Annotated in this window: 51 protein-coding genes, 1 other RNA gene and 2 pseudogenes; 25 read left to right on the plus strand and 29 right to left on the minus strand. The window is 54.0% G+C overall.

Annotated elements, in window-relative coordinates:
- From F7Q90_RS06525 to melA, 6 genes and pseudogenes are all read right to left on the minus strand, one after another.
- Positions 1–139, minus strand: a pseudogene (locus F7Q90_RS06525) (IS630 family transposase); the annotation flags it as partial.
- Between the two features lie 633 nt (positions 140–772).
- Positions 773–1852 carry a membrane-bound lytic murein transglycosylase MltC gene (gene mltC, locus F7Q90_RS06530; RefSeq protein WP_006120870.1) on the minus strand — a complete coding sequence of 360 codons (1080 nt, stop codon included), beginning with the start codon at positions 1850–1852 and terminating at the stop codon, positions 773–775.
- A gap of 52 nt (positions 1853–1904) precedes the next feature.
- Positions 1905–2177, minus strand: a complete 273-nt coding sequence (locus F7Q90_RS06535; protein ID WP_006120869.1) for an oxidative damage protection protein — start codon at positions 2175–2177, stop codon at positions 1905–1907.
- Positions 2177–3262 (minus strand): A/G-specific adenine glycosylase, encoded by a 1086-nt coding sequence (mutY, locus tag F7Q90_RS06540; protein ID WP_033739690.1) that lies wholly within the window; start codon positions 3260–3262, stop codon positions 2177–2179. The genes F7Q90_RS06535 and mutY overlap by 1 nt, the downstream gene beginning before the upstream one ends.
- 248 nt (positions 3263–3510) lie before the next feature.
- On the minus strand, positions 3511–4923 hold the full coding sequence (melB, locus tag F7Q90_RS06545) for a melibiose:sodium transporter MelB (RefSeq protein WP_006120867.1): 1413 nt from the start codon (positions 4921–4923) through the stop codon (positions 3511–3513).
- An 84-nt stretch (positions 4924–5007) separates the two neighbouring features.
- Positions 5008–6363 carry an alpha-glucosidase/alpha-galactosidase gene (melA, locus tag F7Q90_RS06550; protein WP_085980102.1) on the minus strand — a complete coding sequence of 452 codons (1356 nt, stop codon included), beginning with the start codon at positions 6361–6363 and terminating at the stop codon, positions 5008–5010.
- 252 nt (positions 6364–6615) lie between these two features.
- On the opposite strand from melA, the gene melR reads away from it, so the two are divergent.
- The 4 genes from melR to F7Q90_RS06570 all read left to right on the plus strand — a co-directional run bounded on the left by melR (position 6616) and on the right by F7Q90_RS06570 (position 9531).
- Positions 6616–7551, plus strand: coding sequence for a transcriptional regulator MelR (melR, locus tag F7Q90_RS06555; protein WP_006120865.1), 936 nt, complete (start codon positions 6616–6618; stop codon positions 7549–7551).
- A 175-nt stretch (positions 7552–7726) separates the two neighbouring features.
- Positions 7727–8446 carry a tRNA (guanosine(46)-N7)-methyltransferase TrmB gene (gene trmB, locus F7Q90_RS06560; protein WP_006120864.1) on the plus strand — a complete coding sequence of 240 codons (720 nt, stop codon included), beginning with the start codon at positions 7727–7729 and terminating at the stop codon, positions 8444–8446.
- On the plus strand, positions 8446–8772 hold the full coding sequence (locus tag F7Q90_RS06565) for a YggL family protein (RefSeq protein WP_006120863.1): 327 nt from the start codon (positions 8446–8448) through the stop codon (positions 8770–8772). The genes trmB and F7Q90_RS06565 overlap by 1 nt, the downstream gene beginning before the upstream one ends.
- A 42-nt stretch (positions 8773–8814) precedes the next feature.
- Entirely contained in the window at positions 8815–9531 is a 717-nt protein-coding gene (locus F7Q90_RS06570; RefSeq protein WP_006120862.1) for a YggN family protein, read from the plus strand.
- Positions 9532–9611: 80 nt separating this feature from the next.
- Here the strand turns inward: F7Q90_RS06570 and F7Q90_RS06575 are convergent, their stop codons facing one another.
- The 3 genes and pseudogenes from F7Q90_RS06575 to F7Q90_RS06585 form a co-directional block, all read right to left on the minus strand.
- Positions 9612–10985: a PTS ascorbate transporter subunit IIC gene (locus F7Q90_RS06575; protein ID WP_006120861.1), complete on the minus strand. Its 1374-nt coding sequence runs from the start codon at positions 10983–10985 to the stop codon at positions 9612–9614.
- 44 nt (positions 10986–11029) lie between these two features.
- Positions 11030–11299 (minus strand): PTS sugar transporter subunit IIB, encoded by a 270-nt coding sequence (locus F7Q90_RS06580; RefSeq protein ID WP_006120860.1) that lies wholly within the window; start codon positions 11297–11299, stop codon positions 11030–11032.
- A 25-nt stretch (positions 11300–11324) separates the two neighbouring features.
- Positions 11325–11785 (minus strand): annotated as a pseudogene (locus F7Q90_RS06585) (PTS sugar transporter subunit IIA).
- 456 nt (positions 11786–12241) lie between these two features.
- Between F7Q90_RS06585 and F7Q90_RS06590 the strand changes: the two are divergent.
- On the plus strand, positions 12242–12976 hold the full coding sequence (locus F7Q90_RS06590) for a GntR family transcriptional regulator (RefSeq protein ID WP_006120858.1): 735 nt from the start codon (positions 12242–12244) through the stop codon (positions 12974–12976).
- Between the two features lie 52 nt (positions 12977–13028).
- Here the strand turns inward: F7Q90_RS06590 and hemW are convergent, their stop codons facing one another.
- Genes hemW through F7Q90_RS06610 form a run of 4 tightly spaced genes read right to left on the minus strand, consistent with a single transcriptional unit; the run spans position 13029 to position 16050 of the window.
- Positions 13029–14168, minus strand: a complete 1140-nt coding sequence (hemW, locus tag F7Q90_RS06595) for a radical SAM family heme chaperone HemW (protein WP_006120857.1) — start codon at positions 14166–14168, stop codon at positions 13029–13031.
- Positions 14161–14754 carry an XTP/dITP diphosphatase gene (locus F7Q90_RS06600; RefSeq protein ID WP_006120856.1) on the minus strand — a complete coding sequence of 198 codons (594 nt, stop codon included), beginning with the start codon at positions 14752–14754 and terminating at the stop codon, positions 14161–14163. Before F7Q90_RS06600 ends, hemW begins: the two co-directional genes overlap by 8 nt.
- A 21-nt stretch (positions 14755–14775) precedes the next feature.
- Positions 14776–15330, minus strand: coding sequence for a YggT family protein (locus F7Q90_RS06605; RefSeq protein WP_006120855.1), 555 nt, complete (start codon positions 15328–15330; stop codon positions 14776–14778).
- Between the two features lie 12 nt (positions 15331–15342).
- A complete protein-coding gene (locus tag F7Q90_RS06610) occupies positions 15343–16050 on the minus strand; it encodes a YggS family pyridoxal phosphate-dependent enzyme (protein WP_006120854.1) in 708 nt (235 codons plus the stop codon).
- 15 nt (positions 16051–16065) lie between these two features.
- On the opposite strand from F7Q90_RS06610, the gene F7Q90_RS06615 reads away from it, so the two are divergent.
- Positions 16066–17061: a type IV pilus twitching motility protein PilT gene (locus F7Q90_RS06615; RefSeq protein WP_006120853.1), complete on the plus strand. Its 996-nt coding sequence runs from the start codon at positions 16066–16068 to the stop codon at positions 17059–17061.
- Here F7Q90_RS06615 and ruvX read toward each other — a convergent pair.
- From ruvX to metK, 9 genes are all read right to left on the minus strand, one after another.
- Entirely contained in the window at positions 17058–17474 is a 417-nt protein-coding gene (gene ruvX / locus F7Q90_RS06620; RefSeq protein WP_006120852.1) for a Holliday junction resolvase RuvX, read from the minus strand. The two genes, F7Q90_RS06615 and ruvX, sit on opposite strands and share 4 nt — an antisense overlap.
- Positions 17474–18037, minus strand: a complete 564-nt coding sequence (locus F7Q90_RS06625) for a YqgE/AlgH family protein (protein ID WP_006120851.1) — start codon at positions 18035–18037, stop codon at positions 17474–17476. The genes ruvX and F7Q90_RS06625 overlap by 1 nt, the downstream gene beginning before the upstream one ends.
- Positions 18038–18116: 79 nt before the next feature.
- Positions 18117–19067 carry a glutathione synthase gene (gshB, locus tag F7Q90_RS06630; protein ID WP_006120850.1) on the minus strand — a complete coding sequence of 317 codons (951 nt, stop codon included), beginning with the start codon at positions 19065–19067 and terminating at the stop codon, positions 18117–18119.
- Positions 19068–19179: 112 nt separating this feature from the next.
- Entirely contained in the window at positions 19180–19911 is a 732-nt protein-coding gene (gene rsmE / locus F7Q90_RS06635) for a 16S rRNA (uracil(1498)-N(3))-methyltransferase (RefSeq protein ID WP_006120849.1), read from the minus strand.
- A gap of 74 nt (positions 19912–19985) precedes the next feature.
- A complete protein-coding gene (endA, locus tag F7Q90_RS06640; protein ID WP_006120848.1) occupies positions 19986–20693 on the minus strand; it encodes a deoxyribonuclease I in 708 nt (235 codons plus the stop codon).
- 75 nt (positions 20694–20768) lie between these two features.
- Positions 20769–21281 (minus strand): SprT family zinc-dependent metalloprotease, encoded by a 513-nt coding sequence (locus F7Q90_RS06645; RefSeq protein WP_006120847.1) that lies wholly within the window; start codon positions 21279–21281, stop codon positions 20769–20771.
- 95 nt (positions 21282–21376) lie between these two features.
- A complete protein-coding gene (locus tag F7Q90_RS06650; protein ID WP_006120846.1) occupies positions 21377–23311 on the minus strand; it encodes a methyl-accepting chemotaxis protein in 1935 nt (644 codons plus the stop codon).
- A 234-nt stretch (positions 23312–23545) separates the two neighbouring features.
- Positions 23546–24937 (minus strand): sugar porter family MFS transporter, encoded by a 1392-nt coding sequence (locus F7Q90_RS06655; protein WP_006120845.1) that lies wholly within the window; start codon positions 24935–24937, stop codon positions 23546–23548.
- Positions 24938–25381: 444 nt separating this feature from the next.
- A complete protein-coding gene (metK, locus tag F7Q90_RS06660; protein ID WP_006120844.1) occupies positions 25382–26533 on the minus strand; it encodes a methionine adenosyltransferase in 1152 nt (383 codons plus the stop codon).
- Positions 26534–27334: 801 nt separating this feature from the next.
- On the opposite strand from metK, the gene speA reads away from it, so the two are divergent.
- Complete coding sequence (gene speA / locus F7Q90_RS06670; RefSeq protein ID WP_006120843.1) at positions 27335–29314, plus strand: biosynthetic arginine decarboxylase; 1980 nt, start codon at positions 27335–27337, stop codon at positions 29312–29314.
- A 159-nt stretch (positions 29315–29473) separates the two neighbouring features.
- Positions 29474–30394, plus strand: coding sequence for an agmatinase (speB, locus tag F7Q90_RS06675; RefSeq protein ID WP_006120842.1), 921 nt, complete (start codon positions 29474–29476; stop codon positions 30392–30394).
- 42 nt (positions 30395–30436) lie between these two features.
- Here the strand turns inward: speB and loiP are convergent, their stop codons facing one another.
- A complete protein-coding gene (gene loiP / locus F7Q90_RS06680; RefSeq protein ID WP_006120841.1) occupies positions 30437–31192 on the minus strand; it encodes a metalloprotease LoiP in 756 nt (251 codons plus the stop codon).
- A gap of 269 nt (positions 31193–31461) precedes the next feature.
- Between loiP and tkt the strand changes: the two genes are divergently transcribed.
- The 7 genes from tkt (at position 31462) to F7Q90_RS06715 (ending at position 40045) form a co-directional block, all read left to right on the plus strand.
- Positions 31462–33456: a transketolase gene (tkt, locus tag F7Q90_RS06685; RefSeq protein ID WP_006120840.1), complete on the plus strand. Its 1995-nt coding sequence runs from the start codon at positions 31462–31464 to the stop codon at positions 33454–33456.
- A 309-nt stretch (positions 33457–33765) separates the two neighbouring features.
- On the plus strand, positions 33766–34785 hold the full coding sequence (gene epd, locus F7Q90_RS06690; RefSeq protein WP_006120839.1) for an erythrose-4-phosphate dehydrogenase: 1020 nt from the start codon (positions 33766–33768) through the stop codon (positions 34783–34785).
- Positions 34786–34836: 51 nt separating this feature from the next.
- Positions 34837–36000: a phosphoglycerate kinase gene (pgk, locus tag F7Q90_RS06695; protein WP_006120838.1), complete on the plus strand. Its 1164-nt coding sequence runs from the start codon at positions 34837–34839 to the stop codon at positions 35998–36000.
- Between the two features lie 109 nt (positions 36001–36109).
- Positions 36110–37189 (plus strand): class II fructose-bisphosphate aldolase, encoded by a 1080-nt coding sequence (fbaA, locus tag F7Q90_RS06700; protein WP_006120837.1) that lies wholly within the window; start codon positions 36110–36112, stop codon positions 37187–37189.
- A 361-nt stretch (positions 37190–37550) separates the two neighbouring features.
- The gene (gene mscS, locus F7Q90_RS06705) at positions 37551–38426 is read left to right on the plus strand and encodes a small-conductance mechanosensitive channel MscS (RefSeq protein WP_006120836.1); all 876 of its coding nucleotides are present in this window, start codon (positions 37551–37553) and stop codon (positions 38424–38426) included.
- Positions 38427–38548: 122 nt separating this feature from the next.
- Positions 38549–39172, plus strand: coding sequence for an arginine exporter ArgO (gene argO / locus F7Q90_RS06710; RefSeq protein WP_006120835.1), 624 nt, complete (start codon positions 38549–38551; stop codon positions 39170–39172).
- Between the two features lie 141 nt (positions 39173–39313).
- Positions 39314–40045 (plus strand): oxidative stress defense protein, encoded by a 732-nt coding sequence (locus F7Q90_RS06715; RefSeq protein ID WP_006120834.1) that lies wholly within the window; start codon positions 39314–39316, stop codon positions 40043–40045.
- A 455-nt stretch (positions 40046–40500) separates the two neighbouring features.
- Here the strand turns inward: F7Q90_RS06715 and F7Q90_RS06720 are convergent, their stop codons facing one another.
- Positions 40501–41403, minus strand: a complete 903-nt coding sequence (locus F7Q90_RS06720) for a LysR family transcriptional regulator ArgP (RefSeq protein WP_006120833.1) — start codon at positions 41401–41403, stop codon at positions 40501–40503.
- Between the two features lie 181 nt (positions 41404–41584).
- Here F7Q90_RS06720 and rpiA point away from each other — a divergent pair, with 181 nt between their 5' ends.
- Both rpiA and serA read left to right on the plus strand, forming a co-directional pair.
- Positions 41585–42244, plus strand: a complete 660-nt coding sequence (rpiA, locus tag F7Q90_RS06725) for a ribose-5-phosphate isomerase RpiA (protein ID WP_006120832.1) — start codon at positions 41585–41587, stop codon at positions 42242–42244.
- Positions 42245–42523: 279 nt separating this feature from the next.
- Positions 42524–43762: a phosphoglycerate dehydrogenase gene (gene serA / locus F7Q90_RS06730; protein WP_006120831.1), complete on the plus strand. Its 1239-nt coding sequence runs from the start codon at positions 42524–42526 to the stop codon at positions 43760–43762.
- Between the two features lie 42 nt (positions 43763–43804).
- Here serA and F7Q90_RS06735 read toward each other — a convergent pair whose 3' ends face one another.
- From F7Q90_RS06735 to zapA, 3 genes are all read right to left on the minus strand, one after another.
- Positions 43805–44401, minus strand: a complete 597-nt coding sequence (locus F7Q90_RS06735; protein WP_006120830.1) for a 5-formyltetrahydrofolate cyclo-ligase — start codon at positions 44399–44401, stop codon at positions 43805–43807.
- A gap of 77 nt (positions 44402–44478) precedes the next feature.
- Positions 44479–44662: non-coding RNA, 6S RNA (ssrS, locus tag F7Q90_RS06740), on the minus strand.
- A 39-nt stretch (positions 44663–44701) separates the two neighbouring features.
- A complete protein-coding gene (gene zapA / locus F7Q90_RS06745) occupies positions 44702–45031 on the minus strand; it encodes a cell division protein ZapA (RefSeq protein WP_006120829.1) in 330 nt (109 codons plus the stop codon).
- Between the two features lie 170 nt (positions 45032–45201).
- Here zapA and F7Q90_RS06750 point away from each other — a divergent pair, with 170 nt between their 5' ends.
- The 8 genes from F7Q90_RS06750 (at position 45202) to F7Q90_RS06785 (ending at position 55225) form a co-directional block, all read left to right on the plus strand.
- Positions 45202–45780: a YecA/YgfB family protein gene (locus F7Q90_RS06750; protein WP_006120828.1), complete on the plus strand. Its 579-nt coding sequence runs from the start codon at positions 45202–45204 to the stop codon at positions 45778–45780.
- A gap of 33 nt (positions 45781–45813) precedes the next feature.
- On the plus strand, positions 45814–47136 hold the full coding sequence (gene pepP, locus F7Q90_RS06755; protein WP_006120827.1) for a Xaa-Pro aminopeptidase: 1323 nt from the start codon (positions 45814–45816) through the stop codon (positions 47134–47136).
- The gene (gene ubiH / locus F7Q90_RS06760) at positions 47133–48311 is read left to right on the plus strand and encodes a 2-octaprenyl-6-methoxyphenyl hydroxylase (RefSeq protein ID WP_006120826.1); all 1179 of its coding nucleotides are present in this window, start codon (positions 47133–47135) and stop codon (positions 48309–48311) included. The genes pepP and ubiH overlap by 4 nt, the downstream gene beginning before the upstream one ends.
- Positions 48312–48324: 13 nt before the next feature.
- Positions 48325–49527 (plus strand): FAD-dependent 2-octaprenylphenol hydroxylase, encoded by a 1203-nt coding sequence (gene ubiI, locus F7Q90_RS06765; protein WP_006120825.1) that lies wholly within the window; start codon positions 48325–48327, stop codon positions 49525–49527.
- A gap of 431 nt (positions 49528–49958) precedes the next feature.
- Entirely contained in the window at positions 49959–51056 is a 1098-nt protein-coding gene (gcvT, locus tag F7Q90_RS06770) for a glycine cleavage system aminomethyltransferase GcvT (RefSeq protein WP_006120824.1), read from the plus strand.
- A gap of 24 nt (positions 51057–51080) precedes the next feature.
- Positions 51081–51467, plus strand: a complete 387-nt coding sequence (gcvH, locus tag F7Q90_RS06775) for a glycine cleavage system protein GcvH (protein WP_006120823.1) — start codon at positions 51081–51083, stop codon at positions 51465–51467.
- An 81-nt stretch (positions 51468–51548) separates the two neighbouring features.
- Positions 51549–54422: an aminomethyl-transferring glycine dehydrogenase gene (gene gcvP, locus F7Q90_RS06780; protein ID WP_006120822.1), complete on the plus strand. Its 2874-nt coding sequence runs from the start codon at positions 51549–51551 to the stop codon at positions 54420–54422.
- Positions 54423–54481: 59 nt separating this feature from the next.
- The gene (locus tag F7Q90_RS06785) at positions 54482–55225 is read left to right on the plus strand and encodes an SDR family oxidoreductase (RefSeq protein ID WP_006120821.1); all 744 of its coding nucleotides are present in this window, start codon (positions 54482–54484) and stop codon (positions 55223–55225) included.
- Positions 55226–55259: 34 nt separating this feature from the next.
- Here F7Q90_RS06785 and F7Q90_RS06790 read toward each other — a convergent pair whose 3' ends face one another.
- Together F7Q90_RS06790 and F7Q90_RS06795 are read right to left on the minus strand one after the other, a co-directional pair.
- Positions 55260–56687 carry a 6-phospho-beta-glucosidase gene (locus tag F7Q90_RS06790; protein ID WP_006120820.1) on the minus strand — a complete coding sequence of 476 codons (1428 nt, stop codon included), beginning with the start codon at positions 56685–56687 and terminating at the stop codon, positions 55260–55262.
- Positions 56688–56801: 114 nt separating this feature from the next.
- Positions 56802–57521: a MurR/RpiR family transcriptional regulator gene (locus tag F7Q90_RS06795; RefSeq protein WP_006120819.1), complete on the minus strand. Its 720-nt coding sequence runs from the start codon at positions 57519–57521 to the stop codon at positions 56802–56804.
- Between the last annotated feature and the right edge of the window lie 150 nt (positions 57522–57671).

Consider the following 57671-nt stretch of genomic DNA (forward strand, 5'->3'; position numbering starts at 1 on the left):
CAACATGACTGACGGTGTCACCACGATGCAGCATCAGCATGGCGGTGAGCCGCCGGGCGTGGTTTTTGTCCTTTGTTTTATGGATAGTTTTCTGCATCAGGCGTCGTTCGGTTCTGGGTATTGGTGCAATGATCGACATTGCTCAGTCCGGCTGGTGATTTGGGATATTCAGCGATTGATCAGATCGCATAAACCGGACTGAGTTCCCTCTAAGTGATCTACTATTCCGAGCAGTTATTTAGATGCGACGCTTACCACTGACCACAGACAACACCGGCTTTTTAAAAACCCAGGACTGGCAGGCGGGGGGGGTTCTGCCGGCATCCGGCGCGCTGAGGAGAGAATGGAGGCCAGGGCGGCGCGGCAGGGATGCCGCGACGAGGACGGCTGCGCCAGGGAGGGCGCATCCGGACGGCCCGTGGGGCCGGAGTGAGAGACGAAGGAACAGCGACGGCTGACGGCCGCCGGGATTGTTAAGGGGCTGGCGCGAGCCCCTTAACACGTCCGCCTGTACGGGCAGGCTGAAACTCCCGGTCGCCTGGCGGGCGGAACCCGCTCAGAGCAACCCGCAGCCCCGTCACCTGGTGAGCGGACCCCGCTCAGAGCAACCCGCAGCCCCCGCCACCTGGTGAGCAGAACCCGCTCAGAGCAACCCGCAGCCCCGCCACCAGGCGGGCGGAACCCGCTCAGAGCAATCCGCAGCTCCCGCTATCAGGCGGGCGGAACCCGCTCAGAGCAACTCGCAGCACCTGCTGAGCGGAACCCCGCCAAATCAATACCTGTGATAACTCCGCTGCGCCGAACTCACCTTATACAAATACCGCCGCGATTCCGCCGACGGATGCTGCTTCGACAGCGTCTGATAAACCTGACCCGGCGACATACTGTTAATAATGGTAAAGGCACGATCTTTATCGCTGGAGAACACGCGCAGCACGCTACCGGCGCCGCCGTTATAGGCGGTGATAACCGCATAGCGGCGTGAAACCGGATCCTGAATACCGGCCAGATAGTTGCTCTGCAGCAACGACAGATAGGCAGTACCGGCATCAATGTTGTTCTCGGGATCCAGCAGATAGCTGCGGCTCGGTTTGCCCCATTTGCCCTTCATGCGGAATACATCCACACCGGCGGTATGCTGCACTACCTGCATCAGGCCGAGCGCATCAGAATGGCTGACTGCGTAGGGGTTAAAGCTGGATTCGGTCTGCATAATAGCCAGAATCAGAGACGCATCTACACCGTACTCTTCGGCGGCTTTACGCACCATAGGCAGATATTTATGCGCACGCTTATCCAGATGGTTTGGCACCATCGGAATCGTGACCGAGTAGATTACATGCAGGCCGGACGTACGGCGTTGCAGTTTATTGGCAATCAAGTAGTCAGCAAAGGCCTGAGCACGTCCCTGCCAGCGAATCGCCTGACCGGTGTTATCCAGCACCTGTCCGTACAACAACGGCTCTTTACTGATCTGAATGTCGTTGGCATCAGAGTAGAGATCGACATTTCCCGGATCGTCGCCGATCAGTAACGTAGTCATGATCGCCTGACGCAGACTGGCGGCAGGATCGGTACCGGAAATGGTCTCAATGGTGATGTTCCCGCTTTCAAAGTTGATGTGGCTGCGGGTGTAATAATTGTCGGTGTATTTAACGTAGTCTTTCGGTCCGGCGATCAGGACCTCATTGATACCCCAGATGTTCTCAATGTTATGAGCGAATTGCCCCATCAGAATGTCAAATCCGTTGGTATCTTTGACCCATTCCTCTGAATATTCCGGATGTTTTTTACCGGAGCAGGACACCAAAAGGGGGGCAATCACCAGCAGGGCTATCAGCTTTTTATTCATCTAAAATACGTGCCTGACCTGGAAAACGGCCTCAACACGGAGGCCAATAAAGTTATGCTTCGGGTGGCGTGTAGCCTTCAATATGAACGTCTTTACCTTCGAACAGGAAATTGATCATTTCCTTTTCCAGCACTTTGCGATCGTCGGGATTCATCATATTGAGTTTTTTCTCGTTGATCAGCATCGTCTGCTTAGCCATCCATTGCTGCCAGGCTTCTTTCGAGATTTCATTGTAAATGCGTTTTCCCAGATCGCCAGGGTAGAGCTGAAAATCCTGCCCTTCAGCGTCGCGTTGTAAAAAAGTACAAAAAATGGTGCGGCTCATTACTCTTCCTCATTAATCTCACCGTCGCCCACAGGCAACGGCTGGGGATGGCGCAGTTCGTGTAAAAGACGCTCTACAGGTGCGGCTAATCCCACAGATGGCGGCAGCGTTAAGTTATACCAGAGACCGCCAGCTTCATCCATTAATGCCCCGGCAGAAGGCCATGACAGCCACATGGGAACGATATCCAGATGAAAATGGCTGAAGGTGTGACGAAATGCCGTAAGCTGCTGCGGTTTGGCATGGATGCCGCGCGTCGACAGCCAGGCGTTCAGATCGTCTTCGCTGGTGAACTGCGGGAAGCAGAATAAACCGCCCCATAAACCCACCGGCGGACGCTGTTCAAGCCAGACATTGTCGCCGTTTTGCATCATCAAAAACCAGCCGCTGCGTTCAGGCAACGTCTGCTTAGGTTTTTTGCCCGGATAGTTTGCCCAGCTGTTCGTCGCGCGGGCTTCGCAACCATCGCTGAGCGGGCAGATTTCACATTTCGGGCGCGAGCGGGTGCAAACCATGGCGCCCAGATCCATCATGGCCTGGTTAAACTGACTGACGCCCTCGGCTGGCGTCACGTCTTCACTAATTTGCCACAGCCGTTTTTCAACATCCTTCCTGCCCGGCCAGCCAGCCACTGCGTAACAGCGAGCCAAAACCCGTTTCACGTTACCGTCCAGAATCGGGAAGTGCAGGCCCAGCGATAGCGATAAGATCGCACCCGCTGTCGAGCGGCCTACGCCGGGCAGCGCGGCGACGTCATCGTAGTTGCGCGGGAACTCGCCGCCGTGCACCTCAACCACCTGTTTGGCGGCTTTGTGCAGGTTACGCGCACGCGCGTAGTAACCCAGACCGGTCCAGAGATGCAGCACTTCGTCCAGCGGCGCGGCGGCCAGATCGCTGACGGTCGGAAAGCGCGCCATAAAGCGCTCAAAATAGGGGATAACGGTGGCGACCTGGGTTTGCTGTAACATCACTTCAGACAGCCACACCTTATAAGGTGTTTTCTCCAACTGCCACGGCAGGGTTTTGCGGCCAAAGCGTTGATACCAGTCCAGCACCTGTTGCGCGAACTGCGGGGCTTGCATCATAAAGGGGATATTTCCGTGATTACGCGACATTCAGGCGGGAATTCCAGCATAAGCGCCACTGAGAGTAAACCTGAAGATTGCAAAGGCCTGTTTCTTTCTGGTGGCCACTGAGGCCCGGTTGTCAGATAAGGCCGGTTACACACAAGAAGGCGATGAAAATGTTGCTGATAAAACACGGGTTGTTTCTCGTTTTCGGGCATAGCCGAAAGTCAGACTTAAAACAGAAGCCCCGGGTCGGGGCTTCGCGTTTAAATTTTTATCTCTTGGGTTGCTGCGATCGGCACCGCTTCCTTTTCCGGTGGCTTACGGTATTTATCCAGCAGGCGGATGTGAATTTTCCGTAGCATGTCGCCGTTCAGTGTATAGAAACGGAAATAGAGCAGCAGCGTCAGGGCAAAAAAGACAGCGGGCAGCACGATCATAATAAACTGCATGCCAGCAAGGGTTTCCTGCGACTGGTTGACGTTGGGCAGATAGCCAATCATGCCCAGCACGACAGCGATAAAGAAAGCCGCCAGCGCAGAGCCGCCTTTAACGACCATGGTTTGCACCGAATAGGCAATGCTTTCACAGCGCACATGCAGTTTGTATTCGCCGTAATCTACGGTATCCGCCACCATAATTACCTGAAGCACCCAGAAAAGCGCCGTTCCGGTATTGAATAAAATCCCGGCAATAACGATTAAGGATGTCGCGTGACTGCCTGCTAATGCCATAGCGAACAGCACACCGCCGCTCAGAATCGGCAGGGCAGACGCCGCCGCCCATAGTATCCGGCGTGACAGCAGATTCACTAATTTGGGGAACAGAACCAGTGTTGCCAGGTTCGCCGCGCCAGCATAGGAGAGGTAGTAAGGGAAGAGACTGGGATCGCCGATCACATAGGTAAAATAGTAAATCGCAAAACCGGTAATGATATTCGCCGCAATGTTATAGGCCAGCGCCATACCGAGCAGGCAGGCAAGCTGATCGTTGCGGTAGATAAGGCCGACGATCGCGCTCAGTCCCATCCGGCCGCCGTCCTGGGTCTGCGCGCCGTCTGATGAATAAACCTCATGAACATTACGCAGCGTGATGAGGGTTGCCGCGATGAAAAACACGATCAGGAGCAGGGTAAACATCTGAAAGCCAAAGCCGCGATCGTCGCCCCCGATATAACTGACAAACGGTAGCGCAATGCCGGCCGTGACAAAGGAGGCGAGGCTGGCAAAAAAGCGTGGCCAGGGCACCAGCTCTTCGCGCTCACGTTTGTCCAGCGTAATGGTCGGTACCAGTGACCAGAACGGAATATCCATTATGGTATAGGTCATTCCCCACAGAATGTAGGTGACCCAGACAAAAACCAGCTGTGCCGTCCCTTCAAACAGGTGGGCGCTAAATAACGCGAACAGCACCAGCGAGTTTGTCAGCGTGCCAGTTAAAATCCAGGGTTTAAATTTCCCCCAGCGAGAACGTGTAATGGTAACGATCCATCCCATAATGGGATCGTTAATCGCATCCCAGATCCGGGCGACTAAAAACAACGTGCCGACCATGCCAACCGATAATCCCACTACGTCGGTGTAGTAATACATCAGGTAGAGGTAAACAATGCCAATCGCGAAGTCTTTTCCAAACGCACCACATCCGTAACTGAGTTTTGTCGTTATCGAAATGCTCATCGGTTGCCGGGTCGCTGTTGCCAGCGCCCGCCCACTGTTATGACGTAGAATCGCGACCGGACCATAGCATCCGGCGACAAAGAATTAACGATGAAGCCAGGCGGGCAACCAACTGCCGTGCTCAGTGATGAGTTCGTCCACCAGTGCATAGATCTCATCAAGGCTTAATGCCGCTGCCGTATGCGGATCCAGCATGGCGGCGTGATAAACCCGATCGCGGTTTTCAGTCAGAATGGCTTCGGTCAGCAGCGTCTGCACATTGATATTGGTTTGCATCATGGCGGCCAGATGTGACGGAGTCGTGCCGACTTTGGTGGGCTGAATCCCATTGGCATCGACCAGACAAGCGACTTCCACGCAGCATCCCTGTGGAAGATTATCAATCAGACTATCATTACGCACATTGCCATAAATGACCGCCGGTTCGCCGGTCCAGATAGCGTTCATAATCGTGCTGGCGTACTCACGCGAGGGTTTGCTTTCAATACGTTCGGCGCGACGGTAACGTGCCAGTTCTGCCCGCCATTCCGCCAGTTGTTCTTCACAACGTTTGGGATATTCATCCAGCGGAATCTGATACCGTTCAATAAGATCTTCGCGGCCTGGTTTGATAAACCACGGCGTATATTCTGCGAAGTGCTCTGAGGATTCGGTGACGAAATAGCCCAGCTTTTTGAACATTTCATAGCGCACAATGTTGGGACAGCGCGTATTGCCGTGCAGGTTGGGCTTCGGCACCTGGCCAGCGTTCCAGGCCGCCAGCAGGTCGGGATAGAGATCAACGTAACTGCCGTCAGCGGTTTTACGCTCCAGCGTCAGATAAAACGCCATATGATTAACCCCGGCGCAGCGGTAACGCAGATCGGCAGGATTTAAATTCAGATCGTTGGCCAGTTCCTCTGCCGTTCCCTGTACCGAGTGGCACAGCCCAACCTGTTTGATATGGGGATAGCGCGCATACATTGCCCAGGTGTTCATCGCCATGGGGTTGACGTAATTAAGCAGGGTGGCATGCGGGCAGACTTCCGTCATGTCTTCGCAAATCTGCCACAGGTGCGGGATGGTGCGCAGGGCGCGCATAATGCCGCCGGGGCCCAGCGTATCGGCTATGGTCTGCTCCAGACCATAGCGTTTACAGACCTCAAAATCGGTGACGGTACAGGGCTGATAGCCGCCTATCTGAAAGGCGACCACGACAAAATCCGCATCCGTTAAGGCCGCTTTCTGCTCGCTGTGGCAGGTAATCTGGCCAGCCGCGCCCGCGGAATACATAAGTTTACTAACGACGGTATAGGATTCTTCAAGCCGGGTTGCATCAATATCCATCAGGGCAATATGGGCAGATTTTAGCGCATCGCGATGGAAAACATCGCCAAGGATATTCTTGACGAAGATAGTGGAACCCGCGCCAATAAAGGTAATTTTGGGTGCAGACATCAGAACGCTCCATGACAGGGTGGGATAATCTCATGGTGGCACGCTGTGCGGGCGAAAACTTCCGTCTTATCGGATGAGCATTCCCAAAAACTCAGATCAGATGCTGGCAACGAACAGATCTGAGTTTTTAGGATAAATTAACGTAAAAAGAAGAGTATCTGGTCTGAAAGAGCGCTTAGTATAGGGAATCCACTGCTGTTTTTGGCCGTCTCCGCGGGTACGCTGGGCGGGGTTCTGATAATTCAGGAGAGAATCATGACGACATTACAGCCCGTTGCCACGCTGCCGCCCGATCCGCATATGTGCAGCAGTGACGAAAAGCAAACCCGCAGCCCGCTGTCGCTCTATTCCGAATATCAACGTATGGATATCGAACTGCGTCGGCCGCTGGCGATGAGCAGCTGTCACTGGCATGGGCAGGTTGAGGTCAATGTGCCGTTCGACGGGGACGTGGAATATTTAATCAATAATGAAGTCGTGCAGATTAAGCAGGGCTATATCACGCTGTTTTGGGCCTGTACACCGCACCAGCTTACCCGGCCCGGTAACTGCCAGAACATGGCTATCCTTAATCTGCCGATGCATCTGTTTCTGTCATGGCCGCTCGACCGGGAACTCATCAATCATGTCACACATGGCATGGTGATTAAGTCTGTGGCAAAACAGCAGCTCAGCGCCTTTGAAGTGCAGCGCTGGCAGCAGGAACTGAACAGCCCGGATGAACAGATTCGCCAGCTTGCTGTGGATGAAATTGGCCTGATGCTTAAACGCTTTAGTCTGTCAGGGTGGCAGCCTGTGCTGGTGAACAAAACGTCGCGGACACACAAAAACAGCGTGTCGCGCCATGCGCAGTTTTATGTCAGCCAGATGCTGAGCTATATTGCCGACAATTATGACCAGGCCCTGACAATCAATGACGTCGCAGAGCACGTCAAGCTTAATGCAAACTATGCCATGGGCATCTTTCAACGCGTCATGCAGCTTACGCTAAAACAGTACATTACCGCGATGCGCATTAACCACGTCCGGGCGCTGCTGAGCGATACCGATATTACCGTGCTGGATGTGGCGCTGACGGCCGGCTTCCGTTCCAGTAGTCGCTTTTACAGCACCTTTGCCAGGTATGTCGGCATGTCGCCACAACAGTACCGCAAGCTCAGTCAGCAACGGCGGCAGACCATGACGTTATAATTCTGTTTCCGGCCAGCAGCCTCCCAGGCAATTTTCTTGCATTACTCTACACTCAGGCAGGAAAACGCATGTCAAAACACGCCGGGTGCGCGCGGAAAGTGGCAAAGGCTTGCTTCTGCTTTTGAACTTTGCATAATGCCCGTTTCCCTGAACAGGCTAACCAGCAGGCTTCAACATGATTAATGACGTCATCACCCCAGAATATGATGAAAATGGACGCCCGTTGCGTCGGATTCGTAGTTTTGTGCGCCGCCAGGGCCGCTTAACCAAAGGCCAGCAGCAGGCGCTGGACAACTACTGGCCGGAAATGGGTGTTGAATATCAGCCAGAGCCCATTGATTTGCCCGCGCTGTTTGGGCGCGATGCGCCTGTCACGCTGGAGATCGGTTTTGGTATGGGCGCGTCGCTGGTCACCATGGCGCAAAATAATCCGCATCAAAACTTCCTTGGCATCGAAGTGCATGCGCCCGGCGTGGGAGCCTGCCTGGCGTCGGCGAAAGATGCCAATGTCAGCAATCTGCGGGTGATGTGTCATGATGCGGTGGAAGTGCTGGAGAAAATGATCCCGGATAATTCACTGCGCATGGTTCAGCTGTTCTTTCCCGATCCGTGGCATAAAGCCCGTCACAACAAACGCCGTATCGTGCAGGTGCCGTTTGCCGAGCTTGTGATGCGTAAACTGAAACTGGGCGGTGTGTTCCATATGGCGACCGACTGGGAAGCCTATGCCGGTCATATGCTTGAGGTGATGAGCAGCATCGCGGGTTATCGAAACCTGTCTGAAGACAATACGTATGTGCCGCGTCCTGAGACGCGTCCACTGACCAAATTTGAGCAGCGCGGGCAGCGTTTGGGCCATGGCGTTTGGGATTTAATGTTTGAGAGGGTGAAATAATGGCCACACAACGCAGCCGTCGTTTACGTAAAAAATTGCATATTGATGAGTTTCAGGAGCTGGGCTTTTCCGTAGCCTGGCGCTTCCCGGACGGCACCTCTGAAGAGGTTATCGACGAAACGCTGAATCAGTTTATTAACGAAGCGATCGATCCCAATGGCCTGGCTTATGACGGTAGCGGCTATCTGGCCTGGGAAGGGTTAATCTGCCTGCAGCAAACCGGTAAATGCACCGAGGAACATCGCGAGCTGGTACGTAAATGGCTGGAAGATCGCCAGTTACTGGATGTAAAGGTGACCGAACTCTTTGACGTCTGGTGGGACTAAGTTACCAGCGATGTCGCTTTCACACCCAGACAGGGAGAACGTATGATTCGTAACGTGCTGGTCGCTGGCCTCTTGCTGGCGGCAACGCAGGCCCAGGCGGCCTGGGAATGCAGCGTTAAACCACAGGATGATGTGGTCATTAGCCCACAAAACGTGCAGGTCGTTGGCGCAAACGGCAATCTTGTGATTTCGCCGCAGGGCGATGTGCAGTTCAACGGGCAAAAAATCACGATGAACGCCGCCAGTCGTCAGCAGGCCATTAATTACCAAAATGCGTTACGTCGCGATCTGCCGTGGATCGATAACGGTGCCACCTCCCGTCTGGAGAAAGGTCGGCTGGCGCTGGATAAGATCATCACTGAGCAGGTAGGGGAATCAAGCCGCTTGCACAGCCGACTGGCCACGCTGAATGCCCAGTTAAAAACCCAGATGAACCGCATTATTGAACATCGCAGTGACGGACTGACGTTCCATCACCAGGCGATCGATCAGGTTCGTGCCGATGGGCAGCAACTGGTGAATCAGGCGATGGGCGGTATCCTGCAGGACAGCATTAATGAGATGGGGACGAAAGCCATGACCAACGGTGGCGGCAGCGGGCTGCAGGGGTTGATGGGTAACCTTGGTGGTCTGCAGAACGCCATTCAGAGCGAATGGAATAATCAGGAAACGGACTTCCAGCAGTTTGGTAAAGACGTCTGTAACCGGGTTATCTCGCTGGAAAAAGACCGTAAAACGCTGGTTAAATCATTTAACTAACCCGTTTAATGTCCTGCCCTGTTAAGAAGGGGCTGAATCATCAGCCCCGTTTAGGTCTCAGTCGCTGTTAGCTTCTTTGGTCACAGTCTTGTTACCGGCGACACAGTCTTGTTACCGGCGACATAGTTATAGATCACCAGCAGCGCAAAGATGCCCGTAATAATCATGGTAATGGTGCCTTTATCGAGGAACCTCGCCATGTTACCCAGCAGAATCCCTGTCACGCCAAAGTCCGTATCTGAGAATGTGGTATTCGTCAGACCAATCGCACCCAGCACAGGCAGTAACGCAACCGGCAGGAAGGTAATCAGAATACCGTGTGCAAAGGCGCCAATCATCGCACCCCGCTTGCCGCCCGTCGCATTGCCAAAGACGCCCACCGTCGCCCCGCAGAAAAAGTGCGGCACCACGCCGGGCAAAATCAGCACCCAGTGCAGCTGCCCAAGGATAAACAACCCGACGAGTCCACCGATAAAGCTGGAAATAAAGCCGACCAGAACGGCATTGGGCGCATAGGGAAACACGATAGGGCAGTCCAGAGCAGGACGCGCGCTGGGCACCAGCTTCTCTGAAAACCCGGTAAAGGCCGGTACAATCTCCGCCAGAATTAAGCGCACGCCCTGCAGGATAATAAAGACCCCGGCAGCAAAGGTAATGGCCTGTACAAACGAATACACCAGATAGTTTTGACCATGACTGAACTGACTTTCAACATACTCTCTGCCCGCCGAGACGGACAAAATAAAATAGATGATCATCATGGTCAGAGAGATGGAGATGGTACTGTCGCGCAAAAAGCTCAGGTTTTTGGGCATGTTCATCTCTTCGGTGGACTTTGAACCTTTGCCCACTATAGAGCCTATCCAGCCTGACAGGACATAACCCACCGTGCCGGTATGAGCCAGCGCAACCTGATCGTGACCGATAATTTTACGCATATAGGGCTGAGCCAGGGCCGGGAAAAAGGCCATCAGCATGCCCAGCGTCAGCGAACCGGTATAAATCAGCTGCACACCTTCAAAACCGGCAACGGACAGAATAATGGCAATCATACAGGCCATATAGAAGGTGACGTGGCCAGAGAGATAGATATATTTCAGGCGGGTAAAGCGGGCGACGGTAATGTTTGCCACCATGCCGAACGCCATAATCAGCGTGGTAGGCGCGCCGTATTTCGCCAGCGCGATGGATACCATCGCTTCGTTATTAGGAATAATGCCCTGAACGTTGAATGCGTGCTTAAAAATATCGCCGAGCGGCGTCAGCGAGCCCACCAGAACGGTGGCACCGCCTGCCAGCACTAAAAAGCCCAGAATCGTTTTTACCGTTCCCTTTATCACATCCGGCAACGGCTTGCGCTGCGCGATCAGGCCGAACATCGCGACTAACCCGACCAGAATCGAAGGGACTTTCAGCACATCGACAACTACCAGTAAAAGGTTTTGTATAAACATAATAACCTCAGCGGTAAGTGTTCTTATCAAAGGGGATAACGGTGTTATTTGTTGAAGTAGTCGCGAATTTTCTGCTCAACTTCTTTCAGGTCGATGATGTTGTTGATGATAATGACTTTTTCCGGGGGCAGATTAGCGCTGTAGGCAATGTCTTTTGCCATCACGAATACATCTGCGACGTCCGGCGTCACCGAGCCGAGGTCGGCATGTTCGACCTCCGCCGTCATATCAATCGCTTTAAGCACTTTTTTGATGTTCATTTCCATCATGAAGCTGCTTCCCAGGCCTGAACCACACACTGCCATAATTTTCATAACTACCTCTTCTTATTTGAAATTGTTAACTGATAAGGTGGTCTGCCAGCAGAACCGTGCACAGTTCCTGCTGGCTTTGTGCGTGATAAACGCGTTGCATGATGTCCTCGTTGTCAGCACTTCAGCCAGCTGCGAAATCATCTCGATATGGCTGTTGCTGTCAGGGGCCGAGAACATAAAAAGGATGTCGACAGGATCGTTTTCATCAGCATCAAAGTTGACAGGGGTTGCCAGTTTCACGACGGACAAGCCCAGTTTCTTCGCGCCCTGTTCAGGACGCGCATGTGGCATCGCGATTCGAGGGGCGATCACGAAGTAGGGGCCGGTCTCTTCTTTGAGCCGGACGATGGTGTCAATGTAATCCTGCGAAATAGCGCCTTCACGGCAGAGAGGATTACCGGTGACCTGAATCGCCTCTTTCCAGTCGGAAACGCGCTCAATGTATTGAATTTTTTCAGCATTCAGCCATTGGGTAAGATTTGCCATACGGTGTCCTGGATAAAAAAGTTGGGCCAGCAGGCAGGCTGCTTGTCATTGCAAGATGTACAGTCAGCTTTTTGCCTTTTTCAGGCGGTCAACCTGTTTGTTTTTCCTGATTCTCTTCCACACACGTCAGGGTAGATAAAAAGTCAAAACCAATTATTTGATTAGTAATGACTTTTATTGCTAAAGCAGGCGTCAGTTCTGACAATTGCCTGTTGCAAAAATTTATTTATACGTATAGACATGTTTAACGTGTCTAGTCATCTTGATGATGCACCTCGACCTGTACAGATACAATATGCCAGAATCAATTCTGGCTGGACAGGCGACACCGGAGTGCAAAATCGTTAGCTGGATCACACTGGTTCCTGTCTCACTCATACGCAGTGACGGAAATCAGGCATACAGGCGATGCGGCGGCGCACCGCAGGCACGGGCTTACTATTCGGGAACAGCGTGATGTTCGATGGCATAACAGAGAAACAAAAAGAGGTTGTCGACTATATTCTGACCAAGATCATGCAGGACGGACTGCTGCCGGGCGACAAGCTGGATACCGAAATTGCGATAGCAAAGAACATCGGTATCACCCGGGCGACGGTACGGGAAGCAACCCGTATTCTGATTGAGCAGCAGCGTATTTATCGCGTGAAGGGGTCGGGACTGTTTGTCGGTTCTATCGGCAAGAGCAATCACGCTGGCCGGTTCCATGCGCTTTCGCCCTTCGATTATCAGGCTCATAAAAAAGGCCATAAAGCGGTCAGGAAGGTGCTCACTGCCAGCATCATCAAGGTGCCCGGACCGGAGATGGCGCAGGCGTTACGTATCAGAAACAGCGATCAGATATACAAAATTCTTCGACTGATGTGCTTTGACGATATTCCCGTGGCGCTGGAATATATCCACCTGCCTGTCAGCCTGTTCAGCAGCATGGAGTTTGGCCGGCTGGAAATCTCGAAATACTCTTACATTGAACAAATCACCGGCAAAAAGATTCAGCGCCGCGAACAGCAGCTTAATGCGATTAACGTGACCGACAGTGAGCAACTCAGACTGCTGAATTTTAGTGCGAATGAGGCGGCGCTGGAGATTAATGAGACGGTTTATCTGGATGATGGCATGCCCTGCGAAGTGAACATTGCCATCATCAATACCCGGTTGTTGCAACTGAGACAGAATACCGAGCGCGGATAAGGATTCGGCCTCCTTCATACAGCCGCAGTTTGCACGCCGAACCCGAAGCGCGTTACTCGTCGGCCAGGAACAGTTCCAGTAGCGAGTTCAGAAACAGTTTGCCCTTCTCGGTAATTTGCCAGATGTCCGCTGTTTCAGTGATGTAACCTGCGGCAATAGCCTGATCGAGCTGTGGACGAATCAGCGCTTCATTCAGCCCGGTATAGCGGCTGAATGAAGCGCGTGGCGCAGGCTCCAGCAACCGGAAACGGTTCATAAAGAACTCGAACGGCTTGTCACTGTCTGCTACCTCGTACTGTTTATCGAGATAGTTGCCCTTCATAAAACCCCGCGGATGGCGCACTTTGACCGTGCGAACAATACGGCCATCGGGTTGGGTCAGCTTGCCATGGGCACCACAGCCAATCCCAAGATAATCGCCAAAGCGCCAGTAATTCAGGTTGTGCTCACAGCGGTATCCCGGTTTGGCATAGGCCGACGTTTCATATTGCTCATAACCGGCAGCGGTCAGCAGCTGATGTCCCTGCTCAAAGATGTCCCACAACGCATCGTCGTCGGGCAATTTAGGCGGACGTGAGCCAAACAACGTATTCGGTTCGATGGTCAGCTGATACCAGGACAAATGCGGAGGATTAAGCGCAATCGCCTGACGCAAATCGTCCAGCGCTTCCGTCAGTGACTGGTCGGGCAAACCGTGCATCAGATCGAGGTTAAAGCTGCGCAGGTTCAGGCCCTGCGCCAGCGCCGCGGCGCGCTTCGCTTCCTCGGGACCATGGATGCGACCGAGACGTTCCAGCTTCTGCGGGCTAAAGCTTTGTACCCCAATGGAGATACGGTTAATCCCGGCGCGCTGATAGGCGCTGAAACGGTCGGCTTCCACCGTGCCTGGATTCGCCTCCATCGTAATCTCTGCCCCTTCTGCCAGCGTCAGGCGCGCGCGTACGCCATCCATCAGCATCTGCATCGCGCTACTGCTTAACAGGCTTGGCGTTCCGCCACCGATAAATATCGTGCGCACGTCACGTCCGTGAATCAGCGGCAGATCGTTTTCAAGATCGCGCAGCAGGTGCTGCACATACTCAATGTGCGGCACCTCATCTTTTAACGCGTGAGAATTAAAATCGCAGTAAGGGCATTTCTGGACGCACCAGGGAATATGGATATATAAACTCAGCGGGGGTAAATCAGGCATTACGCATCGCTTCCAGTAACAGCGTCAATGCTTTACCTCGATGAGAGACTTTTCCTTTCTCTGCTTTTGTCAGTTCGGCGGCGGTTTTACCCAATGCCGGAATGTAAAACACCGGGTCGTAGCCGAAGCCGCCTTCACCGGCTGGGGTGCGGGTGATTTCGCCGTCCCAGGCGCCGTGAAATACCAGCGGCGTCGGATCGGCAGCGTGACGTAAATACACCAGCACGCAGTGGAACTGGGCCTGACGCTGTCCGTCCGGGGTGCTTTCCAGCGCCTGAAGCAGCTTTTCCAAGTTCTGTTGGTCACTGGCGTCGTCACCGGCATAGCGGGCCGAATAAATGCCCGGTGCGCCGCCCAGCGCGTTGACGGCCAGCCCGGAGTCATCTGCGATAGCGGGCAGCCCGGTCACCTGCGCGGCATGGCGCGCTTTCAGGATGGCGTTTTCAATAAAGGTCAGGCCGGTCTCCTCGGCGGATTCAACGCCGAGGTCGGTTTGCGCCACGATATCCAGTCCAAAGGCGGAGAGCAGATCCGCCAGTTCACGGACTTTGCCGGGATTACCGGTGGCAAGAACAACTTTTTGCATAACAGTTCCAGTTTGGTTCATTTACAGCAAATACCAGAGACCCGGGAACAGGTCCATGCCGAGGAAATTCAGGGCATACAGCACCAGAATGACGATCATGGCGGAGAAGTCGATGCCGCCCATCGCGGGCAGAATGCGGCGAATCGGCGCCATTAACGGCTCTGTCAGCTGAATCAGCACATAGTCCATCGGACCGCGGCCCTGGCTGATCCAGCTCATCAGGGAACGGATAATAATGACCCAGAACACCAGATAACCTGCGGATTTCAGTAGCGACAGCAGGCCGACCAACAAGTTAGCGGGATCGACAGAGAACACGCCGACCTGAATCAGCAGCAGAAGCGGATATTTCAGCGTAGTGAGCACAAACGCCAGCAGCAGAGAAGCCGTATCAATCGGACCCAACGCAGGCAGAATGCGACGCAACGGTTTCACAATCGGCTGAGTGATCTTCACGACAAACTGGGCAAGCGGATTATAAAAATCGCAACGTGACCACTGCATCCAGATGCGCAGCAACAGCACCATGACGTAGAGATCGATTAGCGTTTTTACCAAAAACGTCATTGTTAACATGAAGTTCCTCAATTATTGTTGTGAAGGCTGTGTGTAATCACGTGCGCCAAATATTGCGGTGCCAATGCGCACCAGGGTGCTGCCTGCGGCAATCGCCGCCTCCATATCATCACTCATTCCCATCGACAGCGTATCAACATCACTATAGTGCTGTTTTAACTGGTGAAATGCATCAGCCATTTGCTGGCATACCGCCAGCTGTTTCTGATAATCCTGTTCGGGTGCCGGAATCGCCATCAGCCCGCGCAAACGCAAACGCGGCATCGCGGCAATAGCCTGCGCCAGTTCGTCGACGGCCTCCAGCATGATGCCAGATTTGCTGTTTTCGTCACTGATATTTACCTGAATCAGCACATTGAGCGGTGCCAGATGTTCAGGCCGCTGATCGTTAAACCGCTGTGCAATCTTCAGACGATCAAGGGTGTGGCACCAGGCAAAGTGTTCTGCCACCAGTCGGCTTTTATTGGACTGCAGCGGGCCAATGAAGTGCCATATCAGATTGGGATGTGAGGTCAGCGCCTGAACCTTTTCAACCCCTTCCTGAACGTAATTTTCCCCGAACGCGAGCTGACCCGCCGCCGCCGCTTCTTTGACTGCGCTCGCAGGTTTCGTTTTGCTCACTGCAAGTAGCGTAATTTCTTCGGGAGCCCGGCCGCAACGCCTTGCAGCAGCGGCGATTCGCTGGCGGACTTGCTGTAGGTTGTGCTGGATTGAAGTCATAGTCGGGAGAACACAATGAATCTGGATGAAATCGTGGCGCTTAGTGTAAAGCATAACGCTGCCGATCTGCACCTTTGTAGCGGACATTTGCCGTACTGGCGGCGTCAGGGCAGGCTGGAGCCGCTGCCCGATCGGTCTGCGCTGTCACCTGACTGGATGGCGCAGTTTACGTCGGTGTGGCTGGACAGCGAACAGCAGCAGCAACTTAAGCGGGAAGGGCAACTGGATTTCGCGTTGACCCTGGCGGCGGGACAGCGCCTGCGCGCCAACCTGTTTATGCAGCGTAACGGGCTGTCTCTGGCGCTACGCAACATCGCCAGCGAATGCCCGACGCTGACCGATCTGCGCGTACCGGAAGGGGTGCAGGCGTTACTAAAGAAACGGGACGGACTGATATTAATCACCGGGGCGACGGGCAGCGGTAAGTCGACCACCCTCGCGGCAATGGTGGATGCGATTAACCGGCAGCAGGCCCGCCATATCCTGACCCTGGAGGACCCGATTGAGTTTATCCATCGCAGTCAGCAATCCCTGATTCAACAGCGTGAAGTCGGTGTGCATTGCCGGAGTTTCAGCCAGGGCCTGAAAGCCGCACTCAGGGAAGATCCTGACGTTATTATGCTGGGGGAACTGCGCGACAGCGATACCATTCGTCAGGCGCTCACTGCCGCAGAAACCGACCATCTGGTGCTGGCCACGCTGCACACGCGCGGTGCGGTGCAGGCGGTAGACAGGCTGGTGGATGTGTTTCCTGCGGAAGAAAAAAATCTGGTGCGCACTCAACTGGCAAGCAGCCTCAACGCAGTGATCGCGCAGCAACTGGTGCCAGCCTGTGATGAGAAGAGGACCGGGCTGTTTGAAGTATTGATGGCGACCAGTGCTGTGGTCAATCTGATTCGGGAAGGCAAAATGCATCAGATTCCGGCGCTTCTGCAAACCGGCGCTCGGGCCGGGATGCAGACATTCGAACAGAGCCGCGCAGCCCGTCAGGCTGAAGGGGTCATTCGCTAGTGAGTGTCGAACCAGTCCTGCAGGATAATGGCCGCTGACTGTGAATCGACCGACCCTTTGTTCAGCGCACGGTAACCGCCACGCTCAAACAGGCCCGCACGGGCTTCAACGGTACTGAGGCGTTCGTCCTGCAGCTCCACGCGAATGCCGAAACGCCCGTGTAAGCGGTTGGCAAACTTGCGCGCACGCGCGGTCAGTGGCTGTTCGCTGCCGTCCATATTAAGCGGCAATCCCACCACCACAAAATCAGGCTGCCACTCTTTCAGCAACTTTTCGATTTGCAGCCAGTCAGGCGTACCGTCCTGTGCTTTGAGGGCACTTAACGGACGGGCGCTGCCCGTCAGCTGCTGCCCGACGGCAACGCCAATGCTTTTGGTGCCGAAGTCGAAGCCTAACAAGGTTTGATGTGTCATCAGGCGTGACCTGCATCGCTGGCCATATTGTGAATATCCACCCCGATGCTTCGTGCCGCTTCGCGCCAGCGCTCAGCGATGGGCGTCTGAAACAGAATATTGCTGTTTGCGGGGGTGGTCAGCCAGGCGTTTTCCATCAGCTCATTTTCAAGCTGATCTTTTTCCCAGGCACAATAGCCCAGCGCCACCAGAACATGATCGGGCTGATCGGCGGTACCTATGGCTTCCAGGACATCGCGTGATGTCGTGATCACCGTGTTGTCTGAGACACGGATGCTGGAGGTAAACGTGCGCTGGGCAGAGTGCAGGATAAACCCGCGATCTTCTGCCAGCGGGCCGCCGCTGAATACCGGCTTATCCAGGTTGATTGCCGGATCGCGGTTTTCCTCGGCAATCTTGAGCTTTTTCAAAATGCCTTCAACCGTCAGGTTTTCCATAGGCTTGTTAATAATCAGCCCCATTGCCCCTTCTTCGTTGTGCTCGCAAATGTAGACCACAGAACGTTTGAAAAAGGGATCCAGCAACGCTGGCATGGCAATCAAAAAGTGATGCTGTAAATTCATTCTCACATGCTTTACCAAAGATAACCGGTGCGTAAAGTCAGCACCGGTGTTGGGTTGATCACGGAGCATGGTCCCAGCGTTATGCTGAGCCCAGACGCTTCTCAATGGCATCCATCAGCATACCGGTGATGGACACAGGGAAAGCGGCCTCGATTTCACGAATGCATGTTGGGCTGGTCACGTTAACTTCTGTCAGTCTATCACCAATAATATCGAGTCCGACAAAAATCAAGCCTTTGGCTTTAAGCGTGGGTCCGACTTTGCGGGCGATCGCCCAGTCACTTTCGCTCAGCGGGCGCGCTTCACCGCGTCCACCGGCGGCCAGGTTACCACGGGTTTCACCGCCTTGAGGGATACGCGCCAGGCAATAGGGAACGGGTTCGCCATCGACGACCAGTACGCGTTTGTCGCCCTCTTTGATCGCTGGCAGATAATTTTGCGCCATGCAGTAGCGGCTTTCATGCTCTGTCAGCGTTTCGGCGATTACGCCAAAGTTTGGGTCATCGTGCTTCACGCGAAAGATGGATGCGCCACCCATGCCGTCCAGCGGCTTCATAATCACATCGCCATGCTCCTGCCAGAATGCACGGAGTTGCTGCTTCGAACGGGTCACCAGCGTATCCGGCGTAAATTCGGCAAACCAGGCGGTATAGAGTTTTTCATTGCAGTCGCGCAGGCTTTGCGGCTTGTTAACGATCAGCGTGCCCTGTTCTTCGGCACGTTCCAGAATGTAGGTGCAATAGATGAATTCGGTATCGAACGGTGGGTCTTTGCGCATCAGGACGACATCAAGATCGGCCAGTTTGATCTGCTGTTCGCTGCCAAACTGGTACCAGCTCGCGGCATTCTGTTCCACGCTGAGCAGGCGCGTGCGGGCAAAGGCCACGCCGCCGCGCAGGGAGAGATCGTTCATCTCCATATAGTGAATTTCGTAGCCCCGGCGCTGGGCTTCCAGCAGCATTGCAAAGCTGGAGTCTTTCTTAATGTTGATGGATGCGATCGGGTCCATCACGAAGCCAAGCTTAATCATTATTCTCTCCTGAAGGAGGCGGCACTAACCGTCTCGTTCCGTTCGGGCAAAAGGGGCTGATCTTTCAGGCTGGCGGTGAGGCTGCATGACCTGAACGTGCTAAAAGTATCGCTTAACCCAGGTCGCCAAACCTCACCTGAAGTGCCGTAATGGCCGTCAGCGCGGTGGTTTCGGTGCGTAAAACGCGTGGGCCAAGCAAAATATCCGTAAATCCATGCTGTGCCGTCATGGCAATTTCTTCAGCGGACAGCCCACCTTCCGGGCCAATCAGCAACCTGACGCGCTCGACCGGTTGGGGCAAGGTGTTAATACTGTGGCTGGCGCGCGGATGCAGATTCAGTTTTAACCCACTTTCCGCTTCACTGCACCAGGCTTCCAGCGTCATCGCCGGACGGATTTCCGGTACCCGGTTACGGCCACACTGTTCACAGGCGGCAATCGCAATCTTTTGCCATTGCTGAATTTTTTTCGCCAGACGTTCGGCGTCCAGTTTGACACCACAGCGCTCAGAAAACAGCGGCGTGATGACATTAACGCCCAGTTCGATTGATTTCTGGATGGTAAATTCCATTTTTTCGCCACGCGACATCACCTGGCCGAGATGGAGATAAAGGGGCGATTCACGATCGTCAGTCTGACTCGTTGTGATGGATACTTTTACACGTTTTTTATCAACTTGCGTGATTTCTGCCGCGAAAGTCAGATTACTGCCATCAAACAGTTCCAGATGCTGTCCGCTGGTCATGCGTAATACGCGACCAACATGGTTAGAGGCATCGTCATCCAGTGTAATCTCACTGCCAACATGCAGCGGCTGTGAGTGAAAAATGCGAGGTATGCGCATAAAGTACCTGAGAGCAAAACGCCGCGCGATCCACGCGGCGAGGCCGTAAAGACAGTTAGTTTAGGGCAGGGATTTTAACGCTTGCAAGCTTCGAGCACATAAGGATTATGATTCCCCTGTACCCGTGCGATACGTTGGTCTCGCTCGCATTCCCACTGGCTGACCGGATAGAGCTTGTTCCAGGCCGTAAATAGCTGGGTTTGCTGGCGCGACAAGCGCAGATGATATTGATCGCGCATATAGAAGTAGGTGCGCGCGATGGCACCGCGGGCCCGTTCTGGTGGCTCTGCCTGTTTGTTTTTAAAATCAATGTGCATGCTGCACTGACCATATTGCTTCTCTGTCCCGTTCCACTGGCTGTAAGCAAAGTTACCCCGGTCGCCGTTTACTTCCCCTATTGCCGGTTGCAGATTGTGCAGATCGGTCTCCATATGGCGATAGTCGGCATCTTTACTGCAGTTTTTGCGTCCACCATTCTGCCAGCACTGACGTTGATGACCGAACTCCCAGGCAGGCATCACGTGCTCCCACTCGATGCGCGCGGCACGGTTGGCATTTTTACGCGGTTGATAACCGCAACTGCTCAGATCAGGTTCGCCCTTTTTACCGTGCCAGGTCATTTTGCAGCCGCAATAAAAACTGCCCGGTGCATCGGCGTTAATCTCGGCCGCATAAGCTTTTGCCTGCTGAAAATTATTCTGATAGTAATTATTCAGGTTAAGCGCGGTGGCATGAAAGGAGGCCAGCAGCAGCGCGGCGGTCATGATTATTTTGTGAGACATATTCCAGTTATCACCTTGATCCTAAAAAGGGCGGCAGGGTACCAGAATGCGGGGGCAGGCGGAATGAGAATCCGGTCAGGATGGAAGGAAAAGGCCGGCTTTTAATACGTTGCCGCAATGGACACAGCGGTATTCGCTTTCGCCGCGAATCACGCGATTATGACGCCGTACGGTAAGGTGGTGCTGCTGACACTGACAGCGGTAGGCAAAGGTGCGACTACGGACGGACGCGACTTCAAAACGGTGGGTACGCTGGGCCGGAACACCGAGGACGGTTTCCATCATCCACTTCCACTCTTTCCCGTGCGGTGCCACGCGACCAAAGGTCTTCCACACCAGCAAATGGGCCAGTTCGTGAGGAACGACTTCATCAATAAACGCCTGTTGGTTCTCCAGCAGCAGCACAGGATTGAGGCGAATCTCCCATTTTTCCAGCCAGGCGGTACCGGCGGCGGTGCCCCGTTGCTGATAAACCAGCGTGGGCTCAGGGTAGGTGCGTTCAAGCATGCGATTAGCGCGCTCAAGAGCATCACGCAGGGCGCGCATAACGGCTTGTTGCAGGGCAATCGGAAGACGAGGTGTTTTCATGGCGCTCAGCATAAGCGCCGCAGAGGCGGAACTCAATATGAATGCGCGGGGCAAAGATGGCGATGCCCGTCTGTCACGACGGACATCGCCACGGCTTAATGGAACTGCGCGACGGTTTGTGCCAGCTGGCGGGCCTGATCCTCAAGCGAACTGGAGGCCGCCGACATCTGCTGAACCAGTGCCGCATTTTGCTGAGTCGTGCCGTCCATTTCATTAACGGCAATGGTGACCTGAGCGATACCGCGCGCCTGTTCATCGGATGCGGCAACAATTTCACCGATGATGCGCTGCACGGATGAAACGGCATTTGTCATTTCATGCATGGTTTTGCCCGCATCATTGACCAGCACAACGCCATTCTCGACGCGCAGCGCTGACTCTTCAATCAGGGCGGCGATGTCCTTTACGGCACTGGTGGTGCGCTGCGCCAGGTTACGCACTTCTGAGGCCACCACGGCAAATCCGCGTCCCTGTTCCCCTGCACGTGCCGCTTCAACGGCGGCGTTAAGCGCCAGAATATTGGTCTGGAAAGCAATGCTGTTAATCAGCGTGGTGATATCACCAATTTTCTGCGAGCTTTCATCGATCTTCGCCATGGTTGTCACGACCTGATCCACCAGCGTTTCGCCACGGTTAGCGATACGGGTGGCATTTTCCGTCAGGCCTGTCGCCTGTTGTGCGTTGTCAGCGTTCATACGAATGGCCGCGCTAATCTGTTCCATGCTGGCCGCAGTTTCCTCCAGGGCGGCAGCCTGCTCCTCAGTTCGGGAGGACAGGTTCAGGTTGGCGCTGGCGATTTCGCCCGCGCCCTGCTGGACAGAGAGGCTGGCATCTTTGATTTGGCCGACCATCGTCCTAAGCTGTGACTGCATGGTACTCAACGCGTAGAACAGACTACGGCTATCGTCGGGCGCAACGCCAATGCTGTTGTTTAACCGCCCCTCAGCCACAGTCAGCGCGATACGCGCAGCCTCTGCCGGTTCACCACCCAGCGGGCGTATCACTTTGCGACTGAACAGCAGCCCCAGTACGGCACCCACCGACAGGATGCTGATGATCATCAGCCCGATTGCCCAGTACAGCTGGCGGTCAGCGGCCGCCATCACCTGACTGACGGGCGCCACGATCCCGACATACCAGGGTTTATCACTTTTCCCAACGCGCACGGGATACCACGTATACATGGCCTGTTCTTTGAGCACCGGATCGTATTGCTCCGTCACGTTGGTACTGGTGCTGTTTACGTTCCCCGGCCATTTCTTGCCCGCTTCACTTGTATCGGGGGAGGAAATCACGTTACCGCTGTTCGAAATCAGCAGCGCGTAACCGGTGCCTTGCCAGGGTTTGATCTGGTTGATTTTTTTCTGGATAGACGACAGCAGAATATCCGAGCTGACGACCAGTTTTAGCTTATCGTTCACCATGACAGGCGTGGCGACTGAGGTTAACCACTCGGGTTTCGCACCATCATAGGCGAAGCTGTAGGGTTCAATCAGCGTGTCTTTAAGCGTTTCTTTCGGCAGCAGATAGTAATTGCCCGCACCGGGTTGTAAAAAATCCAGCGCCGGATTCATTTTAAAATGCCCGTCTTTATCCCGATCAATATACCAGGCATAGCGCCCCTCGGGTGGCATTCCCTGCTGGCCGGCGAAAGCACTGTCACGACCGTCGAAGGCGTTGGGTTCGAACACCACGGTCATCGATACAAAGTCAGGATTTTTCTGCAGGGCATATTCCATGAGCTTATGGGCAACGTTGCGATCGGTCACGCCGGCCGCAGGCAGCGCGGCAAGGCTTTGCCCCAGGTTTTGTGCCGCGTCCAGTGCATGCGTCAGTTCCTGTTGAATTTGTCCGGCATGGCTGGCAGCAATTTGTTGCAGGTAGTCAGCGGCCAGAGATTTTTGCGCTTTTGAAGACTGCCAGCTGAGCAATCCGATGGTCGCTGCAAAGCCCACGACAATCGTCATTCCCCCTGCCAGCAGCATCTGAGCCCGGGTGCTCATTGTCTTTTTTACGCTGGGGTTGTTCATTGGATTTCCTGATGAAAATAAAGTCTGAAAACGGATTTTTATAAGGGAAACGTCAGGTCATTTATCGGCGTATATTTTTTCGACTTTAACGAAAGAAAAGCGAAGCGGGGCGGCGCAAGCCAGGCGTGGCAGGGTTTTAGCGTGAATACGCTGAGCTGTTGGCGTGGGTAAAGGGTTAAAAAAAGCCAGTCAGTTTACACTGACTGGCTTTCACGGACGCGGGCGCGAAGGAATTTACTGGCCGATATCGCGCAGTTTTTTACCCGCCATCAGGTTACGTTCAATATGTTCCAGCGACACGTTTTTGGTCTCCGGAATGAGCATAACGGTGAGCACAATAAAGAACACGTTCAGCAGCGCGTAAACCCAGAAGGTCGGTGCATTACCCAGCGTGTTCAGCATGGTCAGGAAGGTTGCGCCAACGATCATATTGGCAATCCAGTTGGTGGTGGTTGAAACCGTGATACCAAAATCACGCCCTTTAAGCGGCTGAATTTCGGAACACAGTACCCAAATCAACGGACCGGCTGACATGGCGAAGCCCACGATAAACATCAGCAGCATACCAATGGCGAAGTACTGCGCGCCTGGTGTATGGATGCCCATGTGCAGCATAGTGCCCAGGATGCCCATACCGGCAGCCATGACCAGGAAGCCCAGAATCAGCGTAGGCTTACGGCCCCAGCGATCCACCAGGCCAATGGCGATGAAGGTGGCCAGTACGTTAACCAGACCGACAATAACCGTTCCCCACATCTGCTGAGTCGTATTCGCAAAACCGGCGATCTCAAAGATTTTCGGCGCGTAATACATGATGACGTTCATCCCGGTGAACTGCTGCATCACCTGAAGCAGAATGCCGAGGAAGACCGCGCGGCGGAAGTTGGCGTTATTGGTAAACAGACCCCAGCCAGACTGCTTCACTTTCAGGCTTTCGCGGATCTCATCCAGTTCGCGTTTTGCCTGTTCACTGGTGTCACGCAGACGATCCAGAACACGCTGTGCGTCGCGGAAGTTGCCTTTCGCCGCCAGCCAGCGCGGGCTGTTCGGCAGGAAGAACACACCAATCAGCAGCAGAATGGCAGGGATCGTGATCACGCCCAGCATCCAGCGCCAGTTTCCGGTAAAGCTAAATGCGGTATCGGAGAGATACGCACCCAGAATACCGATGGTAATCATCAGCTGGTACAGCGAGATCATGCTGCCGCGGATTTTCTCTGGTGCGATTTCAGAAAGGTAAAGTGGCGCGGTATACGAGGCGACACCCACGGCGAGACCTAACAGGACGCGCGCGCAGATCAACATTTCCGGATTAGGTGCCATCGCTGACCAGAGTGATCCAATGACAAACAGAATCGCACCGGCCATCAGGCTTTTTTTACGGCCCAGACGTGATGACATCCAGCCGCTGCCGATAGCACCAATGGCTGCACCAAACATCATGGAGCTGACAATCCACTCCTGTTGGTGGGCAGTAACATTAAAGTCCTTAGCGATAAAGGGCAGGGCACCTGCGATAACGCCGATATCCAGCCCAAAGAGCAGGCCTGCGAGCGCTGCCAGAAAGCAGACAAATAAGGTCATTGCCTTATTTGAGGTTCTGCTTTTATGTGAGTTGCCAGGCATGGTTGCCTCCAAATTATCCATCATTGTTGTTATCGATGTTAAAAAACCTTATCTGGGTTAAAAGTGAGCCCGATCACATTGATGTAATCGCTTACACATGCTGAAACCCTGAAATCCAGCATTTACAACCCAGAAAGGTCAAGTAACCAGTGAGGTATAGTACCCTCGAAGTTTCTGACAATGTCCTGATTAACGCCTATCAGATGACGCTGAAAATAACGCATTTTTAAAAGAATAACTACGGCGATAAATTCCTAAATAGCCGATATTTAAAGCGTTTCAAATTGTAATCGTTAACACAAGGGCAGGGTACAAACTGAAAGAAAGTGTAGTTGAGTTAAAAAAATGTGCCGCAGGAAAAAAGCGGAGGACGAATGCGGGATAAAGCTCATAAAAAAGCCCCGCCATCGGGCAGGGCTTTCAGGTGCACTTGCTCACCGATGCTTACAGGCCAGCGGCCTCGCGCAGCTGTGCCGCTTTGTCGGTTTTTTCCCATGGGAAATGTTCGCGGCCAAAGTGACCGTAAGCAGCCGTTTCTTTATAGATTGGGTGCAGCAGATCCAGCATCTGAATCAGACCGTATGGACGCAGGTCAAAGAATTCACGGACCAGCAGCGTCAGCTGTTCAGTAGAGACTTTCTCGGTACCAAAGGTTTCCACCATGATAGATGTCGGCTCTGCCACGCCGATGGCGTAGGAAACCTGAATCTCACACCGATCGGCCAGGCCAGCCGCCACGATATTTTTGGCAACATAGCGCGCAGCGTACGCCGCGGAGCGGTCAACTTTTGAGGGATCTTTACCTGAGAATGCGCCGCCACCGTGACGCGCCATCCCGCCGTAGGTATCGACAATGATTTTACGACCGGTCAGGCCGCAGTCACCCATTGGACCGCCGATAACAAAACGGCCGGTTGGGTTGATGTGGTATTTGGTGGACGCGTTCAGCCACTCAGAAGGCAGTACCGGCTTGATGATTTCTTCCATCACCGCTTCCTGCAGATCGTTCTGGCTGATGGCTTCGCTGTGCTGAGTCGAGAGCACGACTGCGTCGATGCCTACAATCTTGCCATTGTCATACTGGAAAGTGACCTGGCTTTTCGCATCCGGGCGCAGCCATGGCAGCGTGCCATTTTTGCGGACTTCAGCCTGACGCTGAACCAGACGATGCGCATAGGTTACCGGGGCGGGCATCAGCACGTCGGTTTCGTTGGTCGCGTAGCCGAACATCAGGCCCTGATCGCCTGCACCCTGTTCCAGCGGATCGCTGCGGTCAACGCCCTGGTTGATGTCCTGAGATTGTTTACCGATGGCGCTTAACACAGCGCAGGAATTGGCATCAAAGCCCATATCGGAATGAACATAGCCGATTTCACGTACGGTATTACGGGTGATTTCTTCGATATCAACCCAGGCGCTGGTCGTGATTTCGCCGCCGACCAGAACCATACCGGTCTTCACGTACGTTTCGCAGGCCACGCGCGCTTTAGGATCCTGCTCCAGGATCGCATCAAGCACCGCATCGGAAATCTGGTCAGCGATTTTATCAGGATGTCCTTCTGATACGGACTCGGATGTAAAAAGATGTTTAGCCATTATGTTCTTTACCTTACCAATGGTTTGAGTTCGACTGCGTAGCGCAAGTGAGTGTTAGCTGACTTAACGCCCCTTAAGGCAAAGCCGAGAGCAGTCAGGTAGTGTCAGCACGCCAGGCCAACACCGCCTGGATATTAACCTGTTTAGATGGAAAACCATCTGGACGTCTATTTTAGGTTACGAGATGAGCGAATTACCAGCCCTTTTTTCTGATGCACTGCCGGCCTGGTGCTGAGTAGTGAATAATGCTGCGGGCAGGGCCAGCATTAAGCGAATAATCTCTTTGCATTTTTCAGGCGTAAATTGTATAAAACGCCGCTGCGTTTGCAGCAGAAAAAGGATGACGCGCTATCGCGTCGCGCCCGTCAGACCACTGTCTGGCTTTCACCCTGATGGTCTGTCACATGACGGCGTCATGTGCAGAGGTGATACACGTCATGAGCCTTATCTTCTCCTTCACGGCTTCTTTGCGTGCTGGCTTTGCGTCAGCGTTATCCTGTTTCCCGTCTTTATTTCTTTCCTGCCACCCTTTTATTCGCTTCGGTAATTATCCCGACACAAGCGCTGGCTAACCTCTGACACGTCAACGTGGGCAAGTGGCCCGACCGACGTGGTGTGAATTATTCGCGGCCCTTTTTTCCCCTGTCGTGGCGGAGTGTTTTACACTTAGGTCATGCAAGGGGATTATCTGGGCGCGTGACGCTGACAGAGCATGACGTAATATGTGGCAACGAATTTCCCTACATCCGGCTGTTGAGTCGGATTACAGTATTATCTTTCAACGGAAAATTGAGGTTCGTGATGTCTGACGGCATGAATAATATCAAGGGTTCGTCAGCTGGCGAACAAGGTGCTCTCCGCTCTATGCAGGAGGTGGCGATGAACGATCAGGACGCCAGCCTGATGCTGCGGACCTATAACATTGCCTGGTGGGGCAATAACTATTATGACGTGAATGAACTGGGTCATATTAGTGTCTGTCCCGACCCGGATCGCCCGGACGTGCGCGTTGATCTGGCAAAACTGGTGAAAGAACGTGAGGCGCAAGGCCAGCGTCTGCCGGCGTTGTTCTGTTTTCCGCAGATCCTTCAGCACCGCCTGCGCTCAATCAACGCCGCGTTCAAACGCGCGCGTGAATCCTATGGCTATACCGGTGACTACTTCCTAGTTTATCCCATCAAGGTTAACCAGCACAAACGCGTGATTGAATCGCTGGTGAACTCCGGTGAGCCGTTGGGCCTTGAAGCCGGATCAAAAGCGGAACTGATGGCGGTGCTGGCGCATGCCGGCCACACCCGCTCAGTGATTGTCTGTAACGGTTATAAAGATCGTGAATACATTCGTCTGGCGCTGATCGGCGAAAAAATGGGGCACAAGGTTTATCTGGTTCTGGAGAAGATGACCGAAGTGCGTCTGGTGCTGGAAGAAGCGGAACGCCTGAATGTGGTGCCGCGCCTCGGCATTCGTGCGCGTCTGGCGTCGCAAGGTTCCGGTAAATGGCAGTCGAGCGGTGGCGAGAAATCCAAATTTGGCCTGTCTGCCACGCAGGTGCTGAAGCTGGTTGAAATCATGCGCGAAGCCGGACGCATTGACAGCCTGCAACTGCTGCACTTCCACCTTGGCTCTCAGATGGCGAATATTCGCGATATCGCCACCGGCGTGCGCGAGTCGGCACGTTTTTACGTGGAGCTGGCGAAGCTGGGCGTCAACATTAAGTGCTTCGACGTCGGCGGCGGCCTGGGCGTGGATTATGAAGGGACGCGTTCACAGTCTGACTGCTCGGTAAACTACGGGCTGAATGAATACGCTAATAATGTTATCTGGGCCATCGGTGCCGCCTGCGACGAACACGGACTTGAACATCCTACCGTCATCACCGAGTCCGGTCGCGCCGTAACGGCGCACCATACGGTGCTGGTCTCTAACATCATTGGTGTTGAGCGGAACGAATTCAGCAAACCTGAAGCGCCCGATATCGATGATGCGCCGCGTCCTATCCTGAGCATGTGGGAAACCTGGCAGGAGATGCACGAGCCGAATACGCGCCGCTCTCTGCGTGAATGGCTGCACGACAGCCAGATGGACCTGTTTGATATTCACACCGGCTATTCGTCAGGCATTTACAGCCTTAAGCAGCGCGCCTGGGCTGAACAGCTGTACCTGAGCATTTGCCATTATATTCAGCAGCATCTGGATCCCCGCAACCGCGCACATCTCCCGATTATTGATGAGCTGCAGGAGCGCATGGCGGATAAGATCTATGTGAACTTCTCGCTGTTCCAGTCGATGCCGGACGCGTGGGGCATAGATCAGCTGTTCCCGGTGCTGCCACTGGAAGGCCTGAATAAAAAGCCCGAACGTCGGGCCGTGCTGCTGGATATTACCTGTGACTCCGATGGCACCATCGATCATTACGTGGATGGCGACGGCATCGCGACGACCATGCCGATGCCGGAATATGATGTGGAGAACCCACCGATGCTGGGCTTCTTTATGGTCGGCGCGTACCAGGAAATTCTGGGCAACATGCACAACCTGTTTGGTGATACCGAAGCGGTGGATGTCTTCGCATTCCAGGATGGCGAAGTGGAAGTACAGCTTTCCGATGAAGGCGATACCGTGGCCGACATGTTGCAGTATGTGCAGCTGGACCCCAATGAGCTGATGACGCTGTTCCGTAAACAGATTCAGACCTCTGAACTGGACGAAGACCTGCGTGAGCAGTTCCTGCAGGAGTTTGAAAGCGGTCTCTATGGCTACACGTATTTAGAAGACGAATAACGCCCTGCGAAGCGCTTGCAGCCGGGCGGGACATTGTTGATAATCGGCGGCAACACATCCCTTCCTCGTCGGGCCTAACGACGCGGAGGGGATTTTTTTTATCTCAACCTGAAAGGTGTGCGGGCCCGGCCCGGTTCAGACATTAACAGAGGACGACTTATGTACAATACCCTCGGTAATCAGTACGACAATTCACTGGTTTCTAACGCCTTTGGTTTTATGCGTTTTCCAGTCAATTTTCAGCCTTACGACAGCGACGCAGAGTGGGTGATCACCGGCGTTCCGTTTGATGCAGCAACCTCTGGCCGTCCGGGCAGCCGTCTTGGCCCTGGTGCCATCCGTCAGATTTCAACGAATCTGGCCTGGGAAGGCTGTCGCTGGCCGTGGGATTTTGACCTGCGTCAGCGCCTGAATGTCGTCGACTGTGGCGATTTGGTTTATGCCTTTGGCGACTCTCAGGACCTGTCTGACAAGTTGCAGGCTCACGCAGAGAAGCTGCTGGCTAACGGTAAACGTATGATGACGCTTGGCGGCGATCACTACGTCACGCTGCCGCTACTGCGTGCCCACGCGAAGCACTTCGGTAAAATGGCGCTGGTGCACTTCGACGCGCATACCGATACCTATTCTAACGGCCCCACGTTTGACCATGGCACCATGTTCTTTACGGCGCCAAAAGAGGGCCTGATCGATCCGCAGCACTCCGTCCAGATCGGTATCCGTACCGAGTTCGATAAGAGCCTGGGCTTTAACGTGCTGGATGCGGCGCAGGTTAACGACCGCAGCGTGGACGATATCTTGGCGGAAATTAAGCGCACCGTTGGCGATCTGCCGGTTTACCTTACCTTTGACATTGACTGCCTGGACCCTGCGCATGCGCCGGGTACCGGTACGCCAGTGATCGGTGGCTTAACGACCGACAAAGCGACCAAGTTGATTCGGGGTTTGCAGGGCATGAATATTGTCGGGATGGATCTGGTGGAAGTGGCCCCGGGCTATGATCACGCCGATCTGACCGCGCTGGCTGCCGCAACGCTGGCACTGGATATGTTACACGTTCAGGCCGCCAACAAAGGCTAATGCCACAGCGGGATAACGCAGCGTTATCCCGCTGATTCAGGCTTACTTGCTGTCTGCCGCGATACGATCGCGAATGTGTTGTGCGCGGGCTTCAGAATCAGGGTGCGAATCGAACATAGAGCTCTGGCGACCCTGTTCCAGTTTCGCCAGTTTTTCAAAGCTGGTCGCTAATCCGACAGGGTCAATTCCCCGTTTTTTAAGCAGATCGTAAGAGTAGTCATCCGCCTGCGTTTCCTGAGTCTGGGAGAACTGCGCATTCACCAGTTTTTCGCCCATATCGCCCAGTTGTGACTGCGACAGCGAGCCAATGATGCCTCCTACGGACGCGGCAGCGGTGCGCGCGGCGGTCGTGGTAAAGGCAACCTGCATCGCTTTACGTGTATGGCCCAGCGCGACGTGACCCATTTCGTGCCCCAGCACCGCCTCCACTTCATTGTCGTTCATCATGTCCATCAGGCCGCTGTAAACGCGTATACAGCCGTTGGCCATCGCCCAGGCATTCACATCTTTGGTCTGGTAGACCTTATAGTTAGCCGGCGTACCGTTAATGTTGTCGCCCAGTGCGGCCGCGATTTTATTCAGACGTTGCTGGTATTCGCTGTTCGCCGGCGCGACCTGATTGTCTTTGTCCATCTGGGCACAGGATTGATCGCTCAACTGCTTCACCTGGGCATCGCTTAATGTGTACGCCTGGAAAGCCTGTGCACCTGACTGCAGCAGGCCGTTGTTATTCATCCCCTCGCAGCCGCTTAACAGCGCGATCATCCCCAAAGCCAGTACCGTTTTCTGAATTTTCATTCCATCTTCCCAATAGTAACAAGATAAAAAACAATCACCTGACGCGGTGGCTGGTGATCGAACTTAATGGTTATAGTCGGCGGTAAACCGTTTTGCTAGCAGACATTACCGGAAAAGCCAAACGCGCCGGGCATATTTCGCGTTTTACGACATTACTTTTAGGCCGTTTTTCATGTACATTGTTGTGAAAGTTTCCCCTCGCTTTGCCCGATAACTGATTAATTACAAAAGGTTAAGGCGAAAATCGTTAATCCGAAATGGAGTAGAAGATGCCCTCTCGTAAAGATCTTGCCAATGCCATTCGCGCGCTAAGTATGGATGCAGTGCAAAAAGCTAAATCGGGACATCCGGGTGCCCCTATGGGCATGGCGGATATCGCCGAAGTGTTATGGCGTGGCTACCTGAATCATAATCCAACTAACCCATTGTGGGCTGACCGCGACCGTTTTGTGCTGTCGAATGGTCACGGTTCGATGCTGATCTACAGCCTGCTGCATCTGACCGGTTACGATTTGCCCATCAGCGAACTGGAAAACTTCCGTCAGCTGCACTCTAAAACCCCGGGTCACCCTGAGTACGGCTACACCGTTGGTGTGGAAACCACCACCGGTCCGCTGGGCCAGGGCATTGCCAATGCCGTGGGTTTTGCCATCGCTGAGCGCACATTAGCGGCGCAGTTCAACCGTCCGGGTCATGACATCGTAGACCATAACACCTGGGTGTTTATGGGCGATGGTTGCATGATGGAAGGCATCTCACACGAAGTCTGCTCACTGGCCGGTACGCTGAAGCTCGGTAAGCTGGTGGCCTTCTATGACGATAACGGTATTTCAATCGATGGCCATATCGACGGCTGGTTTACCGATGACACCGCTAAGCGTTTTGAAGCCTATGGCTGGCATGTGGTGCGCGGTGTGGATGGGCATAACGCGGATGCGATCGCGAAAGCCATCGAAGAAGCGAAAGCCGTAACCGATAAGCCTTCACTGCTGATGTGCAAAACCGTGATTGGTTTCGGTTCACCAAACAAAGCGGGCACCCATGATTCACATGGCGCGCCACTGGGTGACGACGAAGTGGCCTTGACCCGTAAGCAACTGGGTTGGGAGTATCCGCCATTTGTTATCCCGTCTGAGATTTATGCCGAGTGGGATGCTAAAGAAGCGGGCCAGGCGAAAGAAGCCGCGTGGAATGAAAAATTTGCCGCTTACGCCAAAGCCTTCCCGGAACTGGCTGCCGAATTCAAACGTCGCATGAGCAACGAACTGCCAGCTAACTGGCAGCAAGAGTCGCAAAAATTCATTGAGCAGTTGCAGGCGAACCCGGCGAAAATTGCCAGCCGTAAAGCTTCGCAGAATGCGATTGAAGCGTTTGGTAAGATCCTGCCGGAATATCTGGGCGGTTCAGCGGATCTGGCACCCAGTAACCTGACTATCTGGTCGGGATCTAAGCCAATCAATGAAGATGCTGCGGGTAACTACATCCATTATGGTGTGCGTGAGTTTGGTATGACCGCGATTGCTAACGGTCTGGCCCTGCACGGCGGTTTCCTGCCTTATACCGCAACCTTCCTGATGTTCGTGGAATATGCGCGTAACGCGGCACGTATGGCTGCGCTGATGAAGATCCGTCAGATCATGGTGTATACCCATGATTCAATCGGTCTGGGTGAAGATGGCCCGACGCACCAGCCTGTTGAGCAGATGGCAAGCCTGCGCACGACGCCGAACATGAGCCTGTGGCGTCCGTGTGACCAGGTTGAATCTGCCGTGGCGTGGAAATATGCCATTGAGCGTAAAGACGGCCCAAGCGCCCTGATCTTCTCGCGTCAGAACCTGGCACAGCAGGAGCGTACACCCGAGCAACTGGCCAACGTGGCCCGCGGTGGTTATGTCCTCAAAGACAGCGCAGGCACGCCAGAACTGATTCTGATTGCCACCGGTTCCGAAGTGGAACTGGCCGTCGCGGCTTACCAGAAGCTTACCGAAGAAGGTCGCAAGGTGCGCGTGGTGTCTATGCCATCGACCGATGCTTTCGATAAACAGTCCGAAGAATACCGTGAATCTGTTCTGCCAAAAGCCGTTGCGGCGCGCGTCGCTATTGAGGCTGGTATCGCCGATTACTGGTTTAAATACACCGGGCTGAACGGGGCTATTGTTGGGATGACCACCTTTGGTGAGTCGGCTCCTGCTGAGAAGCTGTTCGAAGTGTTCGGTTTCACGCTCGACAACGTTGTCGCAAAAGCAAAAGCGTTGCTGGCGTAATGCCACAATCCTGACGCGTGCCTGCGCGTCAGGATAGCAATAAAAAGGGGGGCGCTTTCTGCCCCCCTGACTGACGCAATTATTCCTGGAGTAATCGCTCATTTTTGCTCAATTATGTGATGCAGATCCAAAAATTCGCAGCTCGCTTGATCGCAGTCATTCCTGTTATTCCTCACTTCTATTATTCTCGCTGAACCGTTTCAGTTATGGCGCGTTCACCCTGCATCGGGTAAGAATCTCCTGTACAAAACGTGGTGAAACGCTCAGGCTATCTGCACCTTTTTTTCAGTCTGGTTTGGCAGGAGAAAGATGACCATTCGGGTTGCAATAAACGGCTTTGGTCGCATTGGACGCAACGTGTTGCGTGCACTGTATGAAACGGGACGCCGTGCAGAAATCACCGTGGTGGCGATTAATGAGCTGGCGGAAGCCGCAGGCATGGCGCACTTATTAAAATACGACACCAGTCATGGCCGTTTTGCACTGGATGTTCGCCAGGAGCGGGACCTGCTGTGGGTGGGAGAAGATACTATTCGTATTCTGCACCACGCCGGACTGGACGCGCTGCCCTGGCGCGAACTCAATGTCGATGTGGTACTGGACTGTACCGGCGTTTATGGTTCCCGCCAGGATGGTGAAGCTCATCTGCGCGCTGGCACTAAAAAAGTCCTGTTTTCCCATCCGGGTGGTCACGATCTTGATGCCACCGTCGTGTACGGTGTTAACGAGCAGGAACTGAAACAAACGGACTGTATTGTCTCGAATGCCTCCTGCACCACCAACTGCATTATTCCCGTGATTAAGCTGCTGGATGATGCGTTTGGGATTGAGTCGGGCACGGTGACGACGATCCATTCGGCGATGCACGATCAACAGGTGATCGATGCTTATCACAGCGATCTGCGCCGCACGCGTGCAGCCAGTCAGTCTATTATTCCGGTGGACACGCGCCTGGCGGCAGGCATTACGCGTATTTTTCCGAAATTTAACGATCGCTTTGAAGCCATCGCAGTGCGTGTGCCGACGATCAACGTGACCGCCATTGATCTCAGCGTTTCTGTGCGTCAGCCGGTTAAGGCCTGTGAGGTTAACGCCTTGTTGCTGAGCGCGGCAGAAGGGGCGTTTCGTGGTATAGTTGACTATACGGAGTTGCCGTTAGTCTCAATAGATTTCAACCATGATCCGCACAGTGCCATTGTGGACGGTACACAAACGCGGGTCAGCGGTCAGCATCTGATCAAAACCCTGGTCTGGTGCGACAACGAATGGGGCTTTGCTAACCGAATGATCGACACGACGTTAGCGATGGCCGCAAGCGGTTTCAGGTAAGACGCGGTTTGCGTCTGGCAAAACTTATGAGAATCAACGAGAGGGTTCACCATGTCCGTAATTAAGATGACCGATCTGGATCTTGCTGGCAAACGCGTTCTAATCCGCGCCGATCTCAACGTGCCGGTAAAAGAAGGGAAAGTGACGTCAGATGCACGTATCCGTGCGTCTCTGCCTACCATCGAAGCAGCCCTGAAGCAGGGCGCTAAAGTGATGGTTACCTCTCACTTGGGTCGTCCGACCGAAGGTGAATACAACGACGAATTCTCACTGCTGCCTGTAGTGAACTACCTGAAAGAAAAACTGAACGGCACCCCGGTAACGCTGGCGAAAGACTACCTTGACGGCGTCGATATCGGCGCGGGCGAGCTGGTTGTGCTGGAAAACGTTCGCTTTAACAAAGGCGAAAAGAAAGACGACGAGGCGCTGGCAAAAAAATACGCAGCACTGTGTGACGTGTTCGTGATGGATGCTTTTGGCACCGCGCACCGCGCCCAGGCCTCTACACACGGCGTGGGTAAATTTGCGCCTGTCGCCTGTGCGGGCCCGCTGCTGTCGGCTGAGCTGGACGCGCTGGGTAAAGTGATGAAAAACCCTGAGCGTCCGCTGGTGGCCGTCGTCGGTGGTTCTAAAGTCTCAACCAAATTTGATGTGCTGCAGTCGCTGGTCAAGATTGCTGACACCGTGATTGTCGGCGGTGGCATTGCGAACACCTTCGTCGCTATCGATAACAAAGTGGGTAAATCGCTGTATGAGCCAGACTTTGTTGAAGCGGCAAAAGGCCTGCGCGATCAGTACGGTATTCCTGTCCCAACCGACTCACGCGTTGGCACGGAATTCTCTGAAACTGCCCCGGCAACCGTGAAAAAGGTTTCGGAAGTGGCAGATAACGAAGAGATTATGGACTTCGGCGACGAAACCGCTCAGGCCATGGCAACCATCCTCAAGAATGCGAAAACCATTCTGTGGAATGGCCCGGTTGGTGTGTTTGAGTTCCCGAACTTCCGTAAAGGCACCGAGATTGTCTCTAACGCGATTGCAGACAGTGACGCGTTCTCTGTTGCAGGTGGCGGTGATACGCTGGCTGCTATCGATCTGTTTGGCATTGAAGACAAAATCTCCTATATCTCGACGGGCGGCGGCGCGTTCCTTGAGTTCGTTGAAGGCAAAAAACTGCCTGCCGTTGCCATGCTGGAAGAGCGTGCGAAGCAGTAATCCTTTGGGGGCGGTGCCTGGCGGCACTGCCTGAAAACTCGCCCGATACCGGGCGTTTAAATCGCTGTCCCCATGTTGGGGATAACCGGTCACGAAACAGGACACAATCATGTCTAAAATTTTTGATTTCGTAAAACCCGGCGTTGTCACTGGTGACGACGTTCAGAAGATCTTCAAAGTAGCGAAAGAGAATAAATTCGCTCTGCCAGCGGTTAACTGCGTCGGTACTGACTCAATTAACGCTGTGCTGGAAGCCGCCGCGAAAGTTAAATCCCCGGTTATCGTACAGTTCTCTAACGGCGGTGCTGCGTTCATCGCCGGTAAAGGTTTTAAAACCGACAAGCCACAGGGCGCCGCCATTTTCGGTGCGATCTCTGGCGCACAGCACGTGCATCTGATGGCTGAACAGTATGGCGTGCCGGTTATCCTGCACACCGACCACTGTGCCAAAAAACTGCTGCCGTGGATCGACGGTCTGCTTGACGCAGGCGAAGAGCACTTCAAAAAGACCGGCAAGCCGCTGTTCTCTTCTCATATGATCGACCTGTCTGAAGAGTCACTGGAAGAAAACATCGAAATCAGCAGCAAATACCTGGCGCGCATGGCGAAAATCGACATGACCCTGGAAATCGAACTGGGCTGCACCGGCGGTGAAGAAGATGGCGTGGACAACAGCCACATGGACGCTTCTGCCCTGTACACCCAGCCAGAAGACGTGAACTACGCGTACGAAAAACTGAATGCGATCAGCCCGCGTTTCACCATTGCGGCATCCTTCGGTAACGTCCACGGCGTTTACAAACCCGGTAACGTGAAACTGACCCCAACCATCCTGCGTGACTCCCAGAAATTTGTCTGTGAAAAACATGGCCTGCCGCACAATGCGCTGGATTTCGTGTTCCACGGTGGTTCAGGTTCTTCTGCTGCAGAAATCGAAGAGTCTATCAGCTACGGCGTGATCAAGATGAACATCGATACCGATACTCAATGGGCGACCTGGGACGGTATTCTGCAGTACTACAAAAAGAACGAAGGCTATCTGCAGGCGCAGCTGGGTAACCCAGAAGGCGCTGATAAGCCGAACAAGAAATACTACGATCCACGCGTCTGGCTGCGCGCTGCGCAGGCATCCATGGTGGTGCGTCTGGAGCAGGCGTTCAAAGAACTCAACGCCGTTGACGTTCTGTAAGTAGCGTTGCTCAGCGCTGAGGTCGTCAGGACGTCAGCGTGACTGACTCTGTCCCGATCAGCCGATCGGGACTTTTTTTATCCCGCCTTTGCACACCTTTCTCTTTGCGCTTTTGATAAGTCGACGTCCGGTTACAGCGGCATCGCTCACTACCTTTTATGCTCAAAAACTTCTCAACAGGGAAGGGCGAAGCGAGGGGAGTCAAACGCATTGTGGCGACGATTCAGGCTGCCCGTCCTCATTATGGTGCCATGTAATTTGGCACCAGGCTAAATAATTGATTACCCTTAATCCCTGGGTGTCGGATTACATCTGGCAGTTTTTGTTTTTCCCCTCGGGGATTCATCAACAGGGCTTACAAATGGAAGACTTGAATGTTGTGGATGGTATCAACAGTGCCGGTGGCTGGTTAGTACACAACCAGGCGCTGATTCTGAGTTATGCCGTGAATATCGTTGCGGCTGTTGCCATCATTATTGTCGGGATGGTCATCGCCAGAGTGATTTCAAACGCCGTTAATCGTCTGCTCATCGCGCGTCATATTGACGCCACCGTGGCAGACTTTCTTTCCGCGCTGGTTCGTTATGGCGTCATTGCGTTTACGGTGATTGCTGCGCTGGGACGCGTTGGCGTGCAAACCGCGTCGGTCATTGCCGTGCTGGGTGCGGCGGGTCTGGCCGTCGGCCTTGCGCTACAGGGCTCATTGTCCAATCTGGCAGCCGGTGTACTGCTGGTCACGTTCCGTCCTTTCCGTACCGGTGAGTTTGTTGATCTGGGCGGCGTGATGGGCACCGTACTGAATGTGCAGATTTTCTCGACCACACTGCGGTCGGCGGATGGCAAGATTGTGGTGGTGCCCAATGGCAAAATCATCAGCGGGAATATCATCAACTTCTCGCGAGAACCTGTGCGCCGTAATGAATTCATCGTTGGCGTGGCCTATGAGGCCGATGTGGATGAGGTGATTGCCCTGCTGCGTGAAGTGGTGGAAGCCGATCAGCGTGTCTTAAAAGATCGTGGCATCCAGATTGGCCTGAATGAATTGGGCGCTTCATCGCTGAATTTCGTTGTGCGTTGCTGGAGCAACAGTAGCGATCTGCAGGACGTTTACTGGGATCTGCTCAAGAACTTCAAACGTGCGCTGGATAACAAAGGCATTGGTATTCCTTACCCACAGATGGATGTCCATCTGCATCAGGTGAACAAACCTGACGCGGAAACTGCGGTCACCCGTTAAGCCGATGGGCGGCAGCCGCCGCCCATTAAAATGGCTAATGACGTATTAATTTTTTCCATTTCCGCTAATCATATCGGCTTCTCTATAATGCCTGACATCTGACTGATGTAAGGATATTTCCCGTGTTATCGATTTATTTTCAAGGGCTTGCTCTTGGGGCCGCGCTCATTCTGCCGCTGGGGCCGCAAAATGCCTTCGTGCTTAATCAGGGCGTGAAACGGCACTATCATCTGATGACCGCCACGCTCTGCTCGCTGAGCGATGTTGTGCTGATCTGCGCGGGGATTTTCGGGGGAAGTGCGCTCCTGCAGCAGTCGCCACTGCTGCTGACCGTGATTACCTGGGCAGGTGTGGCCTTTTTGCTCTGGTATGGCTGGGGCGCATTACGGACCGCTTTTCGCCGCGAGCTGGCGCTGGCGTCAGGCCTGGATATCCGGCAGAGCCGAGGCCGGATCATTGCTACCCTGCTGGCAGTCACCTGGCTCAATCCCCACGTTTATCTCGATACCTTTGTTGTGCTTGGCAGCCTGGGAAGCCAGTTTCCTGATACCCACGCGCGTCAGTGGTTCGCCCTGGGGACCGTCAGTGCCTCTGTGTTGTGGTTTTTTGGCTTAGCCCTGTTGGCGGCCTGGCTTGCGCCGTTACTGCAGACAACGCGCGCGCAACGCCTCATCAACCTGCTGGTCGGCGCGGTCATGTGGTTTATCGCGTTTCAACTCGCACAGCAGGCTATCACAGGATTTTGAGCAAAAGGTAAACGAAAACGGGTTATCCAGACCCGTTTTCCGAACTGTTGTCATTACCTTCACTCCAAGCAAGGCGTAATATGATGCGCGTGCCGGCTTCGGACCCGAAGCCACCGAACTGACCTTTCAAGGAGGACTTTCATGAAACTGAAAGCATTGGCGCTTGTCGCGATGATGAGCGCAGGGGCATTGCCTTTAAGCGCACAGGCTGATGAACTGCCAAACGGACCCCATGTTGTGACGTCAGGCAAAGCGACGGTTGATGCCCGCCCGGATATCGCGACGCTGTCAATTGTGGTGAATGTCTCATCGAAAGATGCCGCAGAGGCAAAGAAACAGGTCGACAGTCGTGTTGCGCAGTATTTTGATTTCCTGCAGAAAAACGGCATCGAGAAAAAGGATATTGAAGCGGCCAACCTGACCACGCAGCCAGAATACGATTATACCAAAGACGGTAAATCACAGCTGAAAGGTTACCGTGCGGTACGTCAGGTTCAGGTGACCGTCCGCCAACTGGACAAGCTGAATGAGCTGCTTGACGGCGCGCTGAAATCGGGCCTGAACGAAGTTCGCAGCGTCGAGTTAGGCGTCGCCAATCCTGAGCGCTACAAGCAGCAGGCGCTGAAAGCCGCCATCAAAAATGCGACTCAGCAAGCCACAGAACTGGCAGAAGGCTTTAACGCCAAACTGGGGCCAATCTACAGCATTCGCTATCAGGTCGCTAACTACCAGCCTATGCCGATGAATCGCATGTTTAAAGCCTCCGCGGCAGCGGCCGATACTTCCGCGCAGGAAACCTACGACCAGCAAAGCATTAACTTCGATGACCAGGTTGATGTGGTTTTTGAGATGAAACCCAATACGGCACAGTAAGCTTATCGATGCTGTCGTGAAGCCATCAGCGGCCGTGTTTACCAGGTGCGCTTTGCACCGCTGATGCGGTGCCTTCCCATCGCTCAGCAACCTGACGGACTGTCGCAGTCGGCCTGTTCCTTTGCCGGCGGCGCTTTTCCCCCGCATTCCTGCGGGGGCAATCCCTGGTTGATTCCCGCTTTTCAGCGCCCGGTATCACCTGCTGAAATCACGCCCCTGATGGCCATGGAGCCGTGCTGCTTTTAGCAGGGTACACTCTCACTGCAACGCCTGACGCTTGCTGTGGCACAGGGGATTATTCTCTTTAGTTCAGCAGAAGCCCGGACAGGCTGTCCGGTTCCGGGCGGTTTGTCAGGAGAATAAGCAGAGCGGGAATGCTGCCCGGTAGCGGCAGAGAGTCGCGTTTGACACGCACCGTCCCCAGTTTATCCGACCTTCACTTTCGCCTTTGGCCGCTATTCCATCGTGTCCTGACGCAGAACCCGATGACCATGCGCAATCAGCGCATCGGTGACCCGACGCATCAGTCGGCTTTCCGGTGCAAAACGGTGCCAGTACAACATCCGGCGCTGATACAGCCCCGGTGTCAGATCGATCAGCTCACCGCTCGCCAGTTCGCGCTCAATCTGCAGATGCGGGATCATACAGCAGGTTGAGCCCTGACGGGCCATCTGCACAAAGGCTTCAGAAGAGTTAACGATATGGCAGGGCACGCTGCCCGGCGAAAGATCGAAGTTCTGCTGTAAAAAGGCCTGATGCATATCATCCAGATGGTCAAATGCGACGGCAGGCGCTTTCAGCAACGCGGAACGGGTGACGCCGTTGGGAAAAAAGCGCTCGGCAAAGTCACGGGAAGCCACAAACAGGTAATCCAGGGCGCCCAGTTGATCAACCAGACAACTGGGTAAAGGCTGGGGCTGGATACTGACTGCGCCGACCACTTCGCCACGTCTCAGACGTTCCTGCGTACGGGTTTCATCTTCAACCTGGAGGTTAAGGCGCACCGGCGAATCGGCCAGCACGTCTTTTAATGCAGGCAACAGCCAGGTGGCCAGACTGTCGGCGTTCACCGCCAGGGAGAGCAGTAACGGTGTCGTACCGCTGATTTCATCCCCCAGCCACTCTTCCTCCAGCAGTTCAACCTGGTGCAACAGCGCAAGCAGCTTTTGCCCCTGCTCAGTGGGACGAGGGGGCACGGTGCGAACCAACAGCGGCTGACCAAACAGGTTTTCCAGCTGTTTGATGCGTTGCGATACGGCCGACTGGGTGATGCACAGTTTTTGCGCAGCACGTTCAAAGCCACGTTCACGTATCACTGCGTCCAGCGCCTGAAGCGTTCTGTAGTCCGGGCGTTTCATTATTCTTTTCTCTCCTTCAGGGTGGACGTTACGATGCCACAAATGTGCCTGAGCAAAAGTCTGGGGTATTTTTGTGGGCTGGCTTCCAAAGCATTAAATCCGCCCAATGCATCCGAGCATTTTCAGCAAACCTTGCTTTATACTACGCGCATTTTCTTATCGCACAGGTTCTAAACATACCATGACGCAGGATGAACTGAAAAAAGTTGTTGGTTGGGCTGCACTTGATTATGTCCAGCCAGGTACGATCGTCGGCGTGGGAACAGGCTCTACCGCTGCCCATTTTATTGATGCGCTCGGCAGCATCAAACACCAGATTGAAGGTGCCGTGTCCAGTTCTGAAGCCTCCACGCAAAAGCTCAAAAGCCTCGGTATTCAGGTGTTTGATTTGAATGAAATCGATGACCTGGCCATCTATGTTGATGGTGCCGACGAAATTAATCCCCAGATGCAGATGATCAAAGGCGGCGGTGCCGCGCTGACCCGCGAAAAAATCGTCGCGGCCGTGGCTAAAAAGTTTATCTGTATTGCCGATGCATCGAAAGAAGTCGACGTGCTGGGGCGTTTTCCGTTGCCCGTTGAAGTGATTCCCATGGCACGCAGCTACGTCGCGCGTGAACTGGTCAGGCTGGGCGGTTTGCCTGAGTATCGCCAGAATGTCGTCACTGACAACGGTAATATCATCCTGGACGTGCATAATCTGCGTATTCTGGATCCCATTGAGCTGGAAAAAACCATTAACGCGTTACCGGGCGTCGTCACCGTCGGGCTTTTCGCCACCCGGGGTGCCGATGTGGCGTTGATTGGCGGACCGGATGGGGTCAAAACGCTGAAAAAATAACGCGACGGGCGCATAATTTGCGCCCGCGTTTTTTAATTAAAAAAAAACTTTTCTCGCCAGGCTGAAATTTGGTGACTTATGTCACATAAGCGTCATCAACAGCGGGTTCATTCTCCCCGATGCGGCCAACCCACGATTTTGTCCGGCAAAGTTTGGCTTCTGAATCCAGCCAGCCAGCCGGTCAGGCAATCGTTTGTATTGCTGCTGGCGTTTTTTTTGATATTTTGACTGCTGGCTGACTGCGTTCAGTCCTCGTTGAATTCTGAATAGGGTTGGGAAATGGCAAAGGTTTCACTGGAAAAAGACAAGATTAAGTTCCTGCTGGTGGAAGGTGTCCACCAGAGCGCGCTGGACAATCTTCGTGCTGCAGGTTACACCAATATTGAATTCCACAAAGGCGCACTGGATAGCGAGTCATTAAAGGCTTCCATCCGTGACGCGCACTTTATCGGTATCCGTTCCCGTTCCCAACTGACTGAAGAGATTTTTGCCGCAGCAGAAAAACTGGTCGCTGTGGGCTGTTTCTGTATCGGTACCAACCAGGTTGATTTAAATGCGGCGGCAAAGCGCGGTATTCCCGTTTTTAACGCCCCGTTTTCTAACACGCGATCGGTCGCCGAACTGGTGATTGGCGAAATGCTGCTGATGCTGCGTGGCGTGCCAGAAGCGAACGCCAAAGCCCATCGCGGTGTCTGGAATAAGATTGCTAAAGGCTCATTCGAAGCGCGCGGTAAGAAGCTGGGCATTATCGGCTATGGTCACATTGGTATGCAGTTAGGCGTGCTGGCTGAGGGCCTGGGCATGCACGTGTATTTTTACGATATTGAAAATAAGCTGCCGCTGGGTAATGCCTCGCAGGTGCGAAGCCTGACGCAGTTGCTGAATATGAGCGATGTCGTCAGTCTGCATGTGCCTGAAACCGCCTCGACACAAAATATGATCTCTGCTGATGAGCTGGCGCAGATGAAACCTGGCGCGCTGTTAATCAACGCCTCACGCGGCACCGTCGTGGATATTCCGGCACTGTGTGACGCGCTGGCCAGCAAGCAGGTCGGGGGCGCGGCCATTGACGTGTTCCCGGTTGAGCCAGCCACAAACAGCGATCCGTTTGTCTCGCCACTGAGTGAGTTCGATAATGTCATTCTGACGCCACACATCGGGGGTTCCACCGAAGAAGCGCAGGAAAACATTGGTATCGAAGTAGCAGGCAAACTGGCGAAATATTCCGATAACGGTTCAACGCTGTCTGCAGTGAACTTCCCTGAAGTGTCCTTGCCGATGCACGGCGTCAGCGCAAGCCGTCTGCTGCACATTCATGAAAACCGTCCGGGTGTGCTGACCGCAATTAACCAGATTTTTGCCGAACAGGGCATCAATATCGCCGCGCAGTACCTGCAAACCTCACCCATGATGGGGTATGTGGTGATTGATATCGATGCCGAGCATGAACTGGCAGAGAAAGCGTTGCAGCTGATGAAGGCTATCCCTGGCACTATCCGCGCCCGTCTCCTCTACTGATTTATCGACATAATCAACCCAGGCGCACAACAGTGCCTGGGTTTATTCTTCCCACAACCACAGCGTTGACGGCGTCAGCACGGCGGGCAAAGGAATATCCCAGGCCGCCACAGGCAGCGAATCGACCAACTGGCAGTCGTGCGCGATGCCAACCGGTAAAAAAGCGTGCTGTTTCCAGTTTTGTAACGTGCGGTCGTAAAAGCCGCCCCCCATGCCCAGACGCTGACCACTGCGATCAAAGGCCACCAGCGGCACCATCATCACATCCATTTCGTCCAGCGTAACCATATGCCGGATATCAAGTGGCGGTTCAGGAATACGTAGCTTGTTCGGGCTCAGCGGCGTTTCTGGCGTATAGCGCAGAAAAAGCAGATGACCGGCAGAGAAGGGATGAAGCACAGGAAGATAAACGCGTTTGTTCTGCTGCCATAATTTTGCGATAAGCGGACGCGTATTAATTTCCCCATCGACGGATAAGAACAGCGCGACGTTTTGGGCGTCGGAGACAGGCGCAAAGTTAATCGCGTGTTCCGCAAGCTGTTCGGCGGCAGTATGTTGCTGTTCCGGGGTTAAGGCGCGACGTAAATGACGAACATGCTGACGAATGTCCTGTCGCTGAAGTAAAGAGGGTTCTGACATGGTGTCCCCCAGAAGAAGTCGCCTGAGCGACGCACTATATCATGTCTGGTGGGGGATAATGCAGTACAACCAGAAAGGAGATCTCCGAGATGCCGCCGTAGGCTGTAACCCTTGAACCCTTGGTTCAAGGTGAACATGCCGTCGCAACCATCAGGCTTCTCGGACGGACCGAGCATGCTCACAGGTTGCGGAGCGTCACATTCTGTTGGTATGAAATATCGGCTCAGGGGACTGGCCCACTTGCAAACATCTCAGAGAAAATTGACTTCACCGTCAGTGTAGCACAGTGACCATGAAGTATTATTCGAACTTCGCATCCTGACGATCAGTTATGCGACCTTGCTCAACTAATGCCTGCTCTATCGTCTGCTGTAACATACGGATTCGTTGTTCCATATTAGCAGCATAGTCGCGCGTCTTGTTTTTTTCTTGTGCCAGTTCATGGCAAATGTTTAACGCGGCAATGAATACCAGTTGCTCTGTATTGGTGACTCTAGTGCGAACTTTTAAATCTTGCAACCGTTGATTGAGATCTTCCGCCGCCGCGTTCAGCGCATCTTGCTGTTCAGGCGGACAATTTACTCTCAAAGAACGACCAAAAATTTGTAAATCTACCGGTTGTGCAGACATGCCACCTTCCTGACTGATTACCTGGCTCGCCATTCCCTTAGCCTTCAATGGCCTGGGAGGCGGGCAACTATATAGACCTGAGAAATAAGATACAACCCCTTTTCTGGAAACCTTGAGGCAGCTAGTGGTAGCATACCACGAACTCTTACAGCCAACGACGATGAAAAATGATGTCTTCACAGAACGCAACCCCTGATTACAATGCGCTGGCGGCGGCGCTCTCACAGCACGGCGTCGGAATGACACCTGCCGAAATGCACGGATTACTCAGCGGTATTCTGTGTGGCGGTAATCAGGATACCAGCTGGAAAACGCTGGTCCACGATCTCGCGAATGAAGGCATGGCTTTTTCGCACACGCTGGCCCAGCCGCTGCAGGATTTGCATGCAAATATTACGACGGCGCTTGAAGAAGATGGCTTTCTCTTTCAACTGATGCTGCCCGACGATGATGACATCACCGTGTTTGATCGGGCGGACGCCCTGGCTGGCTGGGTAAACCATTTTTTACTCGGCTTGGGCGTAACTCAGCCTAAACTGGATAAGGTCACCGGCGAAACCGGCGAGGCCATTGATGATCTGCGTACTATCGCGCAGCTTGGCTATGACGAAGACGAAGATCAGGAAGAGCTGGAGCAGTCGCTGGAGGAGGTGATCGAGTACGTCCGCGTCGCGGCGCTACTTTGTCACGATACGTTCACGCGCCCGCAGCCAACCGCACCTGAAGTACAGAAGCCAACGTTACACTAAGCCAGATATCTCAGTTCAACAGGGAGTGCAGACATGATTTCACTGGAGACCTTCCAGCAGCGTCGTCAGGCGCTGTTAGCGAAAATGGTTCCGGGCAGCGCAGCGTTAATTTTTGCGGCGCCTGAAGTAACGCGCAGTAACGACAGCGAATATCCGTTTCGTCAAAACAGTGATTTCTGGTACTTCACAGGTTTTAATGAGCCTGAAGCCTTACTGGTGCTGATCAAAAGTGATGAGAACCACAACCACAGTGTGCTGTTTAATCGTGTCCGCGACCTGACCGCAGAAATCTGGTTTGGTCGCCGTCTGGGCCAGGAGGCGGCACCGGCAAAACTGGGTGTGGATCGCGCACTGCCCTGGAACGATATCGGTGAGCAGCTTCATCTTTTGTTGAACGGTCTGGATGAGGTTTATCACGCGCAAGGGTTATATCCTGAGGCTGACAAGCTGGTGTTCAGTGCACTGGATAAACTACGTCGCGGTTTCCGCCAGAACCTGAGCGCCCCTGCCAGCCTGACAGACTGGCGTCCCTGGGTACATGAGATGCGCCTGTTCAAAAGTCCGGAAGAAATCGCCATTCTGCGCCGTGCAGGTGAGATCAGTGCGCTGGCCCATACGCGCGCTATGCAGGCCTGTCGCCCCGGCCTGTACGAATACCATCTGGAAGGCGAAATTCATCATGAGTTTAACCGCCACGGTGCGCGTTTTCCCTCCTACAACATCATCGTCGGTTCCGGTGAAAATGGATGTATTCTGCACTATACCGAGAATGAATGTGAGCTGCGGGATGGCGACCTTGTGCTGATTGATGCGGGATGTGAATGGCAGGGGTACGCAGGCGATATTACCCGCACCTTCCCGGTAAACGGTAAATTCTCACCTGCTCAACGTGCTGTCTACAACATCGTGCTGAAATCATTAGAGACGGCATTATCCCGTTTCCGGCCTGGCGTCAGTATTCGCGAGGTGAATGATGAGGTGGTGCACATCATGGTGACCGGTCTGGTTGAACTGGGCGTGTTGCAGGGCGAGGTTGACGCGTTAATTGCTGAAGACGCGCATCGCAAATTCTTTATGCATGGCCTGAGCCACTGGCTGGGGCTGGATGTCCATGATGTGGGGCACTACGGCACGCCAAGCCGGGATCGCATTCTGGAACCGGGCATGGTCATTACTATTGAACCAGGCTTATACATTGCCCCCGATGCCGACGTGCCGGTGGAATACCGCGGTATCGGCATTCGCATTGAGGATGACATTGTGATCACTGAAACAGGTAACGAGAATCTCACTGACAGCGTGGTGAAAGATCCGGATGCTATTGAGGCGCTGATGGCGGCGGCACGCGCAGGATGACCGTCCTCATCGCGGGTGGCGGAATGACCGGTGCCACGCTGGCGCTGGCTATTTCGCACCTGACACAGGGCGCGCTGCCCGTCACGCTGATCGAAAGCAGCGAACCTGCCAGCCGCGCGCATCCAGGTTATGACGGCCGTGCCATTGCGCTGTCTGCCGGCACCTGTCAGCAACTGGCCAATATTAATCTCTGGCAGCGCATTGCCCCCTGCGCAACGCCGATCACAACGATCCATGTTTCCGATCGGGGTCATGCGGGTTTTGTCTCACTGACGGCCAGCGACTATGCGATTCCCGCGCTGGGCCAGGTCGTCGAATTGTTCGACGTAGGCCAGCGTTTATTCGCGCAGCTTAAACAGGCTCCCGGCGTCACCCTGCGCTGTCCGGCACGGGTCACCAATGTGAACCGTACTCAGGCGCACGTGAAGGTCACGCTGGATAATGATGAACAGCTGGACGCTGATGTGCTGGTGGCGGCTGATGGCACGCGTTCGGCTGTCGCGGCAGCCTGCGGTATTCAGTGGCAAACCGAAACTTATCAGCAACTGGCACTCATTGCGAATGTCACCAGCGAGATACCGCACCAGGGGCGGGCCTTTGAACGGTTTACTGAGTTCGGCCCGCTCGCCCTGCTGCCGATGTCTGACAACCGTCTGTCGCTGGTGTGGTGTCATTCATTGGATAAGCGCCCGCAGCTTGAGCGCTGGGACGACGAGACGTTTCTCAGCGAACTTCAGCACGCGTTCGGCTGGCGACTGGGGAAATTTACCCACACCGGTAAACGCGATATCTATCCGCTGGCATTGCAACAGGCCGAACCGGTCGTTTCACATCGTGTTGCCACCGTGGGCAACGCAGCCCAGACGCTGCACCCTATTGCCGGGCAGGGATTTAACCTGGGCCTGAGGGATGTCATGTCCTTAGCCGAAACCCTGGCCACCGCGCACCGGCAGCAACAGGACCCTGGCAGCTATGCTGTCATGCAGCATTACCGTCAGCGTCGCCAACAGGATCGGGCCACGACCATCGGTCTCACCGACGATCTGGTGCGCCTGTTTGCCAACCGCCATGCACCGCTGGTCGTCGGGCGCAACCTTGGCCTGCTGGCAATGGATCATCTGCCGTTGCTGAGAAATCTTCTGGCCGAGCGCACGCTTGGCTGGGTTAAGCGTTAACTGAGAGGCACTGATGCAAACTTATGATGTGGTGATCGCCGGTGGCGGTATGGTAGGACTGGCCGTGGCCTGCGGTCTGCAGGGCAGTGGCTTGCGTATCGCCGTACTCGAACAAGCGCCCGAGCCGCAATTTGATGCCACCGCTTCTCCGTCTGTCCGCGTATCGGCTATCAATGCGGCCAGTGAACGTCTTTTACAAAAACTGGATGTCTGGTCGACGATCCTGTCGCTCAGAGCCAGCCCTTATCAGGCCATGGAAGTCTGGGATCGTGACAGCTTCGGTGCTATCTCATTTGACGGTGAGCAGCAGGGCTTAACCCATCTCGGGCACATTATCGAAAACCCGGTGATTCACTGCGCCTTATGGCAGCGAGCCAGGCAGTGCAGTGACGTGACGTTGCTGCCGTCGTCACATCTTCAGCAGGTGGCATTTGGCGATAACGAAGCCTTCATTACGCTACAGGATGGCGGCATGATGAGCGCACGGCTGATGGTTGCCGCAGACGGTGCCAATTCCTGGCTGCGCAACAAAGCCGATATTCCGCTGACTTTCTGGGATTATGAACACCATGCCCTGGTGGCGAACATCCGTACCTCCATGCCACATGATGGCGTCGCGCGTCAGGTATTCCATGGCGATGGCATTCTGGCGTTTCTGCCGATGCAGGATCCGCATCTGTGCTCCATCGTCTGGTCGCTGTCGCCCCAGGAAGCCACCCGGCTGGAAACGATGCCTGAGGCGCTCTTTAATCAACAGTTGTCGGTGGCGTTTGATATGCGCCTTGGCCTGTGCGAACTGGAAGGCGAACGGAAGGCATTCCCCCTCACGGCACGCTATGCGCGCAGCTTTGCTGCACATCGCCTGGCGCTGGTGGGCGATGCTGCGCATACCATTCATCCGCTGGCCGGGCAGGGTGTCAATCTCGGTTTTATGGATGCCGCAGAGTTGATTGGTGAAGTTCGCCGCCTGCATCAGCAGGGCAAAGATATCGGGCAGCACCTCTATCTGCGCCGCTATGAACGCAGCCGTAAACACAGTGCCGCCATGATGCTCGCGGGCATGCAGGGATTTCGTGAGCTGTTTGCGGGCAATAATCCGGCTAAAAAGCTGCTTCGCGATGTCGGGCTAAAATTGGCTGATAATTTACCGGGCGTGAAACCTGTCATGTTGCGGCAGGCGATGGGCCTGAACGACATTCCCGCCTGGCTTCGCTGACGCGAATCCCTTTCTTAAAGCCAGCGTAATTGCTGGCTTTTTTATTTTAAAAAAGGACTGCACAGTAAAAATGCAGTCCTGCACCGTTGCAGCGCCTCATTTGATTTATTCTAATTTTGCGTGATGTTTCGCATTACTTATTTTTATTCGACGCCATTTTTGCTTCGCTATTTTTTTAACATCTTGCGTGTCAGTACGAATAAAATGGCTGTAAAAAAATGAATAGGTCGTATTTGTTGTGTGTTTAATCACAAAATTACAGTCTTTTGTCCTGCTTTTTCTTTTGCGCGGTTAGGCTGTGCGTCTGCGTTCGACCTCGCTTTGCTTATGGTTAATCGACCCGTTCAGTGGTAACGTCATTGCAAAGAGAACGTTTGCGTCGGCTCCCGGCGGCGTGGTTTCAAACTTACTTGTTTCAGCACAGGATAGTTATGACTCAGCACACACCTCTGTTTGACCAGCATCAGGAAAACGGTGCGCGTATGGTGGATTTCCATGGCTGGATGATGCCGCTACACTATGGCTCCCAACTGGATGAACATCATGCTGTTCGCAACGACGCAGGCATGTTTGATGTTTCGCACATGACCATCGTCGATCTGCACGGTGCACGTACGCGTGAGTTTTTGCGTTTTCTGCTGGCAAACGATGTCGCGAGGCTGACGCAACCCGGCAAAGCGCTTTACACCGGCATGCTGAATGCGTCGGGCGGCGTGATTGACGATCTGATCGTGTATTTCATGGATGAGACGTTTTTCCGCCTGGTCGTGAACTCTGCGACGCGTGAAAAGGATCTGGCATGGATCAATGAACATGCGCAGGGTTATGGCGTGGAAGTCCGGGAGCGTGACGATCTGGCGATGATCGCCGTGCAGGGCCCACAGGCCCAGCAAAAAGCACAAACGCTCTTCAGTGATGCACAGCGTCAGGCTGTACAAGGTATGAAGCCGTTCTTTGGTATCCAGGCCGGGGAGCTGTTTATCGCCACCACCGGTTATACCGGCGAAACGGGTTATGAGATCGCGCTACCTGCGGCGCAGGCCGTTACATTCTGGCAGCGCCTGCTCGCCGCGGGCGTCAAACCCGCCGGGCTGGGCGCACGCGATACATTGCGTCTGGAAGCGGGCATGAATCTTTACGGTCAGGAAATGGATGAAAGCGTCTCACCGCTGGCCGCCAACATGGGCTGGACCCTGTGCTGGGAACCGGCGAACCGCAATTTTATCGGGCGCGAAGCACTGGAAAGTCAGCGCGAAAAAGGCACTGAAAAACTGGTTGGCCTGATCCTGACAGAAAAAGGCGTACTGCGTAACGGCCTGCCCGTGCGTTTTACGGATAGTCAGGGGCAGATGCAGCAGGGCATTATTACCAGCGGATCTTTCTCACCAACGTTGGGTTACAGCATTGCGCTGGCCCGCGTGCCTGCGGGCATTGGCGAAGACGCTATCGTTGAAATCCGCAACCGTGAAATGCCCGTAAAAGTGACTAAACCCGTTTTCGTTCGCGCCGGCAAGCCGGTTGCGCAGTAAAACATAATTACAGGAGAAAGGGCGATGAGCAATGTGCCAGCTGAGTTGAAATACCGCGACAGTCATGAATGGCTGCGCAAAAATGCGGATGGATCTTACACCGTCGGCATCACCGAACACGCGCAGGAATTACTGGGCGATATGGTCTTTATGGACCTGCCAGAAGTAGGGGCGACGTTCGCTGCCGGCGAAGAGTGCGCCGTCGCCGAATCCGTAAAAGCGGCTTCCGATATCTATTCTCCTGTCAGTGGCGAAATTATCGCCGTGAACGACGCGCTGAATGATTCCCCAGAGCTGGTTAACAGCGAGCCTTATCAGGACGGCTGGTTATTCCAGATCAAAGCCAGCGATGAGTCAGAACTAGACTCACTGCTGGACGCGGATGCCTACAAAGCATCTATTGACGAGTAATCGTTGCGCGGCCTCCAGATGAGGCCGCCGATATCTGACCAGCACTCTCTGTTCCCCAGCCCGATTCAGGATTTACAGCTCATGACTCAGACTCTCAGCCAGCTTGAACACAACGGTGCGTTTATTGAGCGCCATATTGGTCCGTCGCCAGAACAACAGGCCGTTATGCTGGAGGCGATTGGTGCCAGCTCTCTGGCGTCGTTGATTGGTTCTATTGTTTCCGCCGACATTCAGTTGCCCGGTCCGCCCGCCGTTGGCGATGCGGCAACTGAACAGCAGGCGCTGGCAGAGTTAAAAGCGATTGCCGCGCAAAACCTGCGCTACAAATCCTGGATCGGCATGGGATACAGTGCTGTGATAACGCCGCCCGTTATCCTGCGGAACATGCTGGAAAATCCGGGCTGGTACACGGCTTACACGCCGTATCAGCCCGAAGTTTCTCAAGGGCGCCTGGAGGCGCTGCTAAACTTCCAGCAGGTCACCATTGATCTGACCGGCATGGATATCGCGTCCGCTTCACTGCTGGATGAAGCCACCGCGGCGGCCGAAGCGATGGCGATGGCAAAGCGCATCAGCAAACTGAAAAATGCCAACCGGATCTTTATCGCTGATGATATCCATCCGCAAACGCTGGATGTGGTACGGACCCGCGCCGAAACCTTTGGTTTTGAACTGATTATCGACAGCGCGGAGAAAGCCCTGGAGCACGATAATCTGTTTGGTGTCCTGCTTCAGCAGGTGGGCACCACGGGCGAGGTCCACGATTACACCAGCCTGATTGCCGAGCTGAAAACCCGTAAGGTGGTCGTCAGCGTGGCCTCGGATTTTATGGCCCTGGTGTTACTTGAATCGCCGGGCAAGCAGGGCGCGGATATTGTGTTCGGTTCCGCTCAGCGCTTTGGTGTACCAATGGGCTATGGCGGTCCTCATGCGGCCTTCTTTGCCAGCCGTGATGAACACAAGCGTTCTATGCCTGGCCGTATTATCGGTGTCTCACGCGACGCCGCTGGCAACACCGCGTTGCGTATGGCGATGCAAACTCGCGAGCAACATATCCGTCGGGAAAAAGCCAACTCCAATATCTGTACCTCTCAGGTGCTGCTGGCCAATATCGCAGGACTGTATGCCGTGTTCCACGGGCCTGTTGGGCTGAAACGTATCGCTTCACGTATTCACCGCTTCACCGATATCCTGGCTGCCGGACTGCAACGTGGCGGGCTGAAGCTGCGTCATCACCACTGGTTCGACACGCTGACAGTGGACGTGACCGATAAAGCCGCCGTGTTAAACCGTGCGCTCAATTTCGGCGTTAACCTGCGTAGTGATATTCATAACGCTGTCGGTATCACGCTGGATGAAACCACATGTCGTGAAGACGTTGCGACATTGTTCGCCATCCTGCTGGGCGATGATCATGGTCTGGATATCGATCAACTTGATAGCCAGGTTGCGGCAGACAGCCAGTCAATCCCTGCAAGCCAGCAGCGCGTCAGCGACATCCTCTCTCACCCTGTGTTCAATCGCCATCACAGTGAGACCGAGATGATGCGCTATATGCACAGCCTGGAGAAAAAAGATCTGGCTCTCAACCAGGCGATGATTCCGCTGGGTTCATGCACGATGAAGCTTAACGCTGCCGCAGAGATGATCCCCATCACCTGGCCTGAATTTGCCGAAATGCATCCGTTCTGCCCGGCAGAACAGGCGGGCGGCTACCTGCAAATGATTGGCCAGCTTTCCCAGTGGCTGGTTCAGCTTACCGGTTACGATGCGCTCTGCATGCAGCCGAACTCCGGTGCACAGGGGGAATACGCGGGGCTGTTAGCGATTCGTCGTTACCATGAAAGCCGTGGTGAAGGTGAACGTCACCTTTGCCTGATTCCCAGCTCAGCACACGGGACCAACCCGGCCTCAGCCCAGATGGCGGGCATGGATGTGGTGGTCGTGGCCTGTGACAAACAGGGTAATATCGATCTGGGCGACCTGCGCGAAAAAGCCGCACAGGCGGGCGATAAACTGTCATGCATCATGGTGACCTACCCATCCACGCACGGTGTGTACGAAGAGACTATTCGTGAAGTGTGCCAGATCGTGCATCAGTACGGCGGCCAGGTGTACCTGGACGGTGCGAACATGAATGCCCAGGTGGGCATTACGACGCCGGGTTATATTGGCGCTGACGTTTCGCACCTTAACCTGCACAAAACTTTCTGTATTCCGCACGGTGGCGGCGGCCCGGGCATGGGACCTATTGGCGTGAAAGCGCATCTGGCACCGTTTGTACCCGGTCACAGCGTGGTGCAGATTGATGGTGTGCTGACACAGCAGGGCGCTGTCTCTGCTGCACCGTTTGGCAGTGCTTCCATTTTACCAATCAGCTGGATGTACATCCGCATGATGGGCGCGGAAGGGCTCAAGCAGGCCAGTTCGGTGGCGATTCTCAATGCCAACTACATCGCTAGCCGTCTGAAATCAGCTTATCCGATTCTGTATACCGGGCGCGATGGTCGTGTGGCGCACGAATGTATTCTGGATATTCGTCCGCTGAAAGAGCAGACCGGGATCAGTGAACTGGATATTGCAAAACGCCTCATCGACTACGGTTTCCATGCGCCAACCATGTCATTCCCGGTCGCGGGCACGCTGATGGTGGAACCTACCGAATCGGAAGGCAAACTGGAGCTGGACCGCTTTATTGATGCCATGCTGGCGATTCGTATGGAAATTGGGCGGGTGGAAAAGGGCGAGTGGCCAATGGATGATAATCCGCTGGTTAACGCGCCTCACACACAAATGGAAGTGACTGGCGAATGGACGCATCCTTACAGCCGCGAGCTGGCCGTTTTCCCGGCAGGCAGCCACAATAAATACTGGCCAACAGTGAAGCGCCTGGATGATGTTTTTGGTGACCGCAACCTGTTCTGCTCATGTGTACCGATGAGCGACTATGCCTGAGTCGGGTTAACACAACTGTTTTGAGGGCCGGTTTTCGGCCCTTTTTTATGGAGGCTCAGATGAAACTCGCGCTTGTTGCTGGCGGTAGTCGCGGCATTGGCCGTGCGACCGCCGTTTTACTGGCGACACGGGGCTACCGTGTGGCCGTGAATTATCGCGCGCGCGAAAGTGAAGCGCAGCGGGTGGTGGATGAGATTGTGCGTAACGGCGGAGAAGCCTTTAGCGTACAGGCCGATATCAGTGAGGAGGCGCAGGTCATGGCGCTGTTTCAACGGCTGGATCAGGAGAACCTGCCGCTCTCGCTGCTGGTAAATAACGCCGGTATCCTGTTTCAGCAATGCCGTCTTGAGCAACTGGACGCGGCGCGCATTCAACAGGTTTTTGCGACAAATGTCACGGGCACCTTCCTCTGCTGTCGTGAAGCCGTCCGGCGCATGGGAACGCACCTGGGAGGACTGGGCGGCAGTATCGTGAACGTTTCCTCCGCGGCAGCCCGTACGGGTTCTCCTGGTGAATATGTCGACTATGCCGCATCGAAGGGCGCGATGGATACGCTGAAGAAAGGTCTGTCACTGGAGGTCGCGCAACAGGGGATTCGCGTCAATGGCGTGCGGCCCGGTCTGATCTATACCGGGATGCATGCCGATGGCGGGGAGCCCGGCCGCGTCGACCGACTGGCGAGCGGCGTTCCGATGGGACGTGGTGGACATGCCGAAGAAATTGCAGAAGTGGTGGTCTGGCTGGCCAGCGATGCGGCCTCTTACATCACCGGCAGCATAATTGATGCCGCCGGCGGGCGGTAAATTCATGCCGCAGCGTGACGCTGCGGCAGCCGACTTACAGCTTTTCACCGTTACTGGCGATAACCTGCTGATACCAGGCAAAGCTTTTCTTTTTCGCGCGTGAGAAATCACCGCTGCCATCGTCGTTTTTATTAACGTGAATGAAACCGTAGCGCTTGTCGTACTGGCCGGTCGTAAAGGATACACAATCGATGCAGCCCCACGGCGTATATCCCATCAGATCCACACCATCATGAATGACGGCTTTTTTCATCTCTGCGATATGCGCCGCCAGATACGCAATGCGGTAATCATCTTCGATCACGCACTGCGCATTCGGTTTGTCGATTGCGCCAAAGCCGTTTTCCACGATAAACAGCGGCTTCTGGTAGCGTTCGTACAGATCGTTCAGCACATAACGCAGGCCAACGGGATCGATCTGCCAGCCCCAGTCTGAGGCGCTGACATGCGGGTTTTTGACCACCCCGTCAAAACCGGTAATGGGGTCGTCAACACCGCTGGCGCTGTGCTGCACGGCATTACTCATGTAATAGCTGAAACCGATGTAATCGGCACAGCCCTGACGCAGGGTATCTGCATCCTCTGGTTGCATCTCAATGTGGTAGCCTTTGCGTTCCCACTCTTTCAGCGCGTAGGCAGGGTAGTAACCGCGCATTTGTACATCGCTAAAGACATAGCGTTGATGCATCGCTTCTTTAGCCAGCATGACATCGTCAGGATGGCAGGAGAACGGATAAACCGGCACCATGGCGATCATGCAGCCAATTTTGAAGTCCGGGTTGATCTCGTGTCCGCGCTTCACCACCCGGGCACTGGCAACGAACTGATGGTGCATGACCTGATACATCGCCTGTTCAGGTTTTTCATGGTCGGTGAAAATAACGCCGGAACAGCAGTAGCCAAACAGCGGATATTGCCAGTTACGTTGGTTATTAATTTCGTTAAAGGTCATCCAGTATTTAACTTTATTTTTGTATCGTTCCAGCACGACTTCACTGAAACGCACAAAGAAATCGACGACTTTACGGTTATGCCAGCCGCCATACTCTTTTACCAGGTGGTAGGGCATTTCAAAATGGGAAAGGGTAATTACTGGTTCGATGCCATATTTCAGTAATTCATCAAACAGGTCATCATAAAACTGCAGGCCGGCTTCGTTAGGTTGCTGCTCATCGCCACTAGGGAATATACGCGTCCACGCAATCGAGGTACGGAAGCATTTAAATCCCATCTCCGCAAATAACGCAATATCCTGCTTGTAGTGTGAGTAAAACTCGACGGCCTGATGATTAGGGTAAAATTTTCCGGGCTGAACGCCATCGGTAATGACACGATCCACGCCGTGTGCACCCCCTGTCAGCACGTCAGCGATGCTAATACCTTTTCCACCCTGATCCCACCCGCCTTCAACCTGGTGAGCCGCGACGGCACCGCCCCACAAAAATGTGTCTGGTAAGCTCATTACCCACTCTCCAATACAGATAAAATTGGGCTGAGTGTAGCAAAGCACTTTGTAAAGTCACGGTATAACACCGTGCGAAAAAAGGGATTTGTCACAGCTAAAAAACGCTGTGTTTTACTGGCTTAACCGTCGGCCAAGCGATTCGATAATATAAATCGCCGGTACCTGAGTGGTAATATCGCAGTTATCCGCCAGGCGGATAACCGGGACGTGATAGGAAACCGTAAAGTCGCTCATTTTTGCCAGCGAACAGTTTTCACTATTGGTGACCGCAATAATTTTGCATTTATTCAGGCTAAACTGGCTGGCGATACGCAGTACTTCTTCTGTTTCGCCCGAGACAGAAAGGATGATCGCCAGGGCATTTTCATACAGGCTCGGATTGACGGGATAATAAGGATCATCAATAGCATGACTGAATTTCCCCACATTCGAAAAAAAACGTGCACCGTATTTTCCCAGGCTCCCTGATGTGCCCACACCAATAAAAAATACCCGCTCAGCCTGCCTGATCATCGCGGCTGCCTGGGTGATGACCTGCTCAAATTCAGCATTATTGATGCTTTTAAAAAAACTCAGCATATCGGCCGGGCCAGAGACCGGTAAAGCTGGGGCCGTGTGTTCCTGGGCCAGCCGCAGACGGATACGAAACTCAGACCAGCCTTCACAGTGCATTTTGCGACAGAAACGCAGTACGGTGGTAGTTGACACGGCGGCCTGCTCCGCCAGTTCACGAATGGTCATGTAACTGACATTTTCACGATGTCTGATGATGTACTGATAAACCTGCAATTCCAGATCGTTGAGCGTGGCAAGATCGTGATGCGCGAACATGAAAAAATCACCAGATAGTTGACCAGTCAGCATTTTAACAGAATTTGAACCGGCGTTGACCGCATTAATTAATTTAAGCTTACACTTGTACACTGAAAGTTTTTCTGATTAATTTGTCTGGTGATTAATCTGCAATGGCTCTCACTTTTC

Source organism: Pantoea stewartii subsp. stewartii, assembly GCF_008801695.1.
In the GTDB taxonomy this organism is placed as follows: domain Bacteria; phylum Pseudomonadota; class Gammaproteobacteria; order Enterobacterales; family Enterobacteriaceae; genus Pantoea; species Pantoea stewartii.

Bases quoted from the DNA above. Each gene is read 5' to 3' on its own strand.
- gcvP (WP_006120822.1), top strand. From the start codon at position 51,549: ATGACTCAGACTCTCAGCCAGCTTGAACACAACGGTGCGTTTATTGAG.
- pgk (WP_006120838.1), top strand. From the start codon at position 34,837: ATGTCCGTAATTAAGATGACCGATCTGGATCTTGCTGGCAAACGCGTT.
- epd (WP_006120839.1), top strand. From the start codon at position 33,766: ATGACCATTCGGGTTGCAATAAACGGCTTTGGTCGCATTGGACGCAAC.
- F7Q90_RS06615 (WP_006120853.1), top strand. From the start codon at position 16,066: ATGAATCTGGATGAAATCGTGGCGCTTAGTGTAAAGCATAACGCTGCC.
- F7Q90_RS06785 (WP_006120821.1), top strand. From the start codon at position 54,482: ATGAAACTCGCGCTTGTTGCTGGCGGTAGTCGCGGCATTGGCCGTGCG.
- speA (WP_006120843.1), top strand. From the start codon at position 27,335: ATGTCTGACGGCATGAATAATATCAAGGGTTCGTCAGCTGGCGAACAA.
- F7Q90_RS06610 (WP_006120854.1), bottom strand. From the start codon at position 16,050: ATGACTTCAATCCAGCACAACCTACAGCAAGTCCGCCAGCGAATCGCC.
- hemW (WP_006120857.1), bottom strand. From the start codon at position 14,168: ATGCCTGATTTACCCCCGCTGAGTTTATATATCCATATTCCCTGGTGC.
- F7Q90_RS06535 (WP_006120869.1), bottom strand. From the start codon at position 2,177: ATGAGCCGCACCATTTTTTGTACTTTTTTACAACGCGACGCTGAAGGG.
- mutY (WP_033739690.1), bottom strand. From the start codon at position 3,262: ATGATGCAAGCCCCGCAGTTCGCGCAACAGGTGCTGGACTGGTATCAA.
- F7Q90_RS06650 (WP_006120846.1), bottom strand. From the start codon at position 23,311: ATGAACAACCCCAGCGTAAAAAAGACAATGAGCACCCGGGCTCAGATG.
- F7Q90_RS06750 (WP_006120828.1), top strand. From the start codon at position 45,202: ATGTCTTCACAGAACGCAACCCCTGATTACAATGCGCTGGCGGCGGCG.
- ruvX (WP_006120852.1), bottom strand. From the start codon at position 17,474: ATGACACATCAAACCTTGTTAGGCTTCGACTTCGGCACCAAAAGCATT.
- F7Q90_RS06565 (WP_006120863.1), top strand. From the start codon at position 8,446: ATGGCCACACAACGCAGCCGTCGTTTACGTAAAAAATTGCATATTGAT.
- endA (WP_006120848.1), bottom strand. From the start codon at position 20,693: ATGTCTCACAAAATAATCATGACCGCCGCGCTGCTGCTGGCCTCCTTT.
- zapA (WP_006120829.1), bottom strand. From the start codon at position 45,031: ATGTCTGCACAACCGGTAGATTTACAAATTTTTGGTCGTTCTTTGAGA.
- gcvT (WP_006120824.1), top strand. From the start codon at position 49,959: ATGACTCAGCACACACCTCTGTTTGACCAGCATCAGGAAAACGGTGCG.
- gshB (WP_006120850.1), bottom strand. From the start codon at position 19,067: ATGATTAAGCTTGGCTTCGTGATGGACCCGATCGCATCCATCAACATT.
- fbaA (WP_006120837.1), top strand. From the start codon at position 36,110: ATGTCTAAAATTTTTGATTTCGTAAAACCCGGCGTTGTCACTGGTGAC.
- mltC (WP_006120870.1), bottom strand. From the start codon at position 1,852: ATGAATAAAAAGCTGATAGCCCTGCTGGTGATTGCCCCCCTTTTGGTG.
- pepP (WP_006120827.1), top strand. From the start codon at position 45,814: ATGATTTCACTGGAGACCTTCCAGCAGCGTCGTCAGGCGCTGTTAGCG.
- melR (WP_006120865.1), top strand. From the start codon at position 6,616: ATGACGACATTACAGCCCGTTGCCACGCTGCCGCCCGATCCGCATATG.
- melB (WP_006120867.1), bottom strand. From the start codon at position 4,923: ATGAGCATTTCGATAACGACAAAACTCAGTTACGGATGTGGTGCGTTT.
- F7Q90_RS06590 (WP_006120858.1), top strand. From the start codon at position 12,242: ATGTTCGATGGCATAACAGAGAAACAAAAAGAGGTTGTCGACTATATT.
- F7Q90_RS06715 (WP_006120834.1), top strand. From the start codon at position 39,314: ATGAAACTGAAAGCATTGGCGCTTGTCGCGATGATGAGCGCAGGGGCA.
- F7Q90_RS06605 (WP_006120855.1), bottom strand. From the start codon at position 15,330: ATGTTAACAATGACGTTTTTGGTAAAAACGCTAATCGATCTCTACGTC.
- metK (WP_006120844.1), bottom strand. From the start codon at position 26,533: ATGGCTAAACATCTTTTTACATCCGAGTCCGTATCAGAAGGACATCCT.
- rsmE (WP_006120849.1), bottom strand. From the start codon at position 19,911: ATGCGCATACCTCGCATTTTTCACTCACAGCCGCTGCATGTTGGCAGT.
- rpiA (WP_006120832.1), top strand. From the start codon at position 41,585: ATGACGCAGGATGAACTGAAAAAAGTTGTTGGTTGGGCTGCACTTGAT.
- mscS (WP_006120836.1), top strand. From the start codon at position 37,551: ATGGAAGACTTGAATGTTGTGGATGGTATCAACAGTGCCGGTGGCTGG.
- gcvH (WP_006120823.1), top strand. From the start codon at position 51,081: ATGAGCAATGTGCCAGCTGAGTTGAAATACCGCGACAGTCATGAATGG.
- serA (WP_006120831.1), top strand. From the start codon at position 42,524: ATGGCAAAGGTTTCACTGGAAAAAGACAAGATTAAGTTCCTGCTGGTG.
- F7Q90_RS06795 (WP_006120819.1), bottom strand. From the start codon at position 57,521: ATGTTCGCGCATCACGATCTTGCCACGCTCAACGATCTGGAATTGCAG.
- F7Q90_RS06645 (WP_006120847.1), bottom strand. From the start codon at position 21,281: ATGAAAACACCTCGTCTTCCGATTGCCCTGCAACAAGCCGTTATGCGC.
- F7Q90_RS06655 (WP_006120845.1), bottom strand. From the start codon at position 24,937: ATGCCTGGCAACTCACATAAAAGCAGAACCTCAAATAAGGCAATGACC.
- F7Q90_RS06580 (WP_006120860.1), bottom strand. From the start codon at position 11,299: ATGAAAATTATGGCAGTGTGTGGTTCAGGCCTGGGAAGCAGCTTCATG.
- F7Q90_RS06600 (WP_006120856.1), bottom strand. From the start codon at position 14,754: ATGCAAAAAGTTGTTCTTGCCACCGGTAATCCCGGCAAAGTCCGTGAA.
- F7Q90_RS06625 (WP_006120851.1), bottom strand. From the start codon at position 18,037: ATGAATTTACAGCATCACTTTTTGATTGCCATGCCAGCGTTGCTGGAT.
- F7Q90_RS06735 (WP_006120830.1), bottom strand. From the start codon at position 44,401: ATGTCAGAACCCTCTTTACTTCAGCGACAGGACATTCGTCAGCATGTT.
- tkt (WP_006120840.1), top strand. From the start codon at position 31,462: ATGCCCTCTCGTAAAGATCTTGCCAATGCCATTCGCGCGCTAAGTATG.
- F7Q90_RS06720 (WP_006120833.1), bottom strand. From the start codon at position 41,403: ATGAAACGCCCGGACTACAGAACGCTTCAGGCGCTGGACGCAGTGATA.
- F7Q90_RS06790 (WP_006120820.1), bottom strand. From the start codon at position 56,687: ATGAGCTTACCAGACACATTTTTGTGGGGCGGTGCCGTCGCGGCTCAC.
- ubiI (WP_006120825.1), top strand. From the start codon at position 48,325: ATGCAAACTTATGATGTGGTGATCGCCGGTGGCGGTATGGTAGGACTG.
- F7Q90_RS06575 (WP_006120861.1), bottom strand. From the start codon at position 10,985: ATGTTTATACAAAACCTTTTACTGGTAGTTGTCGATGTGCTGAAAGTC.
- speB (WP_006120842.1), top strand. From the start codon at position 29,474: ATGTACAATACCCTCGGTAATCAGTACGACAATTCACTGGTTTCTAAC.
- F7Q90_RS06570 (WP_006120862.1), top strand. From the start codon at position 8,815: ATGATTCGTAACGTGCTGGTCGCTGGCCTCTTGCTGGCGGCAACGCAG.
- trmB (WP_006120864.1), top strand. From the start codon at position 7,727: ATGATTAATGACGTCATCACCCCAGAATATGATGAAAATGGACGCCCG.
- loiP (WP_006120841.1), bottom strand. From the start codon at position 31,192: ATGAAAATTCAGAAAACGGTACTGGCTTTGGGGATGATCGCGCTGTTA.
- ubiH (WP_006120826.1), top strand. From the start codon at position 47,133: ATGACCGTCCTCATCGCGGGTGGCGGAATGACCGGTGCCACGCTGGCG.